Below are 57002 nucleotides of genomic sequence, written 5' to 3' on the forward strand. Positions count from 1 at the left end.
AACAAAACAATACCGCCAGGATCAACACCGCATAATTGGCATATACGGCCCACTGCAAAGCTTCTAACCGGAAAAACTGAATAGCTTCATCTTCCGTTTTTTCTTTCGAAAACCCGATCAGGATCAGCGCAATAATGAGCCCGATCGTAGCCAACTCATCCGTATAGTTGGTATTCGTAAATGATAAACCTCCTGTTTTTGCCGGATGATATTCCAGCTGGGCAATGGTAAAATCCCAGCCCATATGCGCAATACCCAGTGCCAGAAAGGGCACCAGTAACACATAGCCAATTTTTCTGGCACTATGTGGTAATAAGTGTAGTTTTTTCATATTTGTTTGATTTATTGACAATGCAAACGTAAAACAAGATTTTCATTTTGTAAAGTTTATTTTACATATTGTATAATATTTTTAACATTTTAGAGGAGCTAATAGTAGATCTGGGAGGATTGGTATCTTTAGAATTGTATGGCAGAAGAGAATGAATTACTGAGATTGGAAGACCTGGGACCGGAACAGATGGCCCAATTCATCAACGAACTGATCGACAAGGATTTTTCGAGGTTGGTTCAGTTGCTGTACCGGCTGGATGTAAGCGAAACCAGACTCCGCGCTGTACTGCTCGAGCACCCAACGGGCGATGCCGGCGACATGATTGCCCAACTGATCCTGGAACGGATTGCGCTAAGAGAGAAAAACAAACAGCTATTCAGACAGGAAGGTGATATTCCGGAAGATGAAAAATGGTAATCACTGCCTGCAGTATATCAGTTTTCCAACATAGTAGCTACTTCAACAACTCATCAATCCGTTTGAAACTGTACCCGTTTTTCTTCAAATACAGAATCAACTCATCTAACCGATTATACAATTTATCTGTTCTGCGAGAATCAGTACCTGCATGCAGTAACAGGATGGCACCATTTAATCCATCTGGTTTTTCTGCAAATGCTTTAATAGTTGTCAGGATCTGCTCACTGCTTTTATATGATTTCCCCATTTCGGGCCAGGTATAATCTGCATTGCTGGTGGTGCCGGGGGTGAAACTGAAAAGTTGAATATTTTTAGTGCCAAACCAACCCGCGATCTCTTTGTTCCACCATTCGTAGGGTGGTATAAATAATTGTTTTCCGGGCAGCTGTTTGATACCCAGTTGCTGCATGGCTTTGAGATTGTTATTGTAATCCGTTTCCAGCGAATCACGGCTTACGAGAATCTTGTCACGGTTGCCCCAGTCGTTATACAGGATATGCTGGTCTGAATGTGGCCCCAGCAAATGTTTTTGCTGATAGAGTTGCTTAATAGCAGGCTGGTAATGTTTATTCCGATAAAATCTTCCTGTAAAATAAAAACCGGCTTTCACTTTTTGTTTCTCCAGGGTATGCATAATGGTTGATAAACCCTCACCGAATTCGTCACCGGTAAACACCAATGCCACCTGCTTTTTAGCAGTATCGCCACGAATAATGGCACCCTGCGAAAAAGTTTGACCTGATCCGAAAGGATTCGCTCCATACCATTTTACAGCTTGCCTTGTGTTATGAGCATCCTCTTTGGCCGCCAGCAAATAAATCAGCGAAGCCGTTCCGTCCATAGTAGGTTCATTGGTACTGTAATCACCATAATCATCGTGGTATACAGCAAGGTCACTCTGAAAAGGGGCATATTCATCCGGATCGTTCAGTTGTATACCAATCAGGTTTTTATAAATCGATGTGTACACCGGGCCATCCACCAGCCCGCCATCAATCGGATAATTTTTCAGGTGGGTAAAAGCGGAATGCGGATCAACCGGTGTATCGCCATTGACGGGTAATCCATACACCATACTGGTACCCCATGGATTACAGCCGAATAACCAATCGATATTGGCCTGTTCCAGTTCTGCAAATTGTTTGTCACCAGTTAACTGCACATACCACAAACACTGGATAGCAAAAGAAGTAGTCAGGTTATTACTGCACCAGATAAAAGGCACCCCCCGATAAAATGCATTATACTTTGCCTTATTCCAAACCTTTTCAATTCCCCGTTGATAGAAAAGCTGTAGCGTATCCGCTATCTTCTCAAAACCATCCGCCATTGTAGCCGTGCGGATTAACTGATTATGCCCGGCATTCACAAAAGGATACCATTGATAATGATTAGCTGTATCTTTTCCTAACCAGGGTGTAACCGGTTCCTGTTTCGCAAAAGCAAAACCCTGTTGCACCAGATCTGTATAATTTTTAACATTAGCTCTGCCCGCATAAGCCAGTTCTGCCGCAGCCAGTTCCATGTCATCTGTCCAGTTGCCTTCTGCATAAATATAAGGTGACCGAACAGATGCTGTTTGCGCAACACCGGGCATACGGATTCCATAGTTATATGCCGCTTCGGCTTTGCGCAGAAACTTATCCGACAATTCATTATCAACAGGATTCGTGAATCTGAACACCTGCGCCGCCAGGGCAAATGTGCTCGCAAACTTACCGGCAGTAGAGGCCCCACCGGTAGTGGCATTCAGAAATTTTCCCCGCTGCTGTGGTTTCCCGTTTACGAAATACAAGGGGCGCTCAAACCCTCTCCCATAATAAGGATCCTCCCTGGGGATACGCATATTTACATGATCCCTGTCATCTCCCAACTGGTTAAACATCCAGTCATCCTTTGGATTCATTTTCAATAACCAGTCCAGTCCCCACTTGGCTTCATCCAATACATCTGCTGTACCGTTCTTTCCATCTAGTCCATTGGCTTGCTTAGTATCTCCGAATACCATCGGAAAATCGCGGTAAGCCGAAAGCAAATGCCAGGTAGCATTGGCAGAAGTAGTGGTGTACTGCAGATAATCACTGGCATCGTGCCAGCCACCGGTAGCATCTATATGGGTACTATCCGGCATGGGACCGTACAAAGTATATCCATCGTGTGTATGACAACTATCTTTCAGAAAAGGATTAAAACCGCTACGCTGTTGCCGCATATACCGCAAGCAGAAATCTGCGGTGCCTTTATATACGTCATCATTGATCCTGAACTCGGGCGATTTGGTATCTCCGGCCCTGAGGTAATACCTGCCCGCTTTGATAAATTCCGTGAATTGCAAACGATGGGTTTGGATAAAAGGTCCATAAGCGCCAAAAGCCTTACCAGTGGTATGCGTAAACACCACTTTGCCGCTTTGCGCATCTACCAGTTCAAAACTGCTTATTGTTTTGTTTTCTTTACTGCCCCATACCGCCACTTTGATCCCTTTGACAGGATACCCCAGCTGATTGATCCGGATCCACGCAGTTTCCTGTGCCAAAGCAGAACCACATAATAAAGCAAGTAGCCAAAACCATTTTTTCATAAGGTAATTTTCTGTTTTAAAGATAGTTATCATAGCCGGTTTCTACCTGTGGTTTTTGCGCTAATTTCGTCACTCATTATTGTTTGCTTATGAAACTGGTTTCTTACCTCAACGACGGCCGCGATCAACTGGCATTTTTAGTAGATGGATTATTATTCGATTGTGATGCCCTGCATCCGGAACTGCCTAACAGCATGAACATGTTCCTGCATTACTGGGAGGATATGTATCCCATTGCACAAAAAGTGGAAGCAGCCATTAAATCGGGCAAGATCAGTACTGAGCAGGGTGTCCCTATTGAAGAGATGCAGTTACTTGCACCGGTACCCTTTCCTACTTCCTGCAGGGATGGATATGCGTTCCGCCAGCATGTGGCCGCTGCACGCCGTAACCGTAAAGTGGAAATGATCCCTGAATTTGACCAGTATCCCATTTTCTATTTCACCAATCACCATAGCATACAGGGCCCCGGAGAGATCCGTTGCATGCCTGATCATTTTGAGAAACTGGATTTTGAACTGGAAGCTGCCATCGTCATCTGTAAACAGGGAAGAAATATTACTGCGGAAGAAGCGGATCAATATATCGGCGGACTCATGATCATGAATGATATGAGTGCCCGCAGACTACAGATGGAAGAAATGCTGCTGAACCTCGGACCTGCCAAAGGAAAAGATTTTTCAACTGTGATAGGGCCATGCCTGGTTACACTCGATGAACTGGAGCATTACGAGATCCCCTGCAAAGAAGGACATAGCGGTAAAAACTGGAACCTGCCTATGAAATGCTGGGTAAACGGTGTGCAGGTAAGCAGTGGTAATGTAGGAGATATGGACTGGACCTTTGCCGAGATCATTGAACGTTGTGCTTATGGCACTGATATACATCCGGGAGATGTAATTGGCAGCGGCACCGTGGGAACCGGCTGTTTTCTTGAACTCAACGGCACAGGAAAACTCAATGACTCAAATTATGTAGAGCAATGGTTACAGGCGGGTGATGTGGTAGAAATGGAAATTGAAGGCATCGGTAAAATCAGTAATACCATTGTAGCAGAAGAGAGTGATTTTTCGATTTTGAAGAAAAAGAAATAGTGATGTAGTCGGTAGTATTAGGTATAAATACGGTTTTTTATCGGGGTTCTTTCGTTTAATTTAACGCGTTCAAATTATTGGCCTCTTCCCAACCGCAGAGAACGGGAGAAGCAGAGTTAAACGCAGAGATATGACGAAAGAGGAGTTAAATCAGTTGGGAGGAATTATTCTGGATGCATCTATTGCTGTACACAGAGAGTTGGGGCCGGGATTACTTGAATCTGCTTATGAGCTGGCATTAGCAAAAGAACTGCGACTAAGAAATATTCCTATCAGAACGCAAGTGCCTGTTGAACTGATGTACAAAGGAGTGGCATTAGGCAAAGCATATGTAATGGATATTCTGGTGAAAGAAGAAATTATCATTGAAATAAAATCGGTAGACGTAATCAATCCAATTTTTGAATCACAATTGATCACCTACTTAAAATTAGCTGACAAAAAACTTGGATATCTTATTAATTTTACGTAACCCTACTAAAGGATGGATTCAGAAGAGTAGTTTTTCGGTTTTAACTCCGCGAAACCTCTGCTTCTCCCGTTCTCTGCGGTTGGATAAAGATTATGATAATAGACTTTTCAAAAATAGGAACGGCCGAAAAACAACAATGGCTCAACCACGCTGTGGCGCCGAGGCCCATCTGTTTTGCGAGTACCATCGATAAGGAGGGTAATGTAAACCTGAGTCCGTTCAGTTTTTTCAACCTCTTCAGTTCACAGCCACCCATCGTGATTTTTTCGCCTGCGAGGAGGGTGAGAGATAATACCACCAAACATACCCTGCAAAATGTACAGGAAGTGCCGGAATGTGTGATTAATATAGTTGATTACGATATGGTACAACAAGCCAGCCTTGCCAGCTGTGAGTTTCCGAAAGGGGTGGACGAGTTTGAAAAAGCCGGTTTTACCAAAGAGCCCGCCTCACTGGTTACACCTCCCATGGTAAAAGAAGCAAAGATCAAACTGGAATGCAAGATCAATGAAGTGAAAAGCCTGGGTGAAGAAGGCGGCGCTGGTCAGCTGGTGATTGCAGAAGTGCTCTGCATGCATGTAGACGAAAGCATCCTGGGCGATGACGGTAAAATAGATCAGCGGAAACTGCCGTTGGTGGCAAGACTCGGTGGCGATTGGTATTGCAAAGTAGACGAAACCAATCTTTTCAAAGTACCCAAACCAAATACACAGCTGGGCATTGGCGTAGATGTGCTGCCCGCCGGCATCCGTAACAGCCCTATTTTAACAGGCAACCACCTGGGCATGCTCGGTAACGTGCACGAACTACCCACGATCAATCCTGCTTTTGATGACGAACAACTGAAAAATATTATCCAGTATTTTTCCATCAACCCCCGGGAAATGGAAAACGAACTACACAAATACGCAGCCACCCTGCTCAATCAGGGAAAAGTAGCAGAAGCCTGGCAGGTTTTATTAGCCGGGGACTGAGAAGGATTAACGGATTGCTGATAGTTGGATTAGAAACCCATTCTTTTCTCTTCCATTCTATCATTCATTCACTCATTCACTCCTTCACTCATCCACTCATTCACTCATTCACTCATTACCCCAGGTCTCCCAACTGCGGCCGCAAAACAATATCTTCCACAACAGCCATTGCTGATAACTGCGACGCGGTATAAATCATCTTTGCAATATCTGCTGCTTCCATGATACGCTGGGCATCTATTTCAAAACCATCCCAACTGGCACTCATGGTGGCGCCCGGACAAACCGCTGTTACTTTCACACCATGTGGTTTCAGTTCTTCGCGCAGGTTTTTGCTGAAGCCGAGTAAGGCAAACTTGCTGATGCTGTAACTGCCGCCATTGGGGTAGGCAGTAAGGGAGGCAATGGAACAGATATTGAAAATATGCCCTTTTTTGGCATGCATCATAGCAGGCACGAGGGAACGTGTGAGGTGATAGGCACTATAGAGATTGGTTCCGATCATTTGTTCCAGTATGCCATCGGGTTCATTATGAATACTACCGGGCAAAAACTGTCCGGCATTATTTACCAGCACATCCGGCACCCCAAAACCCAGGCACCATTCACCAAAGGCTTTTACTTCTTCCGTTACAGACAAATCAACCGGCCGGGCTTTAACGGTACATTGAGGGTATTGTGTCTGCAAAGCAGACATCGTATCATACAAAGCTTTTTCGCCGCGGCTGCACAGGAGTAATGTATGACCTGCCGCAGCAAACTGCTCAGCCACCGCTTTGCCGATTCCTTTGGAAGCACCTGTGATAATGATATTCATGGGTAATCAATTAGAATAGCGAAGTACGAACTTTTTTACTTACCAGATCCGTTGTTCCTACCCCGTAGTTCGTATTTTGTGTTATGAAATACCGGCACTTATTCTTCGACCTGGATCATACACTGTGGGATTTTGAGACCAATGCCAAGCAAGCCATGGAAGAAATCTACCAAACCCTTTCACTCAGCGATAAAGGCATTCCTGATTTTGACGCTTTTTACGACCGCTACAGTTATCACAATCACCGTTTATGGGACCGCTACACCAAGGGTTTCATTAAACAGGATGAACTGCGCTGGAAGAGGATGTGGCTGGCTTTGCTGGATTTTAAACTGGCCGATGAGCCCCTCTCACGCCGGATGGCGGCTGAATTTCTGGAACTACTGCCTACCAAAAACACGCTTTTCCCTTACACGGTTGAAATTCTGCAGTACCTGCAGGAAAAAAAATACCGTATGCACCTCTTAACCAATGGTTTTGAAAAAGTGCAGTACGGAAAAATCAGGCAGGCCAACCTCGCTGGATTTTTTGACCAGGTAATCACATCCGAAGCCAGCAATAGTTTAAAACCCAACCGCGAAATATTTGAATACGCTTTCAGCAAAGCAGGTGCCCAGGCCGCAGAAAGCATCATGATCGGCGATAATCAGGACGCCGATATTGAGGGAGGCAAAAATGCAGGCATGGATACCATCTTTGTTAACCACCTGCATGTAGAACCCTATTCAAAACCTACTTACATCGTATACCATTTGAAAGAACTGGAAAATATTCTCTAAGTATTTCCGTGCCCCTCTGTGCACGTTGTATCTCTGTGTTAAAAAATATGTGCGATATTTTTAACACAGCCGCAGAGAAAGGGAGTTACACAGAGAAACCTTTATCAACAAAAAACCCTGCTAGTGGCAGGGTTTTTTAATTCGGTTAGGCAGCATTACGCTTTTGTTTTGGCAGCTGTTTTTACCTTAGCGTCTTTCTTGTCGTCTTTTTTCATGTCCTTGCAATCCTTCATGTCTTTACTGCACTCTTTCTTGTCTTTGCAGCAATCTTTTGCTTTGGCACATTTCTTTCCGTCACCCTCATGCGCGAAAGCCATACCGGTTACGAGGAAGGCGGCAGTTGCTAAAACGAATAATTTTTTCATACCTGGCTATTTAGTTTTTGTGAGTAATCGGTCTTAAAAGTAAGAAAATTAAGGATAAACCCTGTTTTCAGGATGTTAAAATACCCTACCAGCTGGCCAAAACGGTTACCCCGCCCTTTACCACCTGGTTCAATTCCACATTTATTTTGGTGTTTATCGGCAATAACACATCTACGCGGCTGCCAAATTTGATAAATCCATATTCATCCCCCTGCTTCACCTGCTGACCTACCGAAGTATAGTTACAGATCCGTTTGGCCAAAGCCCCGGCAATTTGTTTGTAGAGGATCTCTCCATGGCTGTTCCTTGTTACCACACTCCAGCGCTCATTTTCGGTAGAAGATTTGGGATGCCAGGCCACCAGGTACTTGCCCTTATGGTACTGGTTATACACTACTTCGCCACTCATGGGATTCCGGTTTACGTGCACATTGGCCGGACTCATAAAAATGCTCACCTGGATGCGTCTGTCTTTGAAGTATTCAACATCAGTCACTTCTTCTATCACCACCACTTTACCATCTGCCGGACAGATAATCTGGTTATCATTAAGGGTAAGTACCCGGTTAGGGATACGGAAAAAAGAAATAATAAATAAAAACAGGAACAGGGTAACCACAAACAATACCATGGCCAGCCAGGGCAGTGAGGCGCTCAGAAATGTAAAAGAGGCCAGGTTAAACAGCCCGAAAAGCAAAGCCGTAATGGCAATCGTTTTATATCCTTCTCTGTGAATGGTCATTGGGAATAATTGAACTGCAAATGTAAAACGGAATGTTGAGAATGTGCCCTGGCACCACGCAGACTTTACGAAAACAAATACAAAACCACCCAAACAGCGGTAGTAGCCACCAGCAAAGAATCAAACCGGTCTAAAAAACCACCATGGCCCGGCATAAAACTGCCACTGTCTTTTACTTCGGCCAGTCGTTTCAGTTTGCTTTCAAACAGATCACCCAATGTACCGGTGATTGATGCGGTAATGGATACCAGCAACAGGGTTTTTACCGGAAAATCAAAGGCATAGATGCCCACACCTGTTACCAGCAGTATCGCCAGTATGGCACCACCTACTGTTCCTTCCCATGTTTTTTTGGGAGAAACAGGCGATAAAGGTGTTTTGCCGATAAAAGATCCTACCAGATAAGCCATGGTATCATTGATCCAGATAGAAGCAATGAGTAATACAGGTAACACCCAGTCAGCACCAGTGAGTACTACACCTTCCAGGTTACCATACAAACGCATCATCAATCCCCAGCTCAGCGAGATATACAGCAGTCCCAGCACAGAATGCGCCCACAGTTTCGGATTCAATTTTTTAGTGAGGAGGAATTCGCTGAGAATAAAACCGATCAGTCCCACCCAGAACAAACTCCAGCCAATCAGCGGAATAGGCAGGGTGCCGATATGGTATCCGGCTCCCGTCATCCATAACATCATCCCAAAACCGATCAGCATAATGCCATAACGGTGCAAGGGACTGATATCTTTGTATTCGGGATCAATCAGCGCCACCAGTTTCTGGTATTCTAGCCAGCAACCGAAATGAATGATTGAAAAAAGTGCGAGAAAAGTCCATTGGTTCACTAACAGGCCAGCCAGCATTACCACTACAAATATCACTGCTGTTAACGCACGTGTTTTAAAGGTTTGCAGGTTAAAAGCCATGGGTAAGCCGCATTGGTGAACTACGAAGTAAGAACCTATCTTCCACAAAACCAAACAGGACGGGAATGATCAGTTCAGCAGGTTTTTGGCCAGTAACTGTTTGGCCGTTTCTGCCAGGTGGCCGGGAACATACAGTTCTATATCCCCGAAATTGAGGTAACTGCTGTCTTGTTTGTTCATGATCTGCACGGCAATATGGTTTTCTTCCAGCATACCTTGTATGATACTGGCTTCTGCCGGGTTACGTGTTGCGAAGATCTTTTGCCAGGATTGCATCAGGAAGGAATATTTTCTGGAGACGAATGTACCGATTGTTCTCTCACTACCAGTACCCGCTCACTTTCTTTGCTGAAAGAGCGGAATAAGACTGCGAGTAATACCAGCGCAAAAATACCCCACCATAAAGGCACATTCTCATCCATGGTTTTCTCAATGGGTTTGCCTTTTTGAGAAGCGATATAGAGCTGCGTTACCACCAGGGCATTGTTCATAAAATGCAGCAGTATACAGAGCCAGATATTTTTACTGTGATAAAAGATCAAACCCAACACCATCCCCAATGCCATTCTTGGCAGAAAACCGAAATAGGAAAAATGAATGGCACTGAACAAGATACTGGTGATGATGATACCCGCCCATTTATTCCTCGTCCATCCCACAAACACCTGCTGAAAACCACCGCGGAACAATACTTCCTCAAATAAAGCCGGTGCCGCCGCCAATACCAGTAACGCCAGCAGGTAATCAACAGGGGTTTTCATGGTGGCCATGGCCATCATGGTAGTTTTATAGGTTTCTTCCATGGCTTTGGCTTTGGCATACCAGCCAGCCGGTATGGGTATTACCTCGTTCAGCTGACCCAGAGCGCCACTCATTACCACACTGCTCAGGGTTAATGCCATCACCAATGCCACCTGTTTGGCACTGATAGTTGTCTGAAAACCCAGCTGTGTAAAAGGCTTTTTGCCCATTACCCGGGCCAATACCCATGCCGGCATAAAAAAAGCGAGAAAAGAAGCACCCGTATTTAATATCCTCGACAGATCCGCATTTTCGGGCCGGTTCAGCTCGCCCATCACCCGCAAAAAAGGCACTTTCAGCACCAGACTGCCAATAAAAGGGATCAGAAAAGAGGTGAGCAGCACAAATACCCCCATCAGGCCCATTAAAAAAGCAAACTGCGAAGGATAATTAACTACCGGCTTTTGATTCATCGACTAAAAAATAAGGTTGTAAATTTGCAAATTCCCTGAAATAAAGCAAGCAACAGAAGGATAAGCGGCTATGTAGCCTGTTCTTCACCGGTTGCCCGCACAATATGGTAAAAATAGACCAGATAGTATTACCGGATTTCCCGCTTTTACTCGCTCCCATGGAAGATGTGAGCGATCCGCCTTTCCGTGCCGTTTGTAAAGATAACGGCGCCGATCTGATGTATACCGAATTCATCAGCAGCGAAGGCCTGATCCGCGACGCCATCAAAAGCCGCCAGAAACTCGATATTTTCGATTACGAACGCCCCGTGGGTATACAGATCTTCGGTGGTGATGAAGAGGCCCTCTCGCTCAGTGCTAAAATTGTAGAGACCGTTAACCCCGACCTGCTCGATATCAATTTTGGCTGCCCCGTTAAAAAAGTGGTTTCCAAAGGCGCCGGTGCCGGAGTATTAAAAGATGTGGACCTGATGGTTCGCCTTACCGAAGCGGTGATCAAAAGCACTAACCTGCCCGTAACCGTAAAAACCCGGCTTGGCTGGGACGATAACAGCCGCAATATTGAAGAAGTGGCCGAGCGCCTGCAGGATGTAGGTATCAAAGCCCTCGCCATCCATGGCCGTACCCGCGCCCAGTTGTACAAAGGCGAAGCCGACTGGAGCCTGATTGCCAAAGTAAAAAACAACCCCCGTATCCATATTCCCATTTTTGGAAATGGTGATATTGATAGTCCGCAGAAAGCTAATGAATACAAAAACCGTTATGGTGTAGATGGTATCATGATCGGCCGCGCCGCCATCGGTTATCCCTGGATCTTCCGCGAAGTGAAGCATTTTATTGCCACAGGCGAAATACTGCCTTCACCCACACTCGAAGAACGCGTGGAAGTGGCCCGCAAACATTTGCGTAAATCCATCGAATGGAAGGGCCCCATTGCCGGCATCAACGAAATGCGCAGACACTATACCAATTACCTCAAAGGTTTACCCAATATCAAAGAGTACCGGAACAAACTGGTTACTTACAAAACAGGAGAAGAAGTGGAAGCCGTGCTGGATGAAGTGAAAAAGAATTATGAAGGCTATGTGTTTGAGCGTTCGCCGATCGAGTTGATTAATTATCATGAAAAATGCCCAGTTTAACTCACCCCCAGCCCCTCTCTGCTGTGCAGAGAGGGGAGGAAACTCCCCTTCTCTATCCCATAGAGAAGGGGCCGGGGGATGAGTTGAGATAGTCTGTAATTTTTTGCAAAACCCTATCCACATTCCCATTCACTTCCTCATTACTTACCCGCAGCACATGTAAATTCAATTCAATCATGATCACATCCCTTGCTCTGTCATAATCTTCCTGCAGGCAATGGATCAATCCATCAATTTCAATTACCAGTCGCTTTTCGGAGCAGTAGAAATCTGCATAATAAAAATGATACCTCCCGTCTGTCTCCCAAACTTTAATAGGGTGCTGCCGCAGAAACTTATATCCCAGCAATTTTCGGTTACGTAAGAGGTTCCACATGACCCTTTCTTCGGGGGTAAGATTTTGGCGGAGGTGGCGTGCAAAGGCCGTGGGGGTCATGAACTGATCAGGTCTCATAACAAGCTATTTTTTCCCTCACCCCCAACCCCTCTCCGCATAGCGGAGAGGGGAGTACCCCCCCTTCTCTACAAAGTAGAGAAGGGGCCGGGGGATGAGTCGATTATTGAATAGCTGAAATTACCTGTTTACCCAGAGGTGAAATACTCTGCGAATAAAAATGGGTTAAAACACCCTCCTCATTTAGGATATATTTACTGAAATTCCACATCGGTTGCTGACCGCACCAGCCATTCTGTTCAGGCTGACTTAACCATTGAAAAACCGGGTGCTGTTCCGGGCCTTTTATTACATGACTTTTCTGCATTAACGGGAACGTAACTCCGTAATTGATTTTGCAGAATTCGGCAATGGCTACATCATCTTTTTTCTCCTGCTCTTTAAAATCATTGGTCGGAAAAGCGAGGATCACCAGTTGGCCTTTGTATTGCTGGTATAATTTCTCCAGTTCATCGTACTGTCCGGTAAAACCACAATCACTGGCGGTGTTTACGATGAGTATTTTTTTGCCCTTGAACTGGCTGAAATGTATCGTATCACCTTTGTTACCAATAGCGGTCAGCGAATAAAAAGAAACGGGAGGCGCAACCTTGTTAGTATTCACCTGCACATCCTTACTGCCCGGAAATAGTTTGCCCTTCAGCATAATCAGCGGATATACAGATTTGAGAATGGATTGGCGCCAGGTCATGTCTTTGCGTTTGATGAGGAAGAGAACAAGAAGGATAACAGTAAGAAAGATGAATAGTTTTCGCATAAAGAATATTTACCTCACCCCCAACCCCTCTCCACGCTGTGGAGAGGGGAGCACCCCCCTTCTCTACAAAGTAGAGAAGGGGCCGGGGGATGAGTCAACGAATAATCCATTTAAACAATTTCAATTTCCCCTTCAACGGCGGATACTTCATCGCCGGATCAAACCAGGTAGGGGTTTTCATCACCGCTTTTTTATGACTGAAAGTATCAAACGAATAGCGGCCATGATAAGCACCGGTACCACTGAATCCTCTTCCGCCAAAAGGCAGGTTAGGATTGGTGAGATGCCAGCTGGCATTGTTTACACAGGCCCCGCCGGCTGGCACCGCTTCCAGCCAGTACTGTTCTTTGGCCGAAGAGTTTGTGAAAACATAAAACGCCAACGGATTCGGATGGCGTGCCATAATAGCTTTCGCTTCTTCGGGTGTGGTAAAAGAGAGTATGGGTAAAACCGGACCAAAAATCTCTTCGTTCATCACAGCGGCATCCAGGCTAACCTGGTCTAACAGGGTAGGTTCAATGAAAAGCGAATCACGGTCTTTGCGGCCGCCAAACAGCAGGTTGCCTTGCGAAAGATAATTAGCTACCCGGTCAAACTGTTTGCTGTTAATAATTCGGCCATAGTTGTCGCTCTCTTCTGCCCGCTCACCAAAAAACTGAACAATCTTTTCTTTCATGGCAGCCACCAGTTTCTCTTTCTGCGAAGCATGCACCAGAATATAATCCGGCGCCACACACATCTGTCCGGCATTGGAGAACTTGGTCATCACAATTCGTTTGGCAGCGATATTGATATTGGCATCACTCTCTACCACGCAAGGACTTTTACCCCCCAGCTCCAGCGTTACCGGCACCAGCCTTTCTGCAGCCATTTTATAAATGATTTTACCCACGGCGGTACTGCCGGTATAAAACACATGGTCAAAAGAAAAATGGTTCATCATCTCCGGTATTACGGTGGCGCCATCGCCGGGTACGTAGAGAATATATTCCGGTGGAAAAGTGGATTCGATGATCTGCTGCATTACGGCTGCGGTAGCCGGCGCAAATTCGCTGGGTTTCAGCACCACACAGTTACCGGCGGCAATAGCACCCAGTAAGGGAGTAAACAGTAATTGAAAAGGATAGTTCCACGGGCCAATGGCCAGCACCACACCCAATGGCTCCCACATCACAGAACTGCCCGATGGCAGGTTCAGCAGGTTGGTACGTACCGATTCGGCCGCCATCCATTGGCGCAGGTGGTTCAGGGTATCGTTCAGCTCGGCCAGAAAAAAACCATTTTCGGTAACCCAGCATTCTTCCTTGCTTTTTTTCAGATCGGTATAGAGGGCTGCATAAATCGCTTCTTCATGCGCTACCACCGCCTGTTTCAATGCCAGTAATTGCTGTTTGCGGAAAGCATACGGTTTGGTAATACCGCTGTCGAAATATTGACGCATGGCGGTTAGCTGAGAGAGAATGGACATGGCAGACTTGGTTTGTAGTATACAAGTTAGGAAAATGTTGGCACCAACAGTTGTATTTCATGGCATCGGCTGTTGCGTCGCACAGTTCGGCTTTCGATTACATCAGTATAAAATAATTTTGTCAAATTAATCGTAAGAGCGCGAAAAAAAAAGCATGTATCTTTTTTTTGAATACCACTCCTTTTGATGTAGAAAAAATAAATACCTCTTATAGGGTGGTATAATAAAAGAACAATTACCACAGAACATTTATTGTAGAAGCCATTGAGAAAAGGCCCTGTTTCAATATCCATTTAGCCCATGATGTAAAAATTCAGTTACTGCTCGTAGAAAAACAAAAACACAAAACCCACTCATCTCCCCCCTCAACCACTCATAAAAATAAAAACACAAAGAGGCAACATTCCCGTCTCATTGCGTGTCATCCTTACGATATTGCATTCAATATTTTTTGAATGTATGTGTTCCGGTACTAATTTTGCACCGGCTTTTGATGAACATAAATCCTTTATCTGCATGAAACGTTCGCACGTGTCTTTAGTATTGTTTTTGATAACTGCCTGGTTAGTACAGGCTTGTAGTTCCTCCCGCTCTGTAGCACACGCCATTATCTTTAACGAATCCGATCAGGAAACACCCATTCGTTTATCCGTTACCCACACTAACAAACGCAGACCCCATACCATTATTCACCATACCCTGAAACCCGGTTTACAGGAGGTAGAAGTAGGCCGCTTTGCCAAAGGCCAGTACCTCGTTACCGCCGAAACAGCCAGCGGAAAAATTTCGCTCACCAAAAGTGTTTCACTCGATACAGAAAGGTGGATCATCATCAATTATATCAGCACCGACTCGCTCAGCATCCAGAAAAAATATGGGTATGTAGATACCACCTTACTGAAAAAAATTGAGGGCAGGTACACCGGTGTAGACATGTACAGCGAAAACAGAAGACCTCCCTCCCTGTAAATCAATCGCTTATCCATTCTAATATAAAAACTGCCCGTTTCCCAGCAGGGAACAGGCAGTGCATATTGGACTTTAACTGTTATACAAACGCTGTACCCGCACTTTTATTGTATCCCTACCTGTATCCTGCCTGATTATTCCATATTATAGAAGGCCGATAGTTTTTTGCAGACTATTATAGGTCTGTTACTTTTTTATTTCTCCTGTTCGCTACTTTCCATCCGATATTTCGATAAATTCATGTCTCTATTTTTTTCTCAAACAACCAACGATTGTTCAGCATGAAAAACAAACCCCAATCAGGTAACAAAACACCCGAAACCAGCAATGCCGGTTCGCGCCGTTCTTTTATCCGTAATGCAGCTTTGGCAGCTGCCGGATTTTACATTGTTCCGCGCCATGTACTGGGCCGCGGTTTTACTGCCCCCAGCGATAAACTGGTAGTGGCCGGCGTAGGTGCCGGTGGTAAGGGCGAAAGCGATCTCTTGAATTTTTACCAGAGCGGTAAAGCCGAAATCGGTTTCCTCTGCGATGTAGATTCCCGCCAGACCCGCAAAAGCCGTGAGCGTTATCCCAAGGCAAAGATCTATACCGATTACCGCGAAATGATGGAGAAAGAACATAAAAGTTTCGATGCGGTTTCCGTTTCTACTCCAGACCATATGCATGCCGTAATTGGTATGGCCGCCATGCAGCTCGGCAAACATGTATACATTCAAAAGCCCCTTACCCACGATATTTACGAAGCACGTATGTTAACCAAAGCCGCCCACGATTACAAAGTGGTAACGCAGATGGGTAACCAGGGTGCTTCGGGCGATGGTGTTCGCCAGTTGCAGGATTGGTACAATGCCGGCCTCATTGGCGATGTACACACTATTTACTGTTACACAGACCGTCCCGTTTGGCCACAGGGTATCCCATGGAGTGCCAACAAACCACCCGTTCCTGCCGAACTCGACTGGAACCTCTGGCTCGGTACTGCCCCTTACCGCGATTATGTAGAAAAACTGATTCCATTTAACTGGCGCGGCTGGTGGGATTATGGTACCGGTGCGCTGGGCGATATGGCCTGCCATATCATGGCCCCCGCTTTTGCCGTACTCGGTCTCGGTTACCCCGAATCGGCAGAGTGCAGCGTAGCTACCCCTTATATCGAAAACTGGACACGTGGTAATTACCCCGATTCCGGTCCGGTATCTTCATCTATTACCTTATCCTTCAAAGGCGCCAACGGCAAACCCATTAAACTGCATTGGATGGATGGCGGCATCCAGCCCGAGCGTCCGGACGAGCTGGGCCCCAACGAAATCATGGGCGATGGTGGCAACGGTGCTATCTTCCTCGGAACCAAAGGCAAAATGATCTGCGGCACCTATGGTATGTATCCCAATCTATTACCTACCTCACGCACCAAAGAAACCACTGTACCACAAACCGTAGCACGTGTTCCCAAGGGCGATGCGGGCCACTATGCCGCATGGGTAGAAGGTGCCATTGCCGGATATGGCTCTGAAAAAGCAAAAAACCTCAGCTCTAATTTCGATATCGCCGGTCCGTTAACCGAGAGCGTATTGATGGGTAACCTCGCTATACGCAGTTACAACATCATGAAAAAAGACGACAAAGGCCGCAACACCTACCCAGGCCGCAACGTTAAACTTATGTGGGATGGCCCCAATATGCGTATCACCAACTTCGACGAAGCCAACCAGTTTGTGAAGAGAACCTATAGAGACGGGTGGAGCCTGGGGGTATAGAACCTACAGTGAATAACAAACTAACGAAAACGGCTCATGAAACATGAGCCGTTTTTTTTGAATATCGAATCTCCATTCACCGCAGTTTCTATTCAAAAGAAATACAAAGTTCCTCTCACTTAATACGAAAAGCCTTTCATATACTTCGCATCCGCTTCTGCACTGGCCAGTGGGTTACTGCCGGTAAAAGCTTCCTGCTCAACAATATGGTATTGGAGACCTTTGCTTTCTCCCACTTTCAGGATAGAAGCAAAATCGATCGTACCCTTACCAATCTGCACAGACTCATGACCTTCTCTACCATTCGTTTTGGCCAGGTCTTTAACATGGCAGAGTCTGAAACGGCCCGGGTGTTTGCTGAACCAGGCTTTCGGATCTTCGCCCGCAGCTACTACCCAGTAAATATCCATTTCAAAATCTACCAGATTTTTATCGGTCAGGTTCATCATCACTTCCTGCGGCACTTCACCATTAACAGGTTTGAAAGAATAATCGTGGTTATGATACGCAAAACGAATTCCATTCTTTTTACAGATCTCGCCTGATTTATTAAACTCATCGGCAAACTTTTTATAATCGTCTATCGATTTCTGCGGCCCTTTGTACGGACAGATCAGGTATTTCATCCCGATGGCTGCAGCTTCGGCGGCCTTGCGTTCAAAGTCTACCGTGTTATTACAGTGAGCCGAAACAATATTCAGGTTCAGATCATCCATATACTTTTTAAACTCAGTGTTCTTCATGCCCCAGAAAATACCCTTCTGTCCTTCAAAACTTTCAATCATCTTATAGCCATACGATGATATTTTTTTCAGGGTTTCTTTGGCATTGGCACCCATATCTTCCTTCACCGTCCATAACTGGATCCCGAAAGAAGACAGTTTCTTATACGGTGCCAACCCGTTCAGCAAAGAAGATTTTCCTGCAAAAGGCAGCGATAAACCCAATGCGGCAAAAGTACTGTTGCGTAAAAAATCACGCCTGTTAGTAGACATATAATACACTTTATAGGATGATAAAACCGGCCCGCGGGACGTGAGTCGTCAATCGTGAGTCGTGAGTTATGAATAACTTATTGAGAAACATGCAAACCGCATGCCCCAATTATTAATTATTAATTTTTAATTGCTAATTACTAAGTGGCCCATGCCTTATCGCCCTTCTTGTAATCAATACAACCTTCGTATTTACCCGGTACGGCCACATAACGCAACGCTTTGGTAGCACCTACTTCTGAAGTAAAGAAGCCCGTGAGGGTCAGTTCTTTCATCATACGGAAATAATGGTTGGGCTGGTCGTCTTTTTTGGTTTTCTGGTATTCTTTCTGCTCTTTGTCCAGCTCTACCAGCAAACCATGGCGCTGCTCGGCAGTGCTTTCCATGAACGACTTGCCATTTTTTGTTTTACTGGCTTCGTCCAGCTTGGCCATGCCTTCCATGAAGATCTTCTGGTCTTTTTCTTCGTAGCAGTCTCTTACCATCACCGTCATAAACTCGCCCACTTTGGCCGCTTTGGCACCGGGTGTGCTGGTGGCTGGTAAAATAGTTTCCGCTACTTCATCCAGGAAAGAAATATCAGATGCAGAAAAACTAACGCCAACATCTGTTTTGGTTTTACATCCCGACAGGAATGCTTCGGCACCCAAAATAGTTCCTCCCAGGAGCAGGGCTACACTGGATAAGGCTTCTCTTCTATTCATGAGATTTGTTTTTTTCTCACCCCCCGACCCCCTCTCTACTTTGTAGAGAGGGGGAGGAAGAACCCTCTTTGCGAAGCAGAGAGGGCAGGGTGAGTAGATTATAAATTTTGTTTTTTCAATTCAGTCACCGCATGATCCACCGCTCTCGCAGTAAACGCCATATAAGTGAGTGATGGATTTACACAGGCAGCAGAAGTCATAAATGCACCATCGGTAACGTATACATTCGGCGCATCCCACACCTGGTTAAATTTGTTTACCACAGAGGTTTTCGGATCGGCACCCATACGGGCAGCACCCATTTCGTGAATACCTCTTCCCTGGTAACCATTGGCATCCCAGCCTCTTACATCTTTTACACCAACGGCTTCCAGCATTTCAATGGCATCTTTCTGCATGTCTTTACGCATCTTCAGTTCATTCTCTTTCAGCTCAGCGTCGAACGACAATACATTCAGCCCCCATTTATCTTTCACGGTCTTATCCAGTGTAACCTTATTGGCATGATCCGGCAGGATTTCTCCAAAACCACCCATACCCATACTCCAGCTACCGGGTTCTGTTAATGCATCTTTGAATTCACCGCCAATGCTCAGTTCAGCCACATCGCGGCCCCAGCCCGATCTGCTGGCACCACCCTGGTAACCAAAGCCACGCAGGTAGTCGCGCTTATCACCGGCAAAGTTCTGGTAACGCGGAATATAAATACCGTTGGCACGACGGCCGAAATAGTATTTATCTTCGTATCCTTCTACTCTTCCGCTGGCACCCACACCCAGGTGGTGGTCCATAATATTATGTCCCAGCTCACCGCTGCTGCTGCCCAAACCTTCGGGCCATACATCGGTAGCCGAATTCATCAGGATCCAGGCAGTGTTAAAGGTAGAAGCATTCAGGAATACGATCTTCGAATTGAACGTAACGGTTTTATTGGTTTCTGCATCGAGTACTTCTACACCGGTAGCGCGTTTTTTGTCTTTATCGTACAACACTTTGGTTACGATAGACCATGGACGAAGGGTAAGATTACCTGTTTTCATAGCCGCAGGCAGGGTAGACGATTGCGTACTGAAGTAAGCGCCGAACGGACAACCCAGCCAGCATTTGTTCCGGAACTGGCAATTGGTTCTTCCTTCATGCGCTACAGTTAGGTTAGCGGTACGGCCAATAATCATGGCACGGGCACCTTTGTAATATTCTTTCATGCGGGCCGCCACATCTTTCTCCACACAGTTCATATCCATCGGAGGCAGAAACTGTCCATCGGGTAACTGCGCCAATCCATCACGGTTACCACTGATGCCCGCAAATTTTTCTACATAATCATACCAGGGTGCAATGTCTTTATAACGTACCGGCCAGTCAACCGCAATTCCGTCTTTGGCATTGGCTTCAAAATCCAGATCACTCCAGCGATAACTCTGGCGGCCCCACATCAGGGAACGGCCACCTACATGGTACCCGCGGAACCAGTCGTACCGCTTTACCTCTGTATACGGACTCTCTTTTTCGTTCACCCAGTAATCCAGGTTGGTTTCGTTCAGCGGATAGTCGCGTTTCAGCACCGGATAATCATTGATCATCTGTTGGGTTCTTCTTCCGCGGTGCGGAAAATCCCATGCTTCTTTGTTGGCATTCACATAGTCTTTGATATGCTCAATGTTTCGCCCACGTTCCAGCAGCAGCACTTTGAGTCCTTTTTCGGTTAACTCTTTTGCCGCCCAGCCACCGCTGATCCCGGAGCCGACAACAATGGCATCAAATGTTTGATCGGACATGATTCTGTTTGTTTATTGGTTTATGGTTACTTGTTGTTAATTGGCAATGGTGAATGGGCAATTTGATTATTCAGCATTGCCCATTCACATCTACACATCACATATCGAAACCGCTTTCCGCAAGGAGCCCAGCTTATCTGCTGCCAGCGGAATAAATTCCTGAGCCACATACCCTGTAAATCCGGTACCCAGAATGGCTTGCATGATGGCAGGATAGTATAATTCCTGTGTTTCATCAATCTCATGCCTGCCCGGTACACCGGCTGTATGATAATGACCGATATAAGTATTGTAATCGCGGATGGTCCGGATTACATCACCTTCATCGATCTGCATGTGATATATGTCGTATAACAATTTAAAATTCGGCGAACTCAGCCGTTTGCACAATTCAACACCCCATTGTGTTCTGTCGCACATATAATCCTTATGATCGATCTTGCTGTTCAGCAGTTCCATGGTTAATACTACCCCTCTCTTCTCTGCATGGCCAATGATCTGCTTCAGTCCTTCCAGGCAATTCCGTAAACCGGTCTCGTCATCCATGCCATTGCGGTTACCACTGGCACAAAACAGGTTTTTAAAACCGGCATCAGCTACAAGATCGATATGTTCAGTATAATTTTTAATGAGTGTGGCATGATACTGTTTATCATTCCAGCCCTTGGTTAAACCAATCTCGGCACCATTACACATGGTAGAGATGAGATTGTATTTTTTGAGGGTGGCCCAGTCTTTCGGCCCTACCAGATCAATACCCTTCAGGCCGATCTCATTGGCGGCTACACATAATTCGTCCAGTGTTAAACTACCAAAACACCAGCGGCAAACCGAATGCTGGATATTACCTTTTAACATGTAACGGCTGTTTGGGCCCGCAGCAAAAGAAGGCATAGCCGCAGTACCCGCTGCCAGTGCAGCAGAACCTGCGAGGATATTCCTGATCGCTTTCCTTCTGTTTGAATATGGGGGCATATACGAATGGGACTTTACATATAATTACTCATTGCCTATGCGGCAGATAACTTTGATGAACTTTTCCTGCCGCGCATATACACCAGTAATATGGCAAAAGCAACAGACAGGATCACCGGAATAATCAGTGTAGCATTTAACACCTCCGGTCCTGCCAGCTTTTTGGCTTCATTCATGGCAGCTTCTGAGGTATCGCCGGCTGGCAGTTTTCCGCTTACCAGTTTATCATAATATTCACCCATGAATACCGTGTACACAGATACCGCAAACATACCGGCGCCACCCATCAGGTTCATACCCACTGCTCCTGTTTTAGGCAGGTTCTCCGATACAAAACCCAGCATGGTAGGCCAGAAATAACAAACACCCATACCAAATACAATAGCCCCTACAAAAAGCATATTACCTGAACTGTGTCCAAGAAGATATAAGCCTACGGCAGATAAGATCGCTGAGATCAGCAATACACCCGTTGGGGAGAATCGATGCACTACCGGACCCGCAAACCCCCTTCCGATTACCATGATGCCGGTTTCGATGGTCAGCAGCAGAATAGCATTATCAGATACATTCTTTAATAAAACATCGATCCACTGTCCGGTAAACAGCTCTGTAATGGCGGTACCGAACATCAGGATAATCATCACAATGAACAATGGATTCAGCAATGATTTGTACATCTCCCCTGCCGATACGCCACTCGCCACCCTTTCTGTAACCGGGAAATCCAGTTTGCTGAAAAGATAACCATAAATCAGGGTAGGAATCGCCATCAGACCCACCTGGATCTGCCAGCCGATACCCGCTTTATCAAGGAAATATACCAATAAAGTACCAATCACAATTCCACCCGGAAACCATAAATGGAAGTGGTTCAGTTTGGTGGTTTTATTATCTGCATAAATAGTAGCTACTAACGGATTACAGGCAGCTTCTACCGTGCCATTGGCTATGCCGATACATAAGGTTGAAATAAACAGACTCCAGTATCCACCGGCAAATACGGTTAACAGAATACCTGCCAGGTGAAATACAAACGCTACCATCAGTAAACGTTTCATTCCGATGATATCTACTACAAAACCACCAATGATCACCGCCAGCGGAAAACCCCAGAACGCAGTGGCAGCAATGGTTCCCAGCTCTCCGGCAGAGAGTTCGAACTGAACTCCCAGGCGACCTAAAATTCCGGCGCGGATACCAAAAGAAAGAGAAGTTACTAATAAAGCCAGACAGCTGGCCACAAATAATTGGCTACGTTGGGGAGTAGTCTGCATATCGTTAGGGGTTATATGAAAAAGCAATCTGTGGTTAAATGTAATTTTTTATTTTTAAAACTGGATTGATAAAATCTGCCATGCATCAATTTTTTATGTAAACTTTACAGCTAACAGGCATTCATACCCTGATTGATTAAAATAATACCAGCATTTCATAAAAAAGTATCAAACCATGAATCGTAAACTCAGAATGGGAATGGTAGGTGGGGGCAAAGACGCCTTTATCGGTGCCATCCACCGCCTGGCCGCCAATATGGATGGCCTTATCGAAATTGTTTGTGGTGCCTTAAGCATCAACCCCGAAATAGCGAAAGCCTCGGGCGAAATGTTATTTCTGCCGGCCAACAGAACCTATCTCACATTTGATGAGATGATCACCAAAGAAAGCCAGTTACCGGCCGATCAACGGATGGATTTTGTAACCATCGTTACCCCCAACTTTGCTCACTTTGCTCCCGCCATGATGGCGCTGGACCATGGTTTCCACGTGGTGATCGAGAAACCGATGACTTTTACACTGGACGAAGCCAAACAACTCCAGCAGAAAGTAGCAGAAACAGGATTAACCCTCTGCCTTACCCATACCTATTCCGGTTACCCCATGGTAAAGCAGGCCAAAGCCATGGTGGCAGCAGGCGTGTTGGGTAAGATCCGTAAAGTATGGGTAGAATACCCGCAGGGCTGGCTCAGCAAACTGAGCGAGCGCGAAGGCAATGCCCAGGCGGCCTGGCGAACAGATCCTAAAAAATCGGGCAAAAGCGGCTGTATGGGCGATATAGGTACCCATGCCGCACACCTGTCTGAATATATCACCGGCTCCAAAATCACCCATCTCTGTGCCGACCTGAATGTGATGGTAGAAGGCCGGGCACTGGATGATGATGGTAACGTATTACTCAAATTCGATAATGGCGCAGCCGGTGTATTGATGGCATCGCAGGTGGCTGCCGGTGAAGAAAATGCACTGAAAATCCGCGTGTACGGCGAAAAAGGAGGCATTGAATGGGCCCAGCACGAACCCAATACTTTATTGGTAAAATGGCTCGACCAGCCCACACAGATCCTTCGTGCCGGCGGTAACTATGGCGATCGTCTTTCCAGCTTTGCCACCCATAACTGCCGCACTCCGGGCGGACACCCCGAAGGTTACCTCGAAGCATTCGGTAATATCTACCGCAATTTTGCTTTAACCCTCAGTGCTAAAATAGATGGCAAAACCCCCACACCCGAAATGCTCGACTTCCCCTCCTGCGAAGATGGTATCCGCGGTATGGCTTTCATCGATAACGTAGTAGCTTCTGCGCAGAGCGATGTGAAGTGGACAAAATATGTGTTGTAAGAAGTGAGTGGTGAGTAGTCAGTAGTGAGTAAGGGTTGTTTTCACTCACTACTGACTACTCACCACTCACCCATTCTATCATACTATCATTCAATCATTCAATCATTACTAAACATGACCACGATTAAAGGTCCCGGCATCTTCCTCGCTCAATTCATGGGTGATACGGCTCCGTATAATTCATTGGAATCTATTTGTAAATGGGCCGCTTCTCTCGGTTTTACCGGCGTGCAGATCCCTACCTGGGACAGCCGCTGCATAGACCTGCAGAAAGCCGCCGAAAGTAAAACCTATGCCGATGAGATCAAAGGCATCGTAGCAGCGGCCGGTTTACAGATCACAGAACTGTCTACCCACTTACAGGGCCAGCTGGTAGCAGTAAACCCTGCTTATGATGCTTTGTTTGATGGGTTTGCCCCTGAGAACCTGCGCAATAACCCCAAAGCCCGAACAGCATGGGCCGTGCAGCAACTGGAATTCGCCGCCAAAGCTTCGCGTAATTTAGGATTGGATGCTCATGCCACTTTCAGCGGTGCGCTCTTATGGCATACAGTATATCCCTGGCCACAGCGTCCGGCCGGTTTAGTGGAAACCGGTTTTACCGAACTGGGTAAACGCTGGTTACCCATCCTGAATGCTTTTGAAGACGCAGGTGTGGACCTCTGTTACGAAATACATCCCGGCGAAGACCTGCACGATGGCATTACCTACGAAATGTTCCTTGCCAAAGTGAATAATCATAAAAGAGCCTGTCTCTTATACGATCCTTCGCATTTTGTATTGCAGTGCCTGGATTATCTTACTTATATCGATCATTACCATGAACGGATCCGTATGTTCCATGTAAAAGATGCGGAATTCAATCCAACCGGTAAACAGGGGGTATATGGTGGCTTCCAGAACTGGGTAGATCGCGCGGGTCGTTTCCGTTCGTTGGGAGATGGACAGGTAGATTTCAAATCCATCTTCAGTAAACTATCTGCCTACAATTACAAAGGCTGGGCAGTAATGGAGTGGGAATGTGCCATTAAAGATGCAGCCACCGGTGCAGCAGAAGGTGCACCGTTTATCAAAGACCATATCATTAAAGTAACTGAAAAAGCCTTTGATGATTTTGCCGGAACCGGTTCGGATGAAAATTTTAATCGCCGCATTTTAGGAATTGATTAATACCTTCATACCCGCTTTGGACAAAATGAAATCTCTAATTTTTTGAACCCTAAAAATCAACTCCCTTGAAAAAGTATTTAGTAGCTTTCTCCCTGTTGGCCTTTGCTGCAGCCTGCAGCAGTAACCCTGAGAAAAAAGAAGAGAAACCCGCAGAAACAGCCGCTGCACCAGCGCCTGCCAACGATATGGCCAGCAATCCTGATTATGAAAAAGGACTGACACTGGTTGCCAAATCAGATTGTCTTACCTGCCATAAAGTAAATGAGAAATTAACCGGCCCTGCTTATTCAGAAGTAGCTGCCAAATATGAAAACACGGAAGAGAATATTACCATGCTGGCCAACAAGATCATCAAAGGCGGCCAGGGCGTTTGGGGTGCCATCCCTATGACCCCACACCCAACTGTAAGCGAAGCTGATGCCAAACAGATGGTGAAATATATCCTCTTACTTAAGAAATAAATAACCCATGCAATCATTTTCAGCGATCACGGTTTTAGCGGTATCCTTACTACTGGCCGGTCCGGTTACAAAAACAACATCACTCCATACCCCTGTTCAGAAAAAAGAAAAAGGCTGGACTTCTTTATTTGATGGGAAAACACTGAATGGCTGGCATACTTACGGTAAAAATACCGTGAGTGCTACCTGGACAGTGGAAGACGGTACGATTTATTACAACCCTTCCAAAAGGGTGCCCGGACAAAAAGGTTCCAATGATCTGGTAACCGATAAGGAATATGAGAATTTTCATTTCAAATACGATTGGAAGATCGGTAAGAACGGTAACAGTGGTCTGATCTTCTGGGTGCAGGAAGATTCGGTAAAATACAAGCAAACCTATCATACCGGTCCTGAAATGCAGGTGCTCGATAATGATGGTCATCCCGACGGAAAAATCAACAAACACCGCGCAGCCAATCTCTACGACCTGATTGCCGGCAAAGAAGGTGTTGTAAAACCCGTAGGTGAATGGAACACTGCCGAGATCATCAGCAACAAAGGAAAGCTTGATTTTATCCTGAACGGAGAAACCGTGCTGTCTACCACTTATGGCGATGATAACTGGAAACAGATGATTGCCGGAAGCAAATTCAAACAATGGCCCGATTTCGGAACGGTTTTCAAAGGCCGTTTTGCCCTGCAGGACCATGGCAACGATGTTTGGTACCGGAATATCGTGATCAAAAAATTATAAGTCTCGTTGAGCAGATAAAAAGCCATCTCCACAAGGGATGGCTTTTTTAGTATCGCTATTCCTGTTTTCTCTCCCGCTGTTAAGCGGTTTCAAAATCCTATTTTCGCTGTATGATCGAGTTCGATGATATTTATTTCATGCAACAGGCGCTCAAAGAAGCAGTCATTGCTTATGAGGCAGATGAAGTGCCCGTGGGTGCCGTGGTTGTCATCAATAACAAGATCATTGCCCGTGGGCATAACCAGGTAGAGCTGCTGACCGATTCTACCGCCCACGCAGAGATCCTCGCGCTCACGTCTGCCTATAACTACCTCGGAGCCAAATACCTGCCAGAAGCCTGTTTATATGTAACCGTAGAACCCTGCCTGATGTGTTGCGGCGCCTTGTACTGGAGTAAAATAGGCAGGATCGTGTATGGCGCATCAGATGAAAAGAACGGCTTTAAACATATCACCCGGGAAAACTGGCCCTTTCATCCCAAAACCGAACTGGTAAAGGGCGTGATGGCAGATGAATGCGCACAACTGATGCAGTCTTTTTTTAAGACAAAGAGATGATTTTTTTGATTGTTTCACTAAGAGTGGATAAGAGAAAAAGAGAGCTCTCTTATCCACCCTTTTTCTCTTTGGCTCTTAACGAACCCTCCCGCATTTGTTTCGATTTAAGAAAGAATTAAACTATCCCCACCCTATATCAACTGAACAACAGTAAATTTGTTACTCATTCTAACTATTCATTTATCATTTAAAATTGATAGACTATGTCATTTACACTTGCCCCATTACCTTACGCGCATGATGCGCTGGAACCACATATCGATACCACTACCATGCAGATCCACCATGGTAAACACCACCAGGCCTATGTAGATAACCTGAACAAAGCCATTGCCGGTACACCTAACGAAGGCAAATCACTGGCCGAGCTGGTGGCTGCGGCGGGCTCTATCAGTCCGGCGGTACGCAACAACGGTGGCGGTCACTGGAACCATACTTTTTTCTGGGAGAGCCTGGCACCCAATGCGGGAGGTGCCCCAACCGGTGCACTGGCCGATGCCATTACTGCGGCATTTGGTTCTTTCGATGCTTTTAAAGAGAAATTTGCCGCAGCCGGCATGACCCGTTTCGGAAGCGGTTGGGCATGGTTACTGGTAAAAGATGGTAAACTGGAAGTTTCTTCCACGCCTAACCAGGACAATCCGCTGATGGACGTAGCCGAAGTGAAAGGGACCCCGATCCTGGGTGCCGATGTTTGGGAACACGCTTACTACCTCAAATACCAGAACCGCCGCGCCGATTACCTGGCCGCTTTCTGGAATGTAGTAAACTGGACCAAAGTAGCCGAACGTTTTAACGCAGCAAAATAAGCGCTGTGCGGAAATAATATTATTTTACAGTCCCGCTGTTGCAGCGGGACTTTTTTATGAAACTACACTTATGAAAAAAATCCTGTTTTTCGGCCTGGCACTGGTATTGTTCGCTTCCTGTAAGAGTAAAAAAATGATTGTGATGAGTAAGGGCGAGGCCGATATCAACCTTGAGGCCAAAACCATCACAGCCAAAGATGGCGGCGGACATGAAGAAAAAGCCGTAACCCTGGGTAGCGGTAAAATGGCTTTTAAAATGAACACTCCCGCCGGTGAAGCTACGGTAGAATTAGAGGAGAATGGTTTATATGTAGTGAATGTAAAGAACGATACCATCATTGGTGGTTACCAATCTTACAGCGATCCCAAAGTATCGCAGCAGGTAATTACGCAGGAGAAACTGAAACAACAGATCGATTCACTGCAGTTATTATCAGAAGCGAAGAATGTGAGTGCAGCCAACCGAAATTTTTTCATATTGCCCAATCATGCAGTGAAGATCACCGACAATACAGAAGCACTGGTAGTAGGTCCATATCACCGCATGCGTTCTGCCGAAAAAGTAGACGGAAAAGATCCGGAAGTATACCGGTTTTACAGCATCAAAGAGATCCGGGAAATTATCGGCAAACTGCAGGCTTTAACCGTTGCACCGAAGGAGTAATTTTCAAATTCCCACATTTTCAAATTACTACGGTACCGGATCGTAGCCATGTCCACCACCCGGGCGGCAACGGCTGATGCGCTTGATGGCCAGCCAGCCGCCTTTGATCAATCCATATTTTTGCAAAGCCTGCACCGAATACTGTGAACAGGTAGGCGTATAACGGCATTTGGGACCGAGTGCCGGTGAGATCACATACTGATAGATCCTGATCAGTAAAATAAAAGGATAGCTCACAATTACAGCAAGCCACTGTAACCAGGAACGGTGTGGTTGCGATATGTTAGGGTCAGCGCACAATCTGTTCTTCGAGTTTGGTGAGTGCCTGTTGCATTTTTTCGTTAAACGTGGTATAATCAGGTAATTCTTTACCCACGTATAAAAAGAATACCACTACTTTTTTTTCCTCCGCTTCCAGGGTAGCCAGCAGACTGTGTTTATTCAAACGGTAACACTCGCGCAGCAAACGTTTGATACGGTTCCTGTCTACCGCTTTTTTAAAATGCCTCGCGCTTACACCCACCCCAGCCTGGATGGGTTGACCGCTGTTAGGTGCAGCCGGCATCCAGAATACTTTAACCGGAAATACAGCAAAAGATTTCCCTCCCGTAAAAAGTGCGTTCAGCGCTTTACGGCTTTTGAGTTTTTCTGCTTTTGCGTAACTGTTACTAACTGGCATTGTACTGCTAAACTAAAAAAGCCTCATCAAAAAGATGAGGCTATATTTTTTATACCAAAGCCCGTAGGGCAGGGTATTATTTTAATCCTTTTTCGCTGGAAACAGTCAGTTTCTTGCGACCTTTCGCTCTGCGGCTGGCCAGTACTTTGCGGCCATTGGCAGTTTCCATACGCTTGCGGAAACCGTGAACGGTTTTACGACGGCGTTTGTGTGGTTGGAATGTACGTTTCATGTTCTAGTTTTTTACTAACCCGGTAATATGATTTCGTTTCATGCCTGCAGTCACCATACTGCTGCTTGTGAAAGGACGGCAAAGGTAGGGGAATCCCATTAGAAGTACGAAGGAAGAAGCACGTTTTTTTGCGAAAAACCGCCTTTTCAGGGGCTTTTAGGCCTATTTACGGCCCAGTTCCAGGTGTTTTGAGGCAATGGGTTTGCCGAAAAACCGCGTGGCATGGGTATCAAAATCGGCCGTTGCATCGGTGGTATAAAAGCTGCGCTGGCCATTACGGGTACATTTTTCTGCCAGGGTGGGATGCTTGGCCAGGTATTGCTGCAGGCTTTTTGCCACAATTTCTCCCTGCGAAACAATCTGCACACCGACAGGCGCAAACTGCTTTATCTTATTGATCAGCAAGGGATAATGTGTACAGGCCAGTAACAAAGTATCAATTTCTCCGGATTGGCCGAACAGCTGGTTCAGGTGCTGCTGCACAAAATAATCGGCTCCGGCACTTTCATATTCATTGTTTTCGATCAGTGGTACCCACATGGGGCAGGCTTCCTGAAAAACCTTTACCTGCGGAAAAAATTTAGCGATCTCAATAGGGTAACTCTCGCTCTGTACCGTTCCAGTGGTGCCCAATACACCTACTTTGCCGGTTTTTGTATACTGACCAATCACTTCTGTAGTAGGCCGGATTACCCCCAATACCCGTTTAGCAGGATCGATATGGGGCAGATCTTTTTGCTGAATGGTACGCAAAGCCTTGGCCGATGCCGTATTACAGGCGAGGATCACCAACTCACAGCCCTGCGAAAAAAACCATTGCACGCATTCCAGTGTGTAGTGATACACCGTATCAAAAGAACGCGGACCATAGGGCGCACGGGCATTATCGCCCATATAGAGATAGTCGTATTCGGGAAGGGCTTTAACGATCTCTTTCAAAACCGTCAATCCGCCATAACCACTATCAAACACACCAATGGGTTTTGTTACCTGCATACTGTAAAAATAAGAACCCCATCGCAAGGACGGGGTTCTGACAATATATTATTAGAAATTTCTGTGCTTATTTTTTAGCGGGAGCAGCTGCACCGGCACCGGATGCTACTTTCCAGGCATCTTCGATCTCTTTGGTCAAAGGCAGTTTCAGCTTCATGGCTGTACGGATAGATAAGTTATCCAGCAATGGAGGTTGTGCGTAAGGAGATAAGGCATTTGAATTCAGTACCAGTGTGTATTTCTGCTCTGCAATCACCTGCTTCAGTGCATCGAACATACGCTGTTTGTAAGGATTCAGCAGTTGCTCCATTTTCTGCTCGTACATCTGCTGTCCGATCTGCTGCCAGTTAATCAGCATATAACGCTTCTGACCCAAGTCTTTCTGTGCCAGTTCACGTGCTTTAGCGGGCATGGTTGCAGAATCTTTTTTGTAGATACTATCGGCACGGTTGAATTCGTATACGCGTGCTTCATATTCCAGACGCAGTGAATCGTTCTGGAAGCTCGACAGCAAAGTGTCTACTTTACCAATACCCGGGAACAGGGATAAGGTAAGCTGCTCATCAAAATATCCTATTTTAACTGCCTGTGCTTTGGTTGTGTTGGTAAAAAGGATGCAAGCTGCAACAGCCACACACACAAATAATAATTTCTTCATTGTAGTGAATTTATGATTGGTTTGGTTTACACTAGTTTTTAATACCCAGCTCTTTCAGCACATCTTCGCTTTTATCCAGCTTGGGGTCGGCAAATATAATGGTAATTCCTTCACTTTTATCGAGTACAAAATCATAGGCTTTTGAGATGGCCATTTTCTGTACAGCGTTGTAAACTTTGTCCTGTACCGGCTTTACGAGCTTCTGGCGCTCTTTAAACAGGTCGCCCTCGTAACCAAAACGACGTTTTTGCAGCTCGCGTACTTCCTTCTCCCTGACAAACAGTTCATCTTCCCTTTTTTTCTTCAGTTCGTCGGTCAGCATAAAAGCTTCCGCCTCATAATTCTTGTACATCTTATCCAGCTGGGCCTGTTTATCATCGATCTCTTTCTGCCATTGTTCGCCTATCAACTGCAATTTTTTATCCGCATCCCGGTATTCGGGGATCTTACCGAGGATATACTTGGTGTCGATGATAGCGTAACGCTGTGCCTGACTGGTAAGCGCCAATCCAACAAAAGCGATCAGGAGTAAGAGTGTCTTTTTCATAAATAGTCGGTTTAGGTTTGATGGGTTATTCCGGCTCAAAGCCCAGCATAAAGGTAAACCTTGTTGCATCTTTGAGCGCGCCTCCCTGTGTAAACCTATCCAATCCTATGCCATAATCAAATCCAAGCAAACCAAACATAGGCAGGAAGAAACGCATACCCAGACCTACGGAACGTCTCAGCTTAAATGGATTGTAATCTTTAAAATCATACCATCCGTTGGCCGCTTCAAAGAATCCGAGGGCATAAATGGTGCTGCTTGGGTTCAGGCTGAGCGGATAACGCATTTCGAGGGTATACTTATTGAAAATGGTAAAGTACTGGCTGGCCGTTTGTTTATCGGGGTTGATCTTGGGATTGGAATTATCGTACACAGGATATCCCCTGTGTGCAATGATATCATATCCCAGCAGGGCAAACTGGTTACTCAGACCCGCATCGCCCACCTGAAAACGCTCGAAAGGAGAAATCTTGAGGTCGGGATTAAACCGTCCGAGGAAACCGAATTTGGCCGAAGCTTTTAATACAAACTGTTTGTTCCTGTCTTCGCCGTGTGGTTTACCCAATGGCACATACCACTCTCCATTAAATCTCCATTTATGGTATTCAATAAAGCTGTACGGATTGGCTGCCGAGTTGATATTCTTATCGATCAGTGAATACGGTGGTGTTACCTGCAGGCTCAACAGGAAAGTGGAACCCGAACGAGGGAACAGCGGCGCATCTACCGATGACCTTTGCAGGGCCAGACGGAAGTTGATATTGTTTACCACCCCATTCTCAAATCCCGGAAGATTGGTAGGATCGATGGCATAGTTACTGAGTTTGTACCGGGTATAGTTCAGACCCATTGACAGGGAGAAATAGTCATCCGGCCATTTCAACTGCTTGGCAAGACTTACCGTAGCACCCGTAGTAGAGATATATCTTGAGTTGGCAATATTCTGGTCGTACAGCCCGGTATACGGGTCGTAGGTCTGGCCGTATTTGGTGTTATAGATACTCACCGTTAAGGCATTCCTTTTTTTGCCGCCCAGCCAGGGTTCTGTGAACGAGAAGTTATAAGAGCGGAAGGCTTTACCATTACTCTGTACGCGCAGGCTCAGTTTCTGGCCATCGCCCATTGGCAAGGGATCCCAGGCTGATTTTTTAAAGATGTTACGGATAGAGAAATTGTTGAACGATACACCCAGTGTACCGGTCAGACCAATATAACCACCCCAACCGGCACTTAATTCCAGCTGGTCGCTTGATTTTTCTTCTACACCGTAATTAATATCTACGGTACCATCATCCGGATTCGGAACCGGATCGATCTTGATCTTTTCCTGGTTGAAATAGTTCAGCTGTGCAATCTCACGCTGTGAACGGATGAGGTCGGTACGGCTGAATTTCTCACCCGGTATGGTACGCAGTTCGCGGCGGATTACGTACTCTTTGGTACGGTCGTTACCACTGATGCGGATATTTTTAATCGTTGCCTGCGGCCCCTCAATGATCCGGATCTCATAATCGATGGTATCATTGTACACGGCTGTTTCTACAGGGTCTGTACGGAAGAAGAGGTAACCATCATCCTGGTACAATCCGCTGATATCGCCTCCATCAGGAGAGGCAGATTTACCCAATTTTTTGTTCAGCACCTCCAGGTTATAGATATCTCCTTTGCGGATGCCGAGGATAGCGGTAAGAACAGAATCGGAAAATTTGGTATTTCCTCTCCAGTTAATGTTACCGAAGTAGTAGCGGTGTCCTTCGTTTACTTTGATATCGATATTCAAACCGCCCCTGCGCACATGGTACACTGTATCCCTGTCAATGATCGCATCGCGGAAACCGAGTGAGTTATAGTATTCGAGCAGGCTTTCCTTATCGTCGATGAATTTTTTCTCGTCAAACTTGGCACCTGATAATTTCAGGCGGATATAAGGATCCAGCAGTTTCTTGGTTTTGCTGTAGGTGAGATAACCATGCTCTTTCAGGTATTCCTGGAATTTGTACCGCTGCGGTGTAACGAGGTAACCCTTGTCGAAACTGGGGAACAGGGTCATGCGCGAACGCTCCTTGGTATCTTTCAGTTGTTTTTTCAGCTTACCGGCATCTACGGTATTACCGCCGAAATTGATATTGTTGATCTTTACTTTCGGACCTTTATCAACAATAAATTCGAGCGACAGTGTATTATTGATCGTTGTGTCATTTTTTTCATTGATGGTTACCCTTGCATCGCGGTAACCTTTTTCGGCATAGTACTTTTTAATGGCCTCAATAGCAGAGATCTTCATGTTCTCTGTAATGACCCGGTTAGGCACCAGGCCTGTTTTACCGGAGAGGTCATCACTTTCGCCTTTACGCACGCCTTTGAAAAAGAACCTTGATAAACGGACCCTTTCAGTAACAGCGATTTCGATCTCGATATTTTTTCCTTCCAGTTTGGTGAGGTAGATCTCTACATTGGAAAAATAATTCTGGCCCCAGAGTTTGGTGATGGCTTTTGAAAAGTTATCGCCACCCGGTATGGTAATTTCATCGCCTACATTGATATTGGCAATAGAGATCAGGAGGTTCTCATCAAAAAAACGGTTGCCTACCACCCTGATGGCAGATACTTTGTATTTGCGGGGTGTTTTCTGGGTAAAAATATTGAGGAGGTCAACATCTATAGAAGTAATGGTGGTATCGGTTGTTTGCTGCGAACGGGCCGGGAGACTCACGAGCGATGTTACTAAAGCCAACACTAAAATTTTGTACACTTTCTGCATCCGGTTTCGGTTTGTGATGTTGCCGACTGAAAGAGCCTTTTGGGGCGCTGACAGCGATAAGTTCAGGTTTTTAGGCGGGGCAAATTAACTGGAATAATTAAAAATTGTTTGTTAAATCACCCGCATATGATAAGGTGTGGTGTTAAATAGCTATGCCAATTGGGTTTCCTCCTGTATTTGTTGCCCTGTTTTGCCAAATCTCCTTTCTCTGCCCTGGAAGTCGATAATGGCTTCATACAGGTTCTCTTTGCGGAAATCGGGCCAGCGGGTATTGGTGAAATATAGTTCGGCATACGCTAACTGGTACAACAGGAAATTACTGATCCGGTATTCGCCGCTGGTGCGGATCATCAGTTCCGGATCGGGGAATTGACTGGTTGAAAGGTATTGCTGCAGGGTTTCGTGGTTAATGGTTTCGGGGTCTATCTTGCCGGCTTTTACATCCAGACCGATATTCTTTACTGCATTTACCAACTCCCAGCGGCTGCTGTAACTGAGTGCCATAATGAGGTTGAGGCCGGTGTTATGGCTTGTCATCTCCAGGGCTTCTTTCAGTTCATTCTGTGCAAAAACCGGTAACATATTCAGATCGCCAATCACATGCAGACGGATATTGTTCTTGTTCAGCGTAGGCACTTCCTTGCGGATGGTATCTACCAGCAATGACATCAGCCCTTCCACTTCCTGCTGTGGTCTGTCCCAATTCTCTGTACTGAAAGCATACAGTGTCAGGTACTGGATCCCCAGTTCGGCACTCCCCTCCACGATATTACGAACGCTCTCTACGCCGTGAAAATGGCCATACAAACGATCCTGGCCTTTTTCTTCGGCCCAACGCCCATTCCCATCCATAATGATGGCAATATGGTGGGGTAAGTGTTCCCTGTCAATCTTATCGATCAGGCCTTCCTGCATAGAGCGAACTTGAATTAGGGAGCAAATCTAACAAAATCAATGCTTATAGGCAGATATAATTGCCTTAAAATATGGCCCGGAAGGGACTAAACCGGTCAAAAACGATGTAATTAACGGGAAGGGGTCGGACAACGATAGGAAGAGAGGTTGAAGGAGATCCCTACTTTAAAACTGGCAAAAGCATCTTTTTGCAGGCTATTGCCCCGCTGTCTACCTTTAATACCGATGGAAGTACCGGTTTCATAGCTCCTGTCCTGCAGCAGAAAAGCCGGTGAAGGCGATCCATCCGGCAGGGTAGGAAATGCATCCGGAGCATAGAGTCCGCTTACATCATCCAGGTAGTCGGTATTGGTCATGCGGTAAGTAAGTTCCGCAAATACGTTGGTGCGGGTATTCAAGGCATATTTGGCACCCATCGTAAAAGGAATGCTGATAGCGATAGGGTTATATGGTTTCAGCTCGGGATAAAGAGAACTGCCCTGCCCTTCGGTACCCAGGGTACGTAACAGGTATTTCTCCCCGTTCAGGTAGGCATAGGGATCGTAAGAAAAAACGCCCAGCCCCAGACCTACGTAAGGGGTAAACTCATACCCTTCAAAACCGGGGTGAAACTCGAAAAAGTTAAAATCGCCGGCCAGGCTGATCTCCCACACATTGGTGTTAAAACTGAGATTCCGTGCCTGCTGAACCGGATTGGTGCTGTATACATCGGAATAACCCAGCATGGCATATTCGCCTGCGATGCGGATGCCGATATAATTGCTGATCTGTTTTCTGAAAAAGATACCTGCTGCAGTTTTGGGACGGTTCAAACCTGTATTGGGATTGAGGTCTCCGAAATAATGTGCCAGCCCAAGAGAAACGCCAACCTCGCCCTGGTGTACATAGGGCTCCAGTGTTTGCGCCCGGGTCTTAGCGAGAGCAAATACAAAACATACCAGGATCAGGGTTTTTCGTAACATAGTTATCGGTTCGTTCTCTATTTATTGTAAAATAGCATCAAAATTTAATACGATAAAAGTTAATTTCTTTTATCAAGACCCCAGGTAAGCTTAGTTCGCAGCGTGGACAGGAAACTATTTTCGTTCAAACGGATCAGATTTACCCCGAATTTCTCCCTGCGGATGGCCAATTGGATGGTTTTGCTTACAATTTCGCGGCGGGCATCCAGGGCACAGATTACCTGGTCGGCCCGGCTTTCTACCTCAAAAGAGATTACGTTGGTATCCGGGATAATGATTGAACGGACATTCAGGTTATGCGGAGCCACCGGGGTAATCACAAAACAGGCCGATTCGGGGAACATGATGGGTCCGTTACAACTCATATTATACCCCGTAGAACCGGTAGGGGTGGAAACGATCAGTCCGTCTGCCCAGTACGTATTCAGGAACTCCCCGTTCAGGTAGGTATGGATCTTGACCATGGGAGAGATATCCCGCTTATGTATCGCAAACTCATTCAGGGCAAAAGGGGTTTCGCCAAACAACGGCACATTGGATTCGAGGTGGATCAGGGTCCGCTTATCAATCAGGTAGGTCCGGTTCACCAGGGCATCCACCGCACTCGTCAGCTCTTCTTTACTGATGCTGGCCAGAAATCCCAGCCGACCGAAATTGATGCCTACAATAGGAATATTCTTGTCTTTTACGAGGGTAACCGTATCCAGCAGGGTTCCGTCGCCGCCGAGGCTGATCAGGCAATCAATATGTTCATCCAGATCGTCGGAGGTTTTAAAAGGGACCATTTTCTCGTACAAGTGTGCGGGCAGGGTAAACTGCTGCAACAGATTGTGGTAAATGAGTATGGTGATATCGTAGCGGGTCAGCTCTTCCAGCAAAAGCAAGAGGGGATTCTCCTGTTCAAAATCAAGACCGCGGCTATAGATAGCTACTTTCATGGAGGAATTTGAAAATTTGAAAATCTGAAAATTTGAAAATGTACTGACGACATCTTCAGATAAATGGGTTTTCAAATCGATTTAAAAATCATTTCTCGTCTGTAAATATAAGCCATCCTTGCCCAGTTGGTTAAAGCTGTATTCGATTTTGAATACAAAATCATAGATAGAAACGATATCCATGCCAAAACCCCAGGTACGGAGCAGCTTATTATTGAGTGTATTGGTGATATTGGGATTGGGCTTGTACGCATAACCCAGATCGCCATAGGCTTTCAGGAAAATCCGGAAGGGGATCTTATCATGCGTTTTGCTGGGGAAGGGATTGTGCAGGATGAAAGAGAGTATTTCTTTGTGCACCGTGGTTTTCAGGGCAGCACCCAGCATACCATCTACCACATTGTATTCCAGTCCGCGCATCTGGTAAAATCCATACCCGAATAAACGCTCATTCACAAAATAATTGCGGAAGGGTGCTTTGGCAATTCCCAATCCTTCCAGGTGCAGGAAAGCGGTTTTGGTAAACGGCAGGGTATACACGGCCCGGGCACCCAGTTGCCAGAAACCAATGGTATTATCCAGTCCACGCCTATACAAATTACCCTCCAGCAAAAAACCACGGGTGGGGTAAGGGATATAATCTACGTTGTAATATTTATACTGGTAATTAAAATCAACAAACCGGATCTGCGTTCTGCCATCAGGGAAATAGTTGGGGTTGATCTTGAGAACCGTATCTGCTACACTTTCATTATTATACGATACCCTGAAATAGTGGCGTTGTTTTACATCCGGGCGGAAAGAATAGGTAAGATCCAACCGGAATGCTTTTTTGGCAATCGCATCCTGTTTGTAGAACAGCTGTTTGTTATTACCTGTTCCATAATTGATTTCTTTCTGTGTAGCCGAAATAATGCCCACATTAAAACCCTGTTTCAGTTTGCGGTCAAAAAAAGGCAGGTTATAACGCAGCGTGAGCTGTTGGGTATACCCATTGATCAGCCAGATATCGAGGTTATCGTTTCGGCCACTGATATTGTTCTGCGTAAACTTGATACCGTAATTAACCCTTTCGAGGCTTCGTTTCTGTTCTACCCACCACTGGTTAAAGTTGCGGTCTATGAGACGGAAATACGGCATGGGAAAAAAGTACCAGCGCTCTTTCAGATCGGCCCGGATATCCAGTACATTGCCTTTGCGTGAGGCTACATACACATTTACATCCACAAACAGGCTGGTGTTCATGAGCTGCTGTTTGGCAAGTACCAGCTGCTCTTCCAGTCCTCCTTCGGTAAAGCGGCTGCCTTTTACAAAAGGCAGTTCGCGCAGTACAATGAAGATCTTGGTACGTTTATTACCGGTAACAATGATATTGCCCACCATCACGGGATGGTCTTTATGGGGCAGGGTATCCTGGCGAATAACATTTCCTGTATCCGAAGAAACCTCTTCCTGGGCTTCGGCAGCAACCAGGTTACCCAACAGCACAGCCAGTAAAACAATAACACGCGGTAACCTCATCTCCGGAAAACGATTGATAATTAGCGGTAAAAATAGGGGGATTGGGGAATATGGGGGAGGAATGTGGAATATAAACTGTGGAACCGAATGGATGTGAGGAGATCTACACTTACCCGTTCCGCTACATATTCAGGTATGATAGCAGGTGATTATAATTTTCTTTCAGCTCATTGGCGTAGGTTTCTTCGCCGAAATAATAACGAACCACAAAATCATATCGCTGGAAAGTGGCCACAATATCAGAGATCTCGATCTTGTTTACTTTCAGGGTAATTACTACCAGGCCGGTATCAGGTTCAGTATAGGTGTTAAGCTGTGTGATATAAGCATCGTTGGTTTCTACCAGCCGGTTCACCTCCCCGAATGAGAAGTTACGTTTGTCTGTTTCGAGCACAATAATGCCGCCTTTGTCTTCATTACCCACAAAAGAAGACAGTCTTCGCAGTAAGTCTTTGGAAGAGATCACCCCCGCCAGTTCTGCCTGTTCATTCACCACCGGTAGCAACGTCAGTTCATTTTCGGCGATGAGGCGGAGGGCCGACAAAAAATATTCTTCCCCTTTTACAGAGATCTTTTGCAGGGAAGATTCTACCGCTGCCACCAGCCTGGTTTCATCTGCATCCAGCAGATCATCTTTACTGATGATACCGGCAAATTTTTCTTCGCTCAACACGGGCAGGTGCTGTATATCATATTCGTCCATCAACTGCAGAGCAAGCGAAACCTTATCAAACAGGTTGATAGCGGGGAAACCGGAATTAATCAGTTGTGATGCCAGCATGTGTTCTTTTCTGCATATACGCGGAAAGCCTGTGCCCGGTTGGGTTAAGACTTCTGCTTTGTTAAAAAACCTTCCAGTATTCTGTTAAACTCGTCGGGCACTTCCATCATGGGTGCATGGCCACACTTGTCTACAAAATGCAGTTCACTGTTCGGGATCAGGCGGTTGAATTCACGTCCAACAAAAGGCGGAGTGATGGTATCGTTATTACCCCAGATCAGGCAGGTGGGTTGTTTGATCTGGTTCAGTTCTTCTCCCAGGTTATTGCGGATAGCGCTTTTGGCCAGTGCAATGATCTTGATCACCTTGATACGGTTATTGGTGATCTCGAACACTTCATCCACCAGTTCTTTGGTGGCTGTTTCAGGATCGTAGAACGTAAGTTGTGTTTTCTTTTTGATATACTCGTAATCGCCACGTTTGGGATAACTGTCGCCCATCCCATTCTCAAACAAACCACTGCTTCCCGTCAGTATCAGTGATTTGATCCTTTCCGGGTGTTTCAGGATATGCACCAGCGCCACATGGCCACCCAGCGAATTACCGAGCAGGTGGATATTATGATAATCCCTCAGCTCAATGAATTTCTGCACATGTTTTTCCAGTCCGCCCACCGATGTATGAAAGATATCCAGGTCAAACAAAGGCAATAGGGGAACGATCACTTTATGGGTGCCTCTGAAATGCTCTACCAGGTCCTTGAAATTACTTAACGCGCCAAATAAGCCGTGCAATAGAATCAATGGCTCGCCTTCTCCTACTTCAATAAACTTAAACTTATCCTGTTGTTTGATCTCGTAATTCATTAGTCAGTTTCTTATACAGCCGTAATTGGGATTCTTACAAATAAAAGGAAAATCACGCAAATACAACTTAAATGAAAAGCCTCAGGCAGGCAATCTGCTCGCAACCTTTGCTAAATTACTGATTTTACGGCAAAAACAGGATGGGCAAAGGCCTGCCGGGTAACAATTATTTAACCTCTGTAGGCAGGCTTGCAAAAAAACGGGAGAGTTCTTCAAACATCCCTTTGAAAAAGGGAATCGCCATCCCAAAAAAGCTGATGGCTTTGGGTCCCCAGGGTTGCACGAAACTATATGTTACAGAACCGGCTACTGTTTCCGGCTTCAGCCAATGCATTTTATCCGCATAAAAAATAACCACACTGTACAAAGTGATATACAAAACAGCATATAAAACAATGCCGCTGAGCTTATTAAGCCAACCCAGCAAAACCAGCTCCATAGCCGACTGGATAAACAGAGCGCCCAGCCTCACCAACAATATCACTGCCACCATCACCAATACAAACGAGAGAAAGGGAAGCCAGTGCGCCGAAATACTGGTGCTATCCTGCAGCCAGGCCGCAACCAGTGTAGAAAATTTCATGGCTGCCGCCAATCCTACCAGAATACCGAGCAATGAAAAAACAGCTACTACAAAACCATTGCGATAGCCTTTTACAATAGCGAGTATGAGCAGGATCAGGAAGATGATGTCTATTACCATGGGATGAAGGCTTGAGCTCTGGGCTGCGAGCTTTGAGCCGCGAGCGACGAGCTTGTTTTGTTGTAATATCTTATGTAAACGAAGTTGGCTTTAGCTCGTGGCTCAAAGCTCATAGCTCACCGCTATTTAGTCAACAATTCTTTAACCATTGCTGCTACCGCTTTCCCATCTGCCTTACCAGCCAGTTGTTTAGAAGCTACTCCCATCACTTTACCAAGATCCTGCAGACCGGCAGCGCCTACTTCTGTAATGATTTTGGTAACCGCTTCTTTCAGCTCTGCCTCACTCAACTGCTGTGGCAGAAATTTTTCGATCACTGCAATTTCATCAGACTCTTTCACAGCGAGGTCGGGGCGGTTCTGTTGGGTATAGATCTCCAATGAGTCTTTGCGCGATTTTACCAGCTTCTGCAACAGTTTCATCTCTCCATCTTCACTGATCTGACCATTGGCACCGGGATCAGTTTTGGCTTTAATGATCTCTGCTTTAATCGCTCTCAGTCCGCGAAGCAGGGCTTCGTCTTTGGCTTTCATGGCATCTTTCATCTGTGCCATTACTTTTTCTTCTAAACTCATAACAAGTATTTTATTGGTTTTCTTTTAACTGGCTGTCGCGGAATTTTTTGTAAAATTCTTTGGCAAAAGTCTTCATGTCATCTACCAGTTCTTTGTTTTGCGTGGCACGCAGATAAGTATCGGCCATGCCCATCAGTGTCTGGTAATAAAAATCGGCCATTTCATCCACCATCATCTCTTTGGTCCAGAGGTCAATGCGCAGGGCACTTTTATCGGCCCCGTCCCAGAAAGCCACCATCATGGATTTGGCAGACTGCATCATATCAGCCGTACTATCGCTGGCGTTCCATTGGATCTGCTGGGGTACTTTGTTCTCGTCTAACTCAATTTCTATCGAAATAGTTGATTTATGCATGGTAGGTTCTTTTTCGTTATTCAGCATAGCAAAAGTAAGCGAAACATCGGTTGTGGAAGCCGGGCCGGATCATTTACCCGCTGTGTCCAAAATGACTTCCCATAATTGCGCTGCGGCTCTATCCCAGCTAAACCGGGCGGCCTGTTCTTTACCTGCTGTTATTAAACGGGCCCGCAAAGATTCATCGCGGTACAGGTTCAGCATCTGTTTGGCAATGGCATCGGGATCAGACGGGTCTGCATACAGGGCCGCATCGCCACCGGTTTCGGGCATGCTGCTGGTATCACTGGTAATCACAGGCACTTCACTCTGCATGGCCTCGATAATGGGAAGTCCAAACCCTTCAAAATAAGATGGATACACCATAGCATAGGCCGCTGCGGTCAATTTGGCCAGTTGGTCTTCGGGCACATAATCCAGCAAAACCACATCGTTGCGGTATTTGTAGGTTTTCAGTTTGGTAAGCACATCATCATACTGCCAGGCCAGTCGTCCGGCCACCAGCAGTTTCATATTGCTGTGTTGCCATTTTTTGAAAAGGGAAAATGCCTTCAGCAGGTTCAGCAGGTTTTTACGGGGATGAATACCGCCGGTAAACAAAAAATATTCCCGGCCATCGGCATAACCGTCTTTTACCTGTTCTTTTTCCTGCCAGGAGATGGGGCCAAAACTTTGACGGGCTGCTCCTTTTACCACATGGATCTTTTCGGCAGACAGTTGGTACGTGTCGATAATATCCTGACGGGTATAGTCAGACACGGTTACTACTGTTTTGGCTTTCTCCAGAAACCTGGGCGTATAACGCTGGTAATACCTGCGATGATACCAGGGAATAAACTGCGGATAGTGCTTAAAAGCAAGATCATGCACCAATAATAGCTGCGGGATCTTAGCAGTAAGGCTCGCAAAACCAAAGGGTTGTACCCATACATCTGCTTTTTTATTGCGCAGGGCCAGGGGAGCCGCTACATCGTACCAGTATTTGAATGCCAGCGGGTGACGCGCTTTGGGCGATACCACCAGCGGCGTAATATTTTCAGCAACAACAAACTTTTGATCAAAAGCACGGTCGAACAGGAAAATGAATTCATGTTCCCGATGTTGTTTCACCAAACGGCTGAATACTTCATGGGCATAATGACCATACCCTTCGAGCTGGTTGGCTTGTAAAAATATAGCGTTAACGGCGATGCGCATATCCTGCAAAAGTAGGCGACCTATACGCAAAACTGTTAAAATACATGAGTGAAAATAAAATATGACGGTTTTTAACGAACATTGTAACTCTTATGAGAAAACTATTCATCCTCTGTTCGATACTATTGGCAGCCACGGCCCATGCATCAGATTCTTTACAGATTAATTTTACTACTAAAACATTTGTAAAGGGCGATACCCTTGAGTTTAGTTGCAAGGTTCCCGATTTTGCAGCACTGCGTTTACTGAATGCCACCCTGAATGTCTGGATTGAGGATGTAGAAAAGACCAAACGCTGGCGCTTCCGTTACCCCATGATCAATGGAGAAGTAGCTGCTTCGCTGATCATCAGCGATAAAATTCCTGACGGACGTTATGCCGTGAACTTTCTCGTACAGCGTGGTTTTTTTAAAGTGATGGGACAGATCCTTGATAATGGTAAAAACGATACCAGCATCAACTACATCATGATCCCTAAAAACAAATCAGCGAGTTATTTTGATAATGCCAGTGTGGCACCTGATGGTAATTTCCGGTTAAAGAGCACATTGTTTGCTGACTCTGCTTTTTTTATTTTTTCGCCACCTAAAAAAGTACGCAACAATTATCTCTCCATCAAAATTGAGACACCGCTCGATTCTGCCTTTACACCGGTATTGTACCAGACAGATTTTATTACCGTAGGCGATCCGAAAATGCTGCTGTCTAAAAAAACAGATACCAGCCGGTATGTGTTTGCATCGGAAGAATTACTTGATCCGGGTTTATTGCCCACAGTAACGGTTACGGCCAAATTCAAATCAAAAGTGCAGCAGTACAATGAACAATATTCCAGAGGATTGTTTCAGCGCGATGATGCGCTGGTGTTTGATGGAATAGAGTCTGACCAGATCGGCCGCTCTATCAGTGTATTACGCTATCTCGAAAGCAAAGTGCCGGGACTAACGATAGAAACCAATGAAGCCGGACAGGAAATTGCCAAATGGCGGAGAGAGATCTGTGAAATTTATATTGATGAGTTCCGTATGGACTCCACATCGCATACGCTGATTTCACCCACTGAGATTGCGATGATCAAAGTGTATCGTCCGCCGGCCTTGCTGTCCAGTTTTTCGGGTGGTGCAGGCGCCATTGCCATCTACACTAAAAAAGGTGAATTTGCGAGCTACGGTAAAAAGCGGCATAACTTTATTGTGAAGGGATATACAAGGATAGAGAGTGTTTGGGAGTGAGGGTGAAGAAAGATCCGCTGGGAAATGCGTAGTTTTAAGAAACAGTACTCATTAGAATGCGATCACTCAGAACCATACGGCTTATTGGAACATTTTACAAGAGTTTCCGATTGTTTTCATTCGTTGTTACCGTTTCTTGTCTGAGCCTCTTTTGGAAAAATGGAACCAGCATTTTCCCGGTGCTTTTCTGGTTTAAAATAGCTACGCTGGGTCTGACTTATCATTTCATCAATAGCTATAAAAGCAAAGAGTATTATTATTATTTGAATTTAGGTATTTCAAAAACTATACTTTGGACGGCTACACTTTGTTTTGACTTTGCCCTGTTCTTATTTCTCATGCTACAGACATATCAATTCAGATGAATCATACCCTGGAAGCAGATAGTATTCAATTAGTATTTGATGGGAGAAAAATATTATCCAGTATTTATTTGAAGTGTGAGACCGGAAAAATTACCGGCTTGTTAGGTAGAAACGGACAAGGAAAGACTTGTCTGATGAAAATAATTTATGGCAGTCTGGCGTGCGAAAAATCTGTTCGTTTTGATCAGGTGGCCTATTTTGAAGCCTATAAGAACCCCGACTTATTACGTTATCTTCCTCAATTCAATTTTATTCCAAAACCTCTTTCCCTGAAAAGAGTTTTCAAGGATTTTGAATTAGATTATTCAGCATTCGGAAAAATGTTTCCAGAGTTTGTTTCAAAATATAAAATGGTTTTGGGGAGTCTTTCAGGAGGAGAATATAGATTAGTGGAATTGTATGTTATTCTAAAAAGCAGGTCTCAATTTGCGATGTTGGATGAACCATTTACGCATTTAAATCCCATACAGATAGATAAAGCAAAAGAACTGCTGCTGGAAGAAAGAAAACATAAGGGTTTACTTATTACTGATCACATGTATAAAGATATCATTGACATTTGTGACAACCTGTACGTGTTATCGGATGGAAGCACATATTTAACTAAAAGCAGAGAAGCTATTGAAACGCTCGGGTATGCCAGGCTGTAAAGATTGTTAACAATTCGAGTCATGCCCTAACAACACTATATACAATAAACCATCATACACAAAAAAGAATATGTCAATCACAAAAGAAGCAGAACTGATCGGAATGCAAAAAGCCAGTGAAGCCGTTGCCTGCACATTGAAAGAAATGTGTGATTATGCGCAGCCCGGTATCACAACCAAACAATTAGACAATTATGGCGCAAAAATTCTGGCAGATTTTGGTGCCAAATCGGCCCCTTACCTGACCTATGGTTTTCCGGGTTTTACCTGTATCAGTGTCAATAACGAATTCTGCCACGGTATCCCGTCTGACAAACGGATACTGAAAGAAGGCGATCTGATCAACATAGATGTTTCAGCCGAACTGAACGGATTCTGGTCGGATAATGGGAACTCATTTGTACTTGGTGAAGACATTCACCAACACCAGCAACTGATAGACACATCAAAACAGATTCTGCACAAAGCCATCCACCAGATAAAAGGCGGAGTGCGTATTTCGGATATCGGGCACCTGATAGAAACAGAAGCTAAAAAAAGTGGTTATAAAGTAATCAAAAATCTTACCGGACATGGCATAGGCAGAAGTCTGCACGAGGAACCCGGCGAAATAGCCAATTACAAAGACCGGCATAATCTGACAAGGTTTAAGAAGCATTCGGTTGTTGCTATTGAAACCTTTATTACAACCACATCAACCTATGCCGAGACCCTGTCTGACGGCTGGACGATGGTAGGAAATAAAGGCGGCTTTATGGCACAACACGAACATACCATCGTTGTTACCGACGCGAATCCGATGATACTGACAGAGATGAATGGGATCTGGAACTAATGAAAACTGCGGACCTTAACAGCAAGGATACCAGTACCGGGCTGATTGGCTATTGTTTCTCATACGTATAAAATCCTTTCCCTGTTTTTCTACCCAGCTCGCCAGCTGCTACTTTTTGTTGCTGTAATGGTGATGGAGTAAGTCGCTCAGGTTTGCCCAGCGCTTCCCAAACAATCTGGCTAACGCCGTAATTGATATCCATGCCAATCAGGTCCATGAGTTTGAAAGGTCCCATTTTAAAACCGGTGGCTTCCATTACCCCATCTACCGTTTCAATGGTGGTCAACCCCTCTGCTACCAGTTTCATAGCTTCGAGGTAATAATGCCGGGCAACCCTGTTTACGATAAAACCAGGTGCATCTTTACAAACCACCGCTGTTTTACCCAGTTGGGTAGCTAATTGGGTAAGGGTAATAATTACTTCGGGCCGGGTTTGTTCGGCGCGGATCACTTCTACCAGTTTCATTACCGGCGCCGGGTTAAAAAAATGCATGCCAGCTACCCGCTCGGGATGTTTTACCTCTGTCGCAAGGGTTGTTACGGCGATAGAAGAGGTATTGGTTGCAAAAATGGTATCTGCTGTATTGATGGCTGCCAGCTGGTTAAATAATTGGGTCTTGGCCGCTGTTTTTTCAATGATGGCTTCAATGACCAGGTCGGCCACACAGTCTGTGAGCTGATCGGTAAAAACCAACCTGCTCAGGGTTTCTGTGCTCGCTTCCGCTGTGATCTTTCCCTTATCCACCATCCACAACAGGTTTTTTTCGATGGCGGTTCTGCTTTTCTGCAGCATGTCGCTGTTCAGGTCAAACTGGATGGTGGTAAATCCCGCCAGGGCCGTTACCTGCGCAATGCCACTGCCCATGGTACCGGCACCGCAAACACAAATGGTCTTGATCGTATGCATATCCGCTTCTTTGCCGTAAAAGTACAGTATTGTTATATGTGTACGAATTGGTTTTGGAGTTGGATATAAAAAGCTAACTAATTATTTCTCAGCAGCTTTGGAGGAGTTACTTAACATCTTTTCCACTAACATGAAAGCGGCGGTGAGGGGTGGCGCGGTTGTTGTATTTTTATGGTATGCAAAATACCCTGCAGCAATTGGATCTGTTTGGTTTCCCTATCGAACCCGTAACAGCACCCAAGAAAAAAGAGAAGATCGTGAAAGTGGTGCCGGCTCCTGCAGAAGAAGCGGTTGCACCAATTGCTGAACCTGTGGCTATTACGATTGCCCCAGAACCCGTGGTAGTGCAGCCAACACAGGTGTTGGCAGAGCCTGAAGAAGAGCCAATCACTCCCAGAAAATTGACTGTTTCCAAGATAGCAGGTAAGCGGGGACGTAAATCGTTTAAAGAGATGGATACGGAAGCCGACCTGATCGATGTTCCGGAAGAAGAAGTACTACGCCAGAAATTATACTACAGCATCAGCGAAGTGGCCGGCTGGTTCAAAGTAAACACATCCTTACTACGCTACTGGGAAAATGAATTTGATATTCTTCAGCCGCGCAAAACACGCAAGGGCGACCGCCTGTTCCGGGTGGAAGACATCAAAAACCTGCAGCTGATCTACTTCCTGTTACGCCAACGCAAGTTTTCGATTGATGGTGCCAAGAATTACCTCAAGAACAATAAAAAAGAAGCTGATACCCAGATCCGGTTAATGGAATCGCTGACCCGTTTCAAATCTTTTCTGCTGGAAATGAAGACCAATCTGCAATCCTGATTTTTTCCAAAAAAGTTTCTTACTTCGATCTTACAACCACATCTGTATTGGCGGCTGCCAGTTCTATACCCGATTTTTCAAGTAAAGCAATAAGGCTTAGATTAACCGATTCACGCAGTGTATTAAATTCTTCGATCGATTGTTCCATCGAGGTAAAATAATCGATGGCAATGATATGGGCATTTTTACCGGTGTCCATCAGGTACACCACCGTGTTCTCAATGCCCGGTTTCTGTAACGAAGCTTTGATAGCGGGAATAAGAGTGGTTAGTTGTTCTGCAGTAGCCGATAAGCTGATCTCTAACCGCAACTCTCCTTTCCGCTGGGTACGAAGGGTAATATTATCTACGATCGTATCCACCATTTGTTTATTCGGCACCGAGATATAGGTTTTATCTGTGGTGCGGATGCGCGTGCTTCGCAGACCGATCTTTTCAATGGTGCCTGTGAAGTTATTCACTTTCACCAGATCACCTGTAATAAAAGGTTTGTCAAAGAAAATGATAAACGAGGCAATCAGGTTCTCCATACTTTCTCTGGTAGCCAGCGCAATGGCAGCACCCACAATACTCAACCCCGTAAGCAGGTTGCCGATATTCTTGTTGAATGAAAAGCGCAGAATCAGCAGGATGCCGATGATGACCATGATCACTTTGAAAAAATCTTTGAAAAAAACGATCAGCTGGTTATCGGTCTGGTCTTTGGTGAGATTGGCTTTTTCTTCCAGGATCATGGCAATAAACTCAATCACCCGCAGGCAGAGCCAGATAAATACAATGACAAGCGTGCCCGCAGTAATCGAATCAATCAACTGACGGAATGTTACATGGTAAATGGTAAAATTGAGTGCCGCAGGAAAAGTAAGTTTATCCAGCACAATAATAGAAATGATCAGTACCAGAAAAACATCCAGTGGTTGTACCACCAGGTCTAAAAAAGACTGGCGGGCTATATTTTTGGCTGCCTTGGCAACCAGTTTGTACAGAAGCTTGGCAAGATATTTCGAGATCAGCCGCTTGATCAGCAGGATCAATAAGATAGTTCCCAGTACATAGAGATAGCTTTCGATCGTATTATCCAGCACCTTCTGTTGCAAGAATTTTTCCATACCTGCAAGGTACAATGGATCGGGATATAATAGAGGGAGAGGGAATAACGAATATCGGACAAGGAATTTCGAATGTCGAAGGGAGGAGCATATCCGAATCAATACTTTTTATAGGATTACTTTTCCTGATCGGTATCAGGCTTCCCATTTGTGCAGTTGCACGTCGGTGCCATCAAAACTGGCATAGGTAAAGTGGCGGATCCAGTCGCCGAGGTTGATGTAACGGCTGTTATGGGGCAAAGCAATCTGTAAGGGCAAATGGCGGTGACCAAAAATAAAATAATCGTACTGCTGTTGCTGCAGTACTTCTTTGCAATACACTACCAGCCATTCATTTTCTTCGCCCAGGAAATGTTCGTCGGAACTACCGGTTTTCTCACGGCTTTTGCGGCTGAAATAATTAGCCAGCCCGATACCCCAGCTGGGATGCAGTTGCCCGAATAACCACTGGCAAAAAGGATTGCGGAATACTTTTTTGATGAATTTGTAGCCATGATCGCCAGGACCCAAACCATCGCCATGACCAATCAAAAACTGTTTGCCGTTCCATTCAAACACTTTGGGATGGTGGTACACAGGAATATTCAGTTCCTGTTCAAAATAACCACTCATCCACATATCGTGGTTGCCTACAAACACATGAACAGGTACACCGCTATCGGTGATCTCGGCCAGTTTACCCAATAAACGGGTATATCCTTTCGGGACTACTTTTTTGTATTCATACCAGAAATCAAAAATATCACCCACAATAAAAATGGCAGATGCATGATGGCGGATGCTCTCGAGGAAGGCCACTACTTTTTTCTCTCGTATCAGACTGCCTGCCGCATCGGGAGCGCCCAAATGAAAATCGGAAAGGAAATAGATTTTTTTATCGGGTGTTACCGTCATGCCGTTCCGCTTTTAGACTTGTTGTGCAGGTATTCTAACACATCTCCGCTCTCCACCAGCAGTTTACCGGATACATCGCCATTAAACCAGTATACCCAGGCCTGGGTTTGCTGGTCACCCACATATACGGTGGTCAATTCTCTTCTGTACAAAGGCGGTTCGTTGTTTTCTGTATGCAGTCCTTCATAATCATCCAGCTGTGCCATCGCCCAGGAAAACTCATCCGGATTTTTGATATGGTAGAGTTCACCAATAATATAGGTATCTGTTTCTACAGGAATAGCAGCCGGATAATCGCCCATATCAAACAGGGCTCCTTTCACTTTGGCATCGGCCAGCAGCGTAAAATAACGGCTGATATACGCATAGGCAGGATGATGAAATCCGCTGCGAAGAGAACCATACACAAATAACTGACCGTTATACCCTTCCATGGAAATAAATTAACTGTCTATTAAAAAACAAAATACTTCTTTGGGACCATGCACACCTACTACCAATGTTTTTTCAATATCTGCCGTTCTGCTGGGCCCGGTTGCAAGTGTTACCAGTGAAGGGAACTGCTGGCCATAGCCTTCGCGCAGCTGCTGTAAACCATCGCTGATATCGTATACCAGTTGTTTGGTGTAGGCAATACAAATATGTACCGGTGCATATACACTTACGGTGCGGCCACTGGCCTGTGCACTGCTCATTACTATACTACCCGTACGGGCAATCAGTGCTTCACAGCCAGTGATGGAAACATCGCAGCCAGGCAGATCGTCTGTATAAGGTAGATCCCAGCCTGCGTTAGCCAGCATTTCTTTGAGCTGGGGTTCGCGCGAGTAGATTTTTGTCCATTTGCGGCCATCCAGCAGTGTATGCAGCTGACTTACCAGTTCCTTTTCATCGGCGCAAAAAGAAAAACGGCCCTCCAGTTTACTGAAGTTTTCGGCAAACTCTATTTCCAGTTCCTGTTTCTGCGGCAGAAAAACGGACTCGCCTGCAACGGCGGCTGGAAAAGGAACAGGCACTGGTTTGCCCAGTGCCTGTTTGATTTTGCTCAGAATATTTTCTCTAGCAGTGTTTGCCATTATCCGATAATATTGTTTTCACCTTGATCAATCCCTTCCTGCGATCCAAAGGTCTTTTCACCAACGGGTTGGTTATTGTCCAGTTCTTCTTCGATCTCAATCAGCTTCTTTTCTTCAAACGGACGTTTGCCGATCAGGGTTTCCACATCACTCTTATGCAGTACTTCTTTGTCAAGCAATTCCTTCGCCAGCACTTCTACTTCGTGTTTGCGGTCGGTTAAGAGTTTCAGTGTGCGCTGGTATGCATCATCAATAATGCCTCTTACTTCTTGATCAATGATTTTACCGGTTTCTTCGCTGAATGGTTTGGTGAAAGTATTCTCCTGCGAAGGATCATAAAAACTCACATTACCTACTTTCTTGTTCATACCATAGGCAGTAACCATACTGTAAGCAATGCGGGTGATCTGCTGCAGGTCATTCGCTGCACCGGTAGAGATCTTGCCAAAGAAAATTTCTTCTGCGGCACGGCCACCCAGGGTCATGCAGATCTGGTCCATCAGCTGGTCTGTATTGTACAGGTATTGTTCCGTTGGCGTATACTGTGCGTAACCCAGTGCTGCGGTTCCCCTTGGTACGATGGTTACTTTTAACAGTGGATACGCATGTTCCAGGAACCAGCCGCAGACAGCGTGTCCGGCTTCGTGGTAAGCGATGATTGATTTTTCGTGGGGTGCAATGATCTTGTTCTTTTTCTCCAGTCCGCCGATTACACGGTCAATCGCATCCTGGAAATCGATCATTTCTACCGATGCTTTTCCTTTCCGGGCTGCAATCAGTGCCGCTTCATTACATACGTTGGCGATATCTGCTCCGGCAAAACCGGGGGTTTGTTCGGCCAGCTTATGCAGGTCGAGGTTTTCAGATATTTTGATGGGCAGCAGGTGAACCTTAAAAATGGTTTCCCGTCCTTTCACATCCGGTTTATCAATCGAGATCTGGCGGTCGAAACGTCCGGGACGCAGCAGGGCCGTATCCAGTACATCCGGGCGGTTGGTGGCGGCCAGGATAATAATACCCGTATCTCCTCCAAAACCATCCATCTCTACCAGTAACTGGTTCAGGGTATTCTCGCGCTCATCGTTGCTCATAATAGCGTTACGGCCTCGGGCACGACCGATGGCATCGATCTCATCAATAAAAATGATACAGGGAGCTTTTTCGCGGGCCTGTTTAAACAGGTCGCGCACACGGCTGGCACCCACCCCTACAAACATCTCCACAAAATCACTTCCGCTTAAGCTGAAGAAAGGAACCTGTGCTTCACCCGCCATGGCTTTGGCCAGCAGGGTTTTACCCGTGCCGGGAGGTCCGATCAGCAACGCGCCTTTCGGGATCTTACCACCGAGGGCTGTATATTTTTTGGGATTCTTTAAAAAGTCTACGATCTCCATCACTTCCACTTTGGCTTCGTCGAGGCCGGCCACATCCGCGAATGTGATGTTTACTTTAGCGCCCTTATCAAACAAAGTAGCTTTTGATTTTCCGATGCTGAAAATACCGCCCGGACCACCGGCACCACCCTGGCCACCCATTTTACGCATGAGCAGTACCCATACAGCAATGATGAGCAGGAGAGAGATTACCGTATTGGCTACCGGACCAAACCAATCGCCTTCGCTGGTTACCCTGGCAGGCACTTCTTCCAGTGCCGGATTGGCCTTATAGGTCTGATCCATTCTTTCCTGGAAGCTTTTGATATCATTTACCTCAAACTCAAAAAGGGGAACACCTTTTACTTTGTCCTTGGCAATAATGGCTTTGGGCAGTTTTTCGGTATAGAATTTTTTGAAGATGCTGTCCGGTTTGATATATACCCGAACCCGGTCTTTGTTTTTGATCAGTTCCAGTTTCTCCACATCGCCCTGCAGCAGCATTTTCTGTTTAAACTCCTGCTCCCAGGTTTGCGTGGTTTCGGGGGCAAACTTCATGAACTGGGCAAACAGCAATATACCTGCAATGATCGCATAGATCCAGTATATATTAAACTTAGGGCCCTTTCTGGAGCTATCTCCCTTTTCCGGTCCGCCCATTCTTGTATTTTTATTTTCCTGTGACATATCGTGATCCCTCTGTATTAAAGGTAATTTCTATGGTAAACGAATAACTAACGGGTATATTTTATTCTTACAGGTCGTGGATCTGTGAAGCCGCATCGCTCCACATTTCTTCCAGCTTGTAAAACTTCCTTGCTTCGGGGTGCATTACATGAACCACTACGTTCACATAATCGATCAATACCCACTGTAATGCCTGACGGCCTTCGTGTTTATAAGGCGCTTCCCCGCATTTCTCTTTCACTTCATGCTCGATAAAATCACAGATGGCTCTTACCTGTGTGGTACTGGAGGCTTCGCATACGATAAAAAAATCGGCAGAAGCTTCCGGTATTTTCCGGAGGTCGAGGCTGATGATGTTTTCGCCTTTTTTATCCTGAATGGCTTTGATAATCGTTTTGAAGATCTTAGAATTGCGCGTAAGCCTGGTGATACTGCTTTTTTCACGGCTTTGTAAAACAGAAAGAGGTTCCAATATATCGACCGGATTTAAGTGGTTAATGATTGGTTCGTGCAAACCCGGCCGCTTTTCTCTGCCTCCGAATGGCTTGCTGAACTAACTTCGTCAAAAATACTAATTCTTTGTCACCCTCAGAAGCCAAAACTCCCATCGGACAGCCATTCATGGAATTAGCTGTGGTGGAAAGCACCAACATCTATGCCATGGACCTGCTACAGGCTAATTTGGCCGGTCATGGTACCGCTGTTTTTGCCCACCAGCAAACTGCGGGTAAAGGGCAACGTGGCAAACGCTGGACCGGAGAACCGGGGCTTAACATAGCCCTGTCTGTGATTGTTGATTGTTCCTTCCTTACTATAACCCGCCAATTCCCTTTAAGTTCAATGGCAGCTTTGGCTTGCCATGATTTTTTTAGTAGACATGCCGGGGATGAAACCCGTATTAAATGGCCGAATGATCTTTACTGGCGTGACAGAAAGGCAGGGGGTATTTTGATCGAGAACCTGGTGAGGGGTAATAAATGGCAGGGGGCGGTTGTAGGAATCGGAATCAACATTAACCAGGTGGTTTTTGCTGAATTGTTAAAAAATCCTGTTTCGCTGAAACAGATCACCGGAAAAACCTTTCAGCCCATAAAATTGGCCAATGAATTATGCGATTGTCTTGAGCAACGTTGGCAACAACTGAAAAGCGGAGACGAGGCCGGTTTGCTGGCAGCTTATAACAGGCAACTGTACAAACGCGGAGAGCAGGTGAGACTCAAAACCGGCAACATTGCGTTTCAGGGAGTGGTTGAAGCGGTAACGGGTGAGGGCGAACTGCGGGTAAGCGGCGGTTTACAGGACCTTTTCCGTTTTGGGGAACTGGAATGGGTTATTTGATGATTTTTTCCAGCAGCAGGTTCTTTTTATCCTGTGCCAGGTATACTTCCGCATCATTATTCATCACCAGAATGAATTCCTTCTTATCTACTTTTTTGATATGATTCAGGTTCACGATATAACTTCTGTGTGTCCTGAAAAAAGGACCGGCCGATTCCAGAAACTCAAAATCGATCAGTTTTTTGGTGATGGTGAGTACCCCATGCGAAGTAGTAAAGAACCTGGTATAACTACCTTCCGCCTGCATATAAATGATGTCTTCCATTTTTACCACAAAAATGGTCTCGGCTGTCTGTAATACAATTTTTTTATCGAGCTGGTTGGTAAAATTATCTTTCAGCACCTGGTATTGTTTATTTTCTGGCACCGGTGCGTCGATGTTGATCTTTTTGAGGGCCCGCGTTATATGCTCCAGCCGCACGGGTTTTAAAATATAATCTACGGCCGATGTTTCAAAGGCGCGCAGAGAGTGTTCACTATAGGCTGTTACAAAGATGATCTTGAAATGGAGGTTCTGCTCATCAAAAAAATCGAGCAATTCAAAGCCGCTGTACCCGGGCATGGCAATATCCAGAAAAACAAGGTCCGGTTTCAGTTTATTGATGGTTTTAACCGCTTCGGGCACACTTTTACATTCGCCCACAATCTCTACCTGGTTAAAATTCTCTTCGAGCAAACCCCGTAAAGCCATTCTTGCGTTAGGCTCGTCATCTACTATTATAGCACTGATCTTCTGCATGTTATTCCGAAGATAGTTTTGCTTACTGTTTGACATGGGGCATTTTTTTTGCAGACCGGGGTTCTGTTACGACAGGTTCTGTTTTTTTCATAAAGCATCCGGATCCTGGCTATAATCCGGTATCAATAATTCAATCCGGGTACCCGCCGGTTGCTGTTTTTCATCTACTTTATCAATGATACGGCAGGTGATTTTTTGTTTGTATAAACTGTTGAACAGGTTCATTCTTTCATTCAATGCTACCGTAGCAAAACTAAAGGGCTTGTTTTTACTCCGCTTATTTATTTCCATGGAATGAACCCGGCCGATGCCATTATCATCAATAATCACTTTTAATCCTTCCGGTTCCTTTTCAAACTGAATCAATACCTGCTTGGGTCCCTGTTTGTGCATTAGCCCATGCTTTACTGCATTTTCAGCAAAGGGCTGCAGCATCAGCGAGGGGATATAAATGGAAGAAATATCGGTGAGGTTCACCAGACTGATCTCGTAGTAAAAACCCTCGTCAAAGCGGGCTTTTTCCAGTTCGAGGTACAGGCGCAGGTTATCGATCTCATCTTTCAGAGGAAGTAACTGTTTATCACTTGCCTGCAGGGTTTTACGCATCAGGTCGCTGAAATTGCCCAGCAGTTCGCCCGCTTCAGTTTTCCGGTTACCGTATACAAGACCCTGTACCGTATTCAATACGTTGTAGAGAAAGTGTGGATTCATCTGCGAACGCAGTGCCACCAGCTGACTTTTCAGTAATTGCTCTTTAATTCTTTGCCTTTTCAGCAGGTTGGCTTTCCATTGCTGCAGAAAGAGCCAGAACAGTAAACTGATAATAACCAATACCAGGATAAAAAAACCGTTCCGTTGCCAGAAGGGTTTGGGCACTACAAACCCAATACTTTTTATTTCGCTTTTGTAGTTGGGACCGGCGATGGCTTTGATTTCAAACACATATTTACCAGGCGACAGCCGGTTAAATACCAGCTGGTTGGTAAAGTTGCCAGCAGTGCGCCAGATAGTATCAAGCCCTTTTAACCGGTAATGGTACGTGAGGGCACTGGTGGAGAGATAATGTAATGCCTCAAAATAAAACACAATATCCCGGCTGTTATCAGGTAATGTGGCGTTGTTCAGGATCTCCTGTCCGTTACTGCTGGCCTTCAACAACGGAAACTTGATCTGGAAGTTGAAATACCTTGGCAGGTTATAACGAATCAGGATACCCGATGTGGTAGCAAAAAGAATCTTTCCTCTTTCCACAATAAAATCGTTCACAATGGTATTGGTTAATCCATATTCTTCCAGGTAATTGGTGATAGATCCGGTAGCAGCATCAATCCTGTCGAGTCCCGCATCGGTGAGCACCCATATATAATTGTTCTCCCGCAACACTTTGCGGATATTCATACTGCTGAGTCCATTTTTAACCGTATAGGTTTTCAGGATCTTTCCTTTTTGAAAAATCATCACCCCTCTGGTGGATGAGCCTACTACCAGGTCACCATCATATTGCTGTTGCAGTGATTTGGCAATAACGGGTTCGCCCAGTTCATCTTTCAGCAATTGTATCGTACCGTCATATTTGTATTGATACAAGCCATCTTCATAGCCGATCCAGAAA

Annotated in this window: 62 protein-coding genes (2 of these 62 only partly in view); 20 read left to right on the plus strand and 42 right to left on the minus strand. The window is 45.6% G+C overall.

Annotated elements, in window-relative coordinates:
* Positions 1–331, minus strand: the 5' portion of a protein-coding gene (locus tag AC1RNB_RS04800; RefSeq protein WP_493081177.1) for a hypothetical protein. The gene continues 110 nt to the left of window position 1, outside the view; 331 of the gene's 441 nt are visible here — the first part of the coding sequence; it begins with the start codon at positions 329–331; its stop codon lies off the left edge, out of view.
* 138 nt (positions 332–469) lie between these two features.
* Here AC1RNB_RS04800 and AC1RNB_RS04805 point away from each other — a divergent pair, with 138 nt between their 5' ends.
* The gene (locus tag AC1RNB_RS04805) at positions 470–751 is read left to right on the plus strand and encodes a hypothetical protein (protein WP_493081179.1); all 282 of its coding nucleotides are present in this window, start codon (positions 470–472) and stop codon (positions 749–751) included.
* Between the two features lie 37 nt (positions 752–788).
* Here AC1RNB_RS04805 and AC1RNB_RS04810 read toward each other — a convergent pair whose 3' ends face one another.
* On the minus strand, positions 789–3335 hold the full coding sequence (locus AC1RNB_RS04810) for a bifunctional glycoside hydrolase family 9 protein/polysaccharide deacetylase (RefSeq protein ID WP_493081181.1): 2547 nt from the start codon (positions 3333–3335) through the stop codon (positions 789–791).
* Positions 3336–3424: 89 nt separating this feature from the next.
* Between AC1RNB_RS04810 and AC1RNB_RS04815 the strand changes: the two genes are divergently transcribed.
* From AC1RNB_RS04815 to AC1RNB_RS04825, 3 genes are all read left to right on the plus strand, one after another.
* Positions 3425–4429, plus strand: coding sequence for a fumarylacetoacetate hydrolase family protein (locus AC1RNB_RS04815; protein ID WP_493081183.1), 1005 nt, complete (start codon positions 3425–3427; stop codon positions 4427–4429).
* 130 nt (positions 4430–4559) lie between these two features.
* Entirely contained in the window at positions 4560–4901 is a 342-nt protein-coding gene (locus AC1RNB_RS04820; RefSeq protein ID WP_493081185.1) for a GxxExxY protein, read from the plus strand.
* 92 nt (positions 4902–4993) lie between these two features.
* Entirely contained in the window at positions 4994–5875 is an 882-nt protein-coding gene (locus AC1RNB_RS04825) for a flavin reductase family protein (protein WP_493081187.1), read from the plus strand.
* A gap of 115 nt (positions 5876–5990) precedes the next feature.
* Here AC1RNB_RS04825 and AC1RNB_RS04830 read toward each other — a convergent pair whose 3' ends face one another.
* Entirely contained in the window at positions 5991–6692 is a 702-nt protein-coding gene (locus tag AC1RNB_RS04830; RefSeq protein ID WP_493081189.1) for an SDR family NAD(P)-dependent oxidoreductase, read from the minus strand.
* Positions 6693–6775: 83 nt separating this feature from the next.
* On the opposite strand from AC1RNB_RS04830, the gene AC1RNB_RS04835 reads away from it, so the two are divergent.
* A complete protein-coding gene (locus AC1RNB_RS04835) occupies positions 6776–7471 on the plus strand; it encodes a YjjG family noncanonical pyrimidine nucleotidase (protein ID WP_493081191.1) in 696 nt (231 codons plus the stop codon).
* Positions 7472–7626: 155 nt separating this feature from the next.
* On the opposite strand, the gene AC1RNB_RS04840 is transcribed toward AC1RNB_RS04835, so the two are convergent.
* From AC1RNB_RS04840 to AC1RNB_RS04860, 5 genes are all read right to left on the minus strand, one after another.
* A complete protein-coding gene (locus tag AC1RNB_RS04840) occupies positions 7627–7836 on the minus strand; it encodes a hypothetical protein (protein ID WP_493081192.1) in 210 nt (69 codons plus the stop codon).
* A gap of 85 nt (positions 7837–7921) precedes the next feature.
* Complete coding sequence (locus AC1RNB_RS04845; RefSeq protein ID WP_493081194.1) at positions 7922–8578, minus strand: phosphatidylserine decarboxylase family protein; 657 nt, start codon at positions 8576–8578, stop codon at positions 7922–7924.
* Between the two features lie 65 nt (positions 8579–8643).
* A complete protein-coding gene (locus tag AC1RNB_RS04850) occupies positions 8644–9507 on the minus strand; it encodes a phosphatidate cytidylyltransferase (RefSeq protein ID WP_493081196.1) in 864 nt (287 codons plus the stop codon).
* A gap of 69 nt (positions 9508–9576) precedes the next feature.
* On the minus strand, positions 9577–9783 hold the full coding sequence (locus AC1RNB_RS04855; RefSeq protein WP_493081198.1) for a putative signal transducing protein: 207 nt from the start codon (positions 9781–9783) through the stop codon (positions 9577–9579).
* The gene (locus AC1RNB_RS04860) at positions 9783–10721 is read right to left on the minus strand and encodes a CPBP family intramembrane glutamic endopeptidase (protein ID WP_493081200.1); all 939 of its coding nucleotides are present in this window, start codon (positions 10719–10721) and stop codon (positions 9783–9785) included. The genes AC1RNB_RS04855 and AC1RNB_RS04860 overlap by 1 nt, the downstream gene beginning before the upstream one ends.
* 104 nt (positions 10722–10825) lie before the next feature.
* Here AC1RNB_RS04860 and dusB point away from each other — a divergent pair, with 104 nt between their 5' ends.
* Positions 10826–11863 (plus strand): tRNA dihydrouridine synthase DusB, encoded by a 1038-nt coding sequence (gene dusB / locus AC1RNB_RS04865; RefSeq protein WP_493081201.1) that lies wholly within the window; start codon positions 10826–10828, stop codon positions 11861–11863.
* A 52-nt stretch (positions 11864–11915) separates the two neighbouring features.
* On the opposite strand, the gene AC1RNB_RS04870 is transcribed toward dusB, so the two are convergent.
* The 3 genes from AC1RNB_RS04870 to AC1RNB_RS04880 form a co-directional block, all read right to left on the minus strand.
* The gene (locus tag AC1RNB_RS04870) at positions 11916–12317 is read right to left on the minus strand and encodes an endonuclease domain-containing protein (protein WP_493081203.1); all 402 of its coding nucleotides are present in this window, start codon (positions 12315–12317) and stop codon (positions 11916–11918) included.
* Positions 12318–12420: 103 nt separating this feature from the next.
* Entirely contained in the window at positions 12421–13074 is a 654-nt protein-coding gene (locus AC1RNB_RS04875) for a glutathione peroxidase (RefSeq protein ID WP_493081205.1), read from the minus strand.
* Positions 13075–13168: 94 nt separating this feature from the next.
* A complete protein-coding gene (locus tag AC1RNB_RS04880) occupies positions 13169–14542 on the minus strand; it encodes an aldehyde dehydrogenase (protein WP_493081206.1) in 1374 nt (457 codons plus the stop codon).
* A gap of 531 nt (positions 14543–15073) precedes the next feature.
* Between AC1RNB_RS04880 and AC1RNB_RS04885 the strand changes: the two genes are divergently transcribed.
* Positions 15074–15511, plus strand: coding sequence for a hypothetical protein (locus AC1RNB_RS04885; RefSeq protein ID WP_493081208.1), 438 nt, complete (start codon positions 15074–15076; stop codon positions 15509–15511).
* A gap of 281 nt (positions 15512–15792) precedes the next feature.
* Complete coding sequence (locus tag AC1RNB_RS04890) at positions 15793–17271, plus strand: Gfo/Idh/MocA family protein (RefSeq protein WP_493081210.1); 1479 nt, start codon at positions 15793–15795, stop codon at positions 17269–17271.
* A 119-nt stretch (positions 17272–17390) separates the two neighbouring features.
* On the opposite strand, the gene AC1RNB_RS04895 is transcribed toward AC1RNB_RS04890, so the two are convergent.
* The 5 genes from AC1RNB_RS04895 to AC1RNB_RS04915 form a co-directional block, all read right to left on the minus strand.
* On the minus strand, positions 17391–18266 hold the full coding sequence (locus AC1RNB_RS04895) for a sugar phosphate isomerase/epimerase family protein (protein WP_493081212.1): 876 nt from the start codon (positions 18264–18266) through the stop codon (positions 17391–17393).
* Positions 18267–18406: 140 nt separating this feature from the next.
* On the minus strand, positions 18407–18970 hold the full coding sequence (locus AC1RNB_RS04900; RefSeq protein ID WP_493081214.1) for a gluconate 2-dehydrogenase subunit 3 family protein: 564 nt from the start codon (positions 18968–18970) through the stop codon (positions 18407–18409).
* A gap of 98 nt (positions 18971–19068) precedes the next feature.
* Complete coding sequence (locus AC1RNB_RS04905) at positions 19069–20748, minus strand: GMC oxidoreductase (RefSeq protein ID WP_493081215.1); 1680 nt, start codon at positions 20746–20748, stop codon at positions 19069–19071.
* Between the two features lie 90 nt (positions 20749–20838).
* Positions 20839–21723: a hydroxypyruvate isomerase family protein gene (locus AC1RNB_RS04910; RefSeq protein ID WP_493081216.1), complete on the minus strand. Its 885-nt coding sequence runs from the start codon at positions 21721–21723 to the stop codon at positions 20839–20841.
* A 35-nt stretch (positions 21724–21758) separates the two neighbouring features.
* Positions 21759–23000 (minus strand): MFS transporter, encoded by a 1242-nt coding sequence (locus tag AC1RNB_RS04915; protein WP_493081218.1) that lies wholly within the window; start codon positions 22998–23000, stop codon positions 21759–21761.
* A 175-nt stretch (positions 23001–23175) separates the two neighbouring features.
* Between AC1RNB_RS04915 and AC1RNB_RS04920 the strand changes: the two genes are divergently transcribed.
* The 7 genes from AC1RNB_RS04920 (at position 23176) to AC1RNB_RS04950 (ending at position 28739) form a co-directional block, all read left to right on the plus strand.
* Complete coding sequence (locus AC1RNB_RS04920) at positions 23176–24342, plus strand: Gfo/Idh/MocA family protein (RefSeq protein WP_493081219.1); 1167 nt, start codon at positions 23176–23178, stop codon at positions 24340–24342.
* Positions 24343–24456: 114 nt separating this feature from the next.
* A complete protein-coding gene (locus AC1RNB_RS04925) occupies positions 24457–25512 on the plus strand; it encodes a sugar phosphate isomerase/epimerase family protein (RefSeq protein WP_493081220.1) in 1056 nt (351 codons plus the stop codon).
* Between the two features lie 65 nt (positions 25513–25577).
* Positions 25578–25973 carry a c-type cytochrome gene (locus AC1RNB_RS04930; protein WP_493081222.1) on the plus strand — a complete coding sequence of 132 codons (396 nt, stop codon included), beginning with the start codon at positions 25578–25580 and terminating at the stop codon, positions 25971–25973.
* A 7-nt stretch (positions 25974–25980) separates the two neighbouring features.
* Positions 25981–26709, plus strand: coding sequence for a 3-keto-disaccharide hydrolase (locus AC1RNB_RS04935; protein ID WP_493081224.1), 729 nt, complete (start codon positions 25981–25983; stop codon positions 26707–26709).
* A 110-nt stretch (positions 26710–26819) separates the two neighbouring features.
* Positions 26820–27266 (plus strand): nucleoside deaminase, encoded by a 447-nt coding sequence (locus AC1RNB_RS04940; protein WP_493081226.1) that lies wholly within the window; start codon positions 26820–26822, stop codon positions 27264–27266.
* A 203-nt stretch (positions 27267–27469) separates the two neighbouring features.
* On the plus strand, positions 27470–28075 hold the full coding sequence (locus tag AC1RNB_RS04945; protein ID WP_493081227.1) for a superoxide dismutase: 606 nt from the start codon (positions 27470–27472) through the stop codon (positions 28073–28075).
* Positions 28076–28145: 70 nt separating this feature from the next.
* Positions 28146–28739, plus strand: a complete 594-nt coding sequence (locus AC1RNB_RS04950; protein ID WP_493081229.1) for a hypothetical protein — start codon at positions 28146–28148, stop codon at positions 28737–28739.
* A 27-nt stretch (positions 28740–28766) separates the two neighbouring features.
* Here the strand turns inward: AC1RNB_RS04950 and yidD are convergent, their stop codons facing one another.
* The 17 genes from yidD to AC1RNB_RS05035 form a co-directional block, all read right to left on the minus strand.
* Complete coding sequence (gene yidD / locus AC1RNB_RS04955; RefSeq protein WP_493081231.1) at positions 28767–29039, minus strand: membrane protein insertion efficiency factor YidD; 273 nt, start codon at positions 29037–29039, stop codon at positions 28767–28769.
* On the minus strand, positions 29029–29418 hold the full coding sequence (rnpA, locus tag AC1RNB_RS04960; protein ID WP_493081233.1) for a ribonuclease P protein component: 390 nt from the start codon (positions 29416–29418) through the stop codon (positions 29029–29031). The genes yidD and rnpA overlap by 11 nt, the downstream gene beginning before the upstream one ends.
* A 76-nt stretch (positions 29419–29494) precedes the next feature.
* On the minus strand, positions 29495–29650 hold the full coding sequence (rpmH, locus tag AC1RNB_RS04965; RefSeq protein ID WP_071790296.1) for a 50S ribosomal protein L34: 156 nt from the start codon (positions 29648–29650) through the stop codon (positions 29495–29497).
* A 162-nt stretch (positions 29651–29812) separates the two neighbouring features.
* Positions 29813–30646 carry a glutamate racemase gene (gene murI / locus AC1RNB_RS04970; RefSeq protein ID WP_493081234.1) on the minus strand — a complete coding sequence of 278 codons (834 nt, stop codon included), beginning with the start codon at positions 30644–30646 and terminating at the stop codon, positions 29813–29815.
* 67 nt (positions 30647–30713) lie between these two features.
* Entirely contained in the window at positions 30714–31304 is a 591-nt protein-coding gene (locus AC1RNB_RS04975; RefSeq protein ID WP_493081235.1) for an OmpH/Skp family outer membrane protein, read from the minus strand.
* Between the two features lie 31 nt (positions 31305–31335).
* Positions 31336–31851: an OmpH/Skp family outer membrane protein gene (locus AC1RNB_RS04980; RefSeq protein WP_493081236.1), complete on the minus strand. Its 516-nt coding sequence runs from the start codon at positions 31849–31851 to the stop codon at positions 31336–31338.
* A 25-nt stretch (positions 31852–31876) separates the two neighbouring features.
* Positions 31877–34588: a BamA/OMP85 family outer membrane protein gene (locus tag AC1RNB_RS04985; RefSeq protein ID WP_493081284.1), complete on the minus strand. Its 2712-nt coding sequence runs from the start codon at positions 34586–34588 to the stop codon at positions 31877–31879.
* 174 nt (positions 34589–34762) lie between these two features.
* A complete protein-coding gene (gene uppS, locus AC1RNB_RS04990; RefSeq protein WP_493081238.1) occupies positions 34763–35527 on the minus strand; it encodes an undecaprenyl pyrophosphate synthase in 765 nt (254 codons plus the stop codon).
* A 110-nt stretch (positions 35528–35637) separates the two neighbouring features.
* On the minus strand, positions 35638–36489 hold the full coding sequence (porG, locus tag AC1RNB_RS04995; protein ID WP_493081240.1) for a type IX secretion system protein PorG: 852 nt from the start codon (positions 36487–36489) through the stop codon (positions 35638–35640).
* A 59-nt stretch (positions 36490–36548) separates the two neighbouring features.
* On the minus strand, positions 36549–37427 hold the full coding sequence (locus tag AC1RNB_RS05000; RefSeq protein WP_493081242.1) for an NAD kinase: 879 nt from the start codon (positions 37425–37427) through the stop codon (positions 36549–36551).
* An 81-nt stretch (positions 37428–37508) separates the two neighbouring features.
* On the minus strand, positions 37509–38948 hold the full coding sequence (locus AC1RNB_RS05005; protein WP_493081244.1) for a BamA/TamA family outer membrane protein: 1440 nt from the start codon (positions 38946–38948) through the stop codon (positions 37509–37511).
* A 121-nt stretch (positions 38949–39069) separates the two neighbouring features.
* Entirely contained in the window at positions 39070–39729 is a 660-nt protein-coding gene (locus AC1RNB_RS05010; protein WP_493081246.1) for a CBS domain-containing protein, read from the minus strand.
* 44 nt (positions 39730–39773) lie between these two features.
* Complete coding sequence (locus AC1RNB_RS05015; RefSeq protein ID WP_493081248.1) at positions 39774–40535, minus strand: alpha/beta fold hydrolase; 762 nt, start codon at positions 40533–40535, stop codon at positions 39774–39776.
* A 166-nt stretch (positions 40536–40701) separates the two neighbouring features.
* Positions 40702–41238 (minus strand): CvpA family protein, encoded by a 537-nt coding sequence (locus AC1RNB_RS05020; protein WP_493081250.1) that lies wholly within the window; start codon positions 41236–41238, stop codon positions 40702–40704.
* Positions 41239–41360: 122 nt separating this feature from the next.
* The gene (locus AC1RNB_RS05025) at positions 41361–41813 is read right to left on the minus strand and encodes a GatB/YqeY domain-containing protein (RefSeq protein ID WP_493081252.1); all 453 of its coding nucleotides are present in this window, start codon (positions 41811–41813) and stop codon (positions 41361–41363) included.
* Positions 41814–41823: 10 nt separating this feature from the next.
* Entirely contained in the window at positions 41824–42195 is a 372-nt protein-coding gene (gene gldC, locus AC1RNB_RS05030; RefSeq protein ID WP_493081253.1) for a gliding motility protein GldC, read from the minus strand.
* Between the two features lie 42 nt (positions 42196–42237).
* A complete protein-coding gene (locus AC1RNB_RS05035; RefSeq protein ID WP_493081255.1) occupies positions 42238–43365 on the minus strand; it encodes a glycosyltransferase family 4 protein in 1128 nt (375 codons plus the stop codon).
* A gap of 92 nt (positions 43366–43457) precedes the next feature.
* Here AC1RNB_RS05035 and AC1RNB_RS05040 point away from each other — a divergent pair, with 92 nt between their 5' ends.
* From AC1RNB_RS05040 to map, 3 genes are all read left to right on the plus strand, one after another.
* Positions 43458–44597 (plus strand): hypothetical protein, encoded by a 1140-nt coding sequence (locus AC1RNB_RS05040; RefSeq protein ID WP_493081257.1) that lies wholly within the window; start codon positions 43458–43460, stop codon positions 44595–44597.
* A 361-nt stretch (positions 44598–44958) separates the two neighbouring features.
* Entirely contained in the window at positions 44959–45612 is a 654-nt protein-coding gene (locus tag AC1RNB_RS05045) for an ATP-binding cassette domain-containing protein (protein WP_493081259.1), read from the plus strand.
* Positions 45613–45682: 70 nt separating this feature from the next.
* Positions 45683–46447, plus strand: coding sequence for a type I methionyl aminopeptidase (gene map, locus AC1RNB_RS05050; RefSeq protein WP_493081261.1), 765 nt, complete (start codon positions 45683–45685; stop codon positions 46445–46447).
* A gap of 49 nt (positions 46448–46496) precedes the next feature.
* Here the strand turns inward: map and AC1RNB_RS05055 are convergent, their stop codons facing one another.
* Positions 46497–47354 (minus strand): 3-hydroxyacyl-CoA dehydrogenase family protein, encoded by an 858-nt coding sequence (locus tag AC1RNB_RS05055; protein WP_493081262.1) that lies wholly within the window; start codon positions 47352–47354, stop codon positions 46497–46499.
* Between the two features lie 176 nt (positions 47355–47530).
* Here AC1RNB_RS05055 and AC1RNB_RS05060 point away from each other — a divergent pair, with 176 nt between their 5' ends.
* Positions 47531–48175, plus strand: coding sequence for a MerR family transcriptional regulator (locus tag AC1RNB_RS05060; protein WP_493081264.1), 645 nt, complete (start codon positions 47531–47533; stop codon positions 48173–48175).
* Positions 48176–48194: 19 nt separating this feature from the next.
* On the opposite strand, the gene AC1RNB_RS05065 is transcribed toward AC1RNB_RS05060, so the two are convergent.
* The 6 genes from AC1RNB_RS05065 to rsfS all read right to left on the minus strand — a co-directional run bounded on the left by AC1RNB_RS05065 (position 48195) and on the right by rsfS (position 53827).
* Positions 48195–49283, minus strand: coding sequence for a mechanosensitive ion channel family protein (locus tag AC1RNB_RS05065; RefSeq protein ID WP_493081265.1), 1089 nt, complete (start codon positions 49281–49283; stop codon positions 48195–48197).
* Positions 49284–49418: 135 nt separating this feature from the next.
* Positions 49419–50177 (minus strand): UDP-2,3-diacylglucosamine diphosphatase, encoded by a 759-nt coding sequence (locus AC1RNB_RS05070; RefSeq protein ID WP_493081266.1) that lies wholly within the window; start codon positions 50175–50177, stop codon positions 49419–49421.
* Positions 50174–50611, minus strand: coding sequence for a gamma-glutamylcyclotransferase family protein (locus tag AC1RNB_RS05075; RefSeq protein ID WP_493081268.1), 438 nt, complete (start codon positions 50609–50611; stop codon positions 50174–50176). The genes AC1RNB_RS05070 and AC1RNB_RS05075 overlap by 4 nt, the downstream gene beginning before the upstream one ends.
* Positions 50612–50620: 9 nt before the next feature.
* A complete protein-coding gene (locus AC1RNB_RS05080) occupies positions 50621–51253 on the minus strand; it encodes a LutC/YkgG family protein (protein WP_493081269.1) in 633 nt (210 codons plus the stop codon).
* Positions 51253–53313, minus strand: coding sequence for an ATP-dependent zinc metalloprotease FtsH (gene ftsH / locus AC1RNB_RS05085; protein WP_493081270.1), 2061 nt, complete (start codon positions 53311–53313; stop codon positions 51253–51255). Before ftsH ends, AC1RNB_RS05080 begins: the two co-directional genes overlap by 1 nt.
* 67 nt (positions 53314–53380) lie before the next feature.
* Entirely contained in the window at positions 53381–53827 is a 447-nt protein-coding gene (gene rsfS, locus AC1RNB_RS05090; protein ID WP_493081271.1) for a ribosome silencing factor, read from the minus strand.
* A gap of 65 nt (positions 53828–53892) precedes the next feature.
* Here rsfS and AC1RNB_RS05095 point away from each other — a divergent pair, with 65 nt between their 5' ends.
* Entirely contained in the window at positions 53893–54651 is a 759-nt protein-coding gene (locus AC1RNB_RS05095; RefSeq protein WP_493081273.1) for a biotin--[acetyl-CoA-carboxylase] ligase, read from the plus strand.
* Here the strand turns inward: AC1RNB_RS05095 and AC1RNB_RS05100 are convergent.
* Together AC1RNB_RS05100 and AC1RNB_RS05105 are read right to left on the minus strand one after the other, a co-directional pair.
* Positions 54644–55426, minus strand: coding sequence for a LytR/AlgR family response regulator transcription factor (locus tag AC1RNB_RS05100; protein ID WP_493081274.1), 783 nt, complete (start codon positions 55424–55426; stop codon positions 54644–54646). The two genes, AC1RNB_RS05095 and AC1RNB_RS05100, sit on opposite strands and share 8 nt — an antisense overlap.
* 51 nt (positions 55427–55477) lie before the next feature.
* Positions 55478–57002: the 3' portion of a sensor histidine kinase gene (locus tag AC1RNB_RS05105; RefSeq protein WP_493081276.1), read on the minus strand. It continues 1412 nt past the right edge of the window; 1525 of the gene's 2937 nt are visible here — the last part of the coding sequence; its start codon lies off the right edge, out of view; the stop codon is at positions 55478–55480.

The organism is Sediminibacterium sp. GW821-FHT12F12, assembly GCF_058806635.1.

Excerpts from the sequence above, each read along its gene's own strand:
- AC1RNB_RS04805 (WP_493081179.1), top strand. The coding sequence starts at position 470 with ATGGCAGAAGAGAATGAATTACTGAGATTGGAAGACCTGGGACCGGAA.
- AC1RNB_RS04810 (WP_493081181.1), bottom strand. The coding sequence starts at position 3,335 with ATGAAAAAATGGTTTTGGCTACTTGCTTTATTATGTGGTTCTGCTTTG.
- AC1RNB_RS04815 (WP_493081183.1), top strand. The coding sequence starts at position 3,425 with ATGAAACTGGTTTCTTACCTCAACGACGGCCGCGATCAACTGGCATTT.
- AC1RNB_RS04820 (WP_493081185.1), top strand. The coding sequence starts at position 4,560 with ATGACGAAAGAGGAGTTAAATCAGTTGGGAGGAATTATTCTGGATGCA.
- AC1RNB_RS04825 (WP_493081187.1), top strand. The coding sequence starts at position 4,994 with ATGATAATAGACTTTTCAAAAATAGGAACGGCCGAAAAACAACAATGG.
- AC1RNB_RS04830 (WP_493081189.1), bottom strand. The coding sequence starts at position 6,692 with ATGAATATCATTATCACAGGTGCTTCCAAAGGAATCGGCAAAGCGGTG.
- AC1RNB_RS04835 (WP_493081191.1), top strand. The coding sequence starts at position 6,776 with ATGAAATACCGGCACTTATTCTTCGACCTGGATCATACACTGTGGGAT.
- AC1RNB_RS04840 (WP_493081192.1), bottom strand. The coding sequence starts at position 7,836 with ATGAAAAAATTATTCGTTTTAGCAACTGCCGCCTTCCTCGTAACCGGT.
- AC1RNB_RS04845 (WP_493081194.1), bottom strand. The coding sequence starts at position 8,578 with ATGACCATTCACAGAGAAGGATATAAAACGATTGCCATTACGGCTTTG.
- AC1RNB_RS04850 (WP_493081196.1), bottom strand. The coding sequence starts at position 9,507 with ATGGCTTTTAACCTGCAAACCTTTAAAACACGTGCGTTAACAGCAGTG.
- AC1RNB_RS04855 (WP_493081198.1), bottom strand. The coding sequence starts at position 9,783 with ATGCAATCCTGGCAAAAGATCTTCGCAACACGTAACCCGGCAGAAGCC.
- AC1RNB_RS04860 (WP_493081200.1), bottom strand. The coding sequence starts at position 10,721 with ATGAATCAAAAGCCGGTAGTTAATTATCCTTCGCAGTTTGCTTTTTTA.
- dusB (WP_493081201.1), top strand. The coding sequence starts at position 10,826 with ATGGTAAAAATAGACCAGATAGTATTACCGGATTTCCCGCTTTTACTC.
- AC1RNB_RS04870 (WP_493081203.1), bottom strand. The coding sequence starts at position 12,317 with ATGAGACCTGATCAGTTCATGACCCCCACGGCCTTTGCACGCCACCTC.
- AC1RNB_RS04875 (WP_493081205.1), bottom strand. The coding sequence starts at position 13,074 with ATGCGAAAACTATTCATCTTTCTTACTGTTATCCTTCTTGTTCTCTTC.
- AC1RNB_RS04880 (WP_493081206.1), bottom strand. The coding sequence starts at position 14,542 with ATGTCCATTCTCTCTCAGCTAACCGCCATGCGTCAATATTTCGACAGC.
- AC1RNB_RS04890 (WP_493081210.1), top strand. The coding sequence starts at position 15,793 with ATGAAAAACAAACCCCAATCAGGTAACAAAACACCCGAAACCAGCAAT.
- AC1RNB_RS04895 (WP_493081212.1), bottom strand. The coding sequence starts at position 18,266 with ATGTCTACTAACAGGCGTGATTTTTTACGCAACAGTACTTTTGCCGCA.
- AC1RNB_RS04900 (WP_493081214.1), bottom strand. The coding sequence starts at position 18,970 with ATGAATAGAAGAGAAGCCTTATCCAGTGTAGCCCTGCTCCTGGGAGGA.
- AC1RNB_RS04905 (WP_493081215.1), bottom strand. The coding sequence starts at position 20,748 with ATGTCCGATCAAACATTTGATGCCATTGTTGTCGGCTCCGGGATCAGC.
- AC1RNB_RS04910 (WP_493081216.1), bottom strand. The coding sequence starts at position 21,723 with ATGCCCCCATATTCAAACAGAAGGAAAGCGATCAGGAATATCCTCGCA.
- AC1RNB_RS04915 (WP_493081218.1), bottom strand. The coding sequence starts at position 23,000 with ATGCAGACTACTCCCCAACGTAGCCAATTATTTGTGGCCAGCTGTCTG.
- AC1RNB_RS04920 (WP_493081219.1), top strand. The coding sequence starts at position 23,176 with ATGAATCGTAAACTCAGAATGGGAATGGTAGGTGGGGGCAAAGACGCC.
- AC1RNB_RS04925 (WP_493081220.1), top strand. The coding sequence starts at position 24,457 with ATGACCACGATTAAAGGTCCCGGCATCTTCCTCGCTCAATTCATGGGT.
- AC1RNB_RS04935 (WP_493081224.1), top strand. The coding sequence starts at position 25,981 with ATGCAATCATTTTCAGCGATCACGGTTTTAGCGGTATCCTTACTACTG.
- AC1RNB_RS04940 (WP_493081226.1), top strand. The coding sequence starts at position 26,820 with ATGATCGAGTTCGATGATATTTATTTCATGCAACAGGCGCTCAAAGAA.
- AC1RNB_RS04945 (WP_493081227.1), top strand. The coding sequence starts at position 27,470 with ATGTCATTTACACTTGCCCCATTACCTTACGCGCATGATGCGCTGGAA.
- AC1RNB_RS04950 (WP_493081229.1), top strand. The coding sequence starts at position 28,146 with ATGAAAAAAATCCTGTTTTTCGGCCTGGCACTGGTATTGTTCGCTTCC.
- rnpA (WP_493081233.1), bottom strand. The coding sequence starts at position 29,418 with ATGCCAGTTAGTAACAGTTACGCAAAAGCAGAAAAACTCAAAAGCCGT.
- rpmH (WP_071790296.1), bottom strand. The coding sequence starts at position 29,650 with ATGAAACGTACATTCCAACCACACAAACGCCGTCGTAAAACCGTTCAC.
- murI (WP_493081234.1), bottom strand. The coding sequence starts at position 30,646 with ATGCAGGTAACAAAACCCATTGGTGTGTTTGATAGTGGTTATGGCGGA.
- AC1RNB_RS04975 (WP_493081235.1), bottom strand. The coding sequence starts at position 31,304 with ATGAAGAAATTATTATTTGTGTGTGTGGCTGTTGCAGCTTGCATCCTT.
- AC1RNB_RS04980 (WP_493081236.1), bottom strand. The coding sequence starts at position 31,851 with ATGAAAAAGACACTCTTACTCCTGATCGCTTTTGTTGGATTGGCGCTT.
- uppS (WP_493081238.1), bottom strand. The coding sequence starts at position 35,527 with ATGCAGGAAGGCCTGATCGATAAGATTGACAGGGAACACTTACCCCAC.
- porG (WP_493081240.1), bottom strand. The coding sequence starts at position 36,489 with ATGTTACGAAAAACCCTGATCCTGGTATGTTTTGTATTTGCTCTCGCT.
- AC1RNB_RS05000 (WP_493081242.1), bottom strand. The coding sequence starts at position 37,427 with ATGAAAGTAGCTATCTATAGCCGCGGTCTTGATTTTGAACAGGAGAAT.
- AC1RNB_RS05005 (WP_493081244.1), bottom strand. The coding sequence starts at position 38,948 with ATGAGGTTACCGCGTGTTATTGTTTTACTGGCTGTGCTGTTGGGTAAC.
- AC1RNB_RS05010 (WP_493081246.1), bottom strand. The coding sequence starts at position 39,729 with ATGCTGGCATCACAACTGATTAATTCCGGTTTCCCCGCTATCAACCTG.
- AC1RNB_RS05015 (WP_493081248.1), bottom strand. The coding sequence starts at position 40,535 with ATGAATTACGAGATCAAACAACAGGATAAGTTTAAGTTTATTGAAGTA.
- AC1RNB_RS05020 (WP_493081250.1), bottom strand. The coding sequence starts at position 41,238 with ATGGTAATAGACATCATCTTCCTGATCCTGCTCATACTCGCTATTGTA.
- AC1RNB_RS05025 (WP_493081252.1), bottom strand. The coding sequence starts at position 41,813 with ATGAGTTTAGAAGAAAAAGTAATGGCACAGATGAAAGATGCCATGAAA.
- gldC (WP_493081253.1), bottom strand. The coding sequence starts at position 42,195 with ATGCTGAATAACGAAAAAGAACCTACCATGCATAAATCAACTATTTCG.
- AC1RNB_RS05035 (WP_493081255.1), bottom strand. The coding sequence starts at position 43,365 with ATGCGCATCGCCGTTAACGCTATATTTTTACAAGCCAACCAGCTCGAA.
- AC1RNB_RS05040 (WP_493081257.1), top strand. The coding sequence starts at position 43,458 with ATGAGAAAACTATTCATCCTCTGTTCGATACTATTGGCAGCCACGGCC.
- AC1RNB_RS05045 (WP_493081259.1), top strand. The coding sequence starts at position 44,959 with ATGAATCATACCCTGGAAGCAGATAGTATTCAATTAGTATTTGATGGG.
- map (WP_493081261.1), top strand. The coding sequence starts at position 45,683 with ATGTCAATCACAAAAGAAGCAGAACTGATCGGAATGCAAAAAGCCAGT.
- AC1RNB_RS05055 (WP_493081262.1), bottom strand. The coding sequence starts at position 47,354 with ATGCATACGATCAAGACCATTTGTGTTTGCGGTGCCGGTACCATGGGC.
- AC1RNB_RS05060 (WP_493081264.1), top strand. The coding sequence starts at position 47,531 with ATGCAAAATACCCTGCAGCAATTGGATCTGTTTGGTTTCCCTATCGAA.
- AC1RNB_RS05065 (WP_493081265.1), bottom strand. The coding sequence starts at position 49,283 with ATGGAAAAATTCTTGCAACAGAAGGTGCTGGATAATACGATCGAAAGC.
- AC1RNB_RS05070 (WP_493081266.1), bottom strand. The coding sequence starts at position 50,177 with ATGACGGTAACACCCGATAAAAAAATCTATTTCCTTTCCGATTTTCAT.
- AC1RNB_RS05075 (WP_493081268.1), bottom strand. The coding sequence starts at position 50,611 with ATGGAAGGGTATAACGGTCAGTTATTTGTGTATGGTTCTCTTCGCAGC.
- AC1RNB_RS05080 (WP_493081269.1), bottom strand. The coding sequence starts at position 51,253 with ATGGCAAACACTGCTAGAGAAAATATTCTGAGCAAAATCAAACAGGCA.
- ftsH (WP_493081270.1), bottom strand. The coding sequence starts at position 53,313 with ATGTCACAGGAAAATAAAAATACAAGAATGGGCGGACCGGAAAAGGGA.
- AC1RNB_RS05100 (WP_493081274.1), bottom strand. The coding sequence starts at position 55,426 with ATGTCAAACAGTAAGCAAAACTATCTTCGGAATAACATGCAGAAGATC.